Raw genomic sequence first — 56,710 nt, 5'->3', positions numbered from 1 at the left:
CGCGGTGGTGAGGGCGGCGAGCCAGGCGCCGGTCACGACGAGCAGGGCGCTGAGGAGCGCCGGCAGCGAGGGCACGAACGGGGCGAGGAGCGCGAGCGCGGCGCCGCAGCCCACCTGGACCAGCCGCCGCGGGGCGCGCAGGAGCAGGCGGGCGTCCGCCACGGCGACGACGACGCCCGGTCCCAGCGTCCGCACGAGGGCCGGCACGGCCCGCAGCCGGGCCGAGCGGCGGCGCCGCCCCCGCCGCGGCTCGGTGTCCAGGGCGCGGCCCAGGGCCCGGGTGTCCATCGTCAGCGAGGCGCCGCGCAGCTCGACCGTCGCGGCCCCGCGCTCGCGGAGCTCGGTGTCGTGGACCCGGGGCAGCGAGCGCAGGGCGGCGACACCGGCGAGCACCGCCAGCCCGCCGGCGGCGGCGGCCGGCCACCACGCACCGCCGACGGTGAGCGCAGGGGGCGGGGCGAGCGCGAGCGCGAGGGCGGCGACGGGGACGAGCGCGAGGAGGAGGTCCCCGGCGGTGCCGGCCACCCGGCGTCGTCCGCCCGCCTCGAGGGGCACGAGGGCCAGCGCGAGGGCCGCGCCCAGGCCGAGCCCGGCGAGGGCCGCGGCGACGGCGTGCCCGGCGGTGACCGCGGGGTCGAGCGCGAGGACGAGGAGGAGCCCGGTGACGGCGCCCGTCACCGCCGAGGCGGTGGTGGGCGCGACGAGCGAGGGCCGCAGGAGGGAGCCGCGCTCCCCCGGCAGCGGGAGCCACCACGCCGCCTGGGCGGCGCCGAGGGAGACGGGCCCCGTGCGCGCGAGGAGGCCGGTGCCCGCCCCGAGGACGGCGACGGCGAGGAGGACGGTGATCCAGGCGGTGTCGAGCTCGGTCGACGGCGGGGCGCCGGCGCGCAGCAGTCCCTGGCTGCGCGCCAGCGCGGCGACCATCGCGATCGTGACGGCCAGCGTGAGGGCGATGGTGTAGACGTCGGAGAGCAGCTCGCCGACGCTCGTGCTGCTGCGGGTGCGCAGCACGAGGCGGGTCCAGCGGCGCATGGCGCCGCCGCCGGGGTAGCCCGCGGCGCCGGACGCGTTCACAGCGCGGCGATCGCCGCGGCCCCGGCGGCGGGGTCGAGGACGCGGACACCGTCGTCGTGGAGGAGGACCACGCGCGTGGCGGCGTGCTCGACGAGCACGGGGTCGTGGGAGGCGACGAGGACGGCGCCGCCGTCCTCGCGCTCCTGGACGAGCATCTGCGCCAGCCGGTTGCGCATGCCGGCGTCCAGGCGCTGCTCGGGCTCGTCGAGGACGAGGAGCGAGCGCGGGCGGGCGAACGCGGCAGCGAGCAGGACGCGGCGGCGCTGCCCGGAGGACAGGGCCGAGGGCAGCGCGTCGGCGCGGTCCGTGAGCCCGAACTCCTCGACGAGGTCGGCGACGACCGCGCGGGCCTCGGGCACCCGGTGCCCGAGGGCGGTGAGGAGCAGGTGCTCGGTCACGGTGAGCGCCGGGAAGAAGGCGTCGTCGCCGAGCACGCTGGCCACCGCGGCGCGGACCTCACCGGTGCGCGGGTCCGGCGCCGCGCCGAGGAGGCTCACCTCGCCGCCGAGCGGCTCCTGGAGGCCGAGGGCGGTGCGCAGGACGGTCGACTTGCCGGTGCCGTTGGCCCCGATGACGGCGACGCCCTCCCCGGGGCGGACCTCGAGGTCGACCGGCGCGCACACCGGCTCCTCGCCGTAGCCGACGCTCAGGGACCGGGCGCGAAGGAGCGGCTCGTCGGGCATGGGGGCGAGCCTAACGGCCGGCCGCTCCGCCTCCGTCCGGGGACCTCGTGCCCGAGGAGCTCACGCTCCCGTGCCGTCGCCTCCACGCCTCACGCCCGGTCGAGGAACTCGGCGCGCTCGGGGTCGAGCTGCTCGGTGATGGCCTGGAGCAGCGCCGGGTGGTCCATGAGCAGGCGGTCCTGGTCGACGATCCTGCGCGCGTCCCAGCGGGCCTTCTCGATGGTCTCCGTGTCGGTGAGCACGCGCAGCAGCCGCAGCGAGCTGCCGCGGCCGGACTGGGCGGCGCCGAGGATGTCGCCCTCGCGGCGCTGCTCGAGGTCCACCTGGGCGAGCTCGAAGCCGTCGGTGGTCGACTCGAAGGCCCGCAGGCGGGTCATCGCCGGGGTGAGGTCCACGGTGGTGGTCCAGGCGATGCAGGTGCCGGGGCGGGCGCCGCGGCCGATGCGGCCGCGCAGCTGGTGGAGCTGGGAGATGCCGAAGCGGTCGGCGTCCATGATGACCATGACCGAGGCCTCGGGGACGTCGACACCGACCTCGACGACGGTGGTCGTCACGAGTACCGGCACCCGCCCCGAGGCGAAGGCGGCCATGGCGGCCTCCTTGTCCTCCGGCGACATCCGCCCGTGCAGCTCCCCCACGGCGACCCCCTCGAGGACGGGGTGCTCACGCAGCAGCGCGGCGACCTCGTCGACGGCGGCCAGCGGGCGGGCGGGCGCGGGACGGGCGCCCGTCGGCGCGTCCTCGGTGGGCGGCTCGTCGCTCTCCGCGAGGAGGTCGGTCTCGACGTCGTCGTCCTGGGACGTGATCCGGGGGCACACGACGTACACGCGGCCGCCGTCGTCGATCTCCTCGCGGGCCAGCTGCCAGGTGCGCTCGACCCACCTCGGGTGGTTCGCCGGGGCGAGGAAGGTGCGGATGGGTGAGCGGCCGGCGGGGATCTCCCGGAGCGTGGAGGTCTCGAGGTCCCCGAAGACGGTCATCGCCACCGTGCGCGGGATGGGGGTGGCCGTCATGACGAGCAGGTGGGGGGCGGTGGCGGCCTTGGCGCGCAGGGCGTCGCGCTGCTCGACGCCGAAGCGGTGCTGCTCGTCGACGACGACGAGCCCGAGCTCGGCGAACTGGACGTTCTCCGAGAGCAGGGCGTGGGTCCCGATGACGATCCCGGCCTCGCCCGAAGCGGCCGCGAGGAGGGCCGCCTTGCGCGCGGCGGCCGGCATGGAGCCGGTGAGCAGGGTGACGCGGGTGCCGTCCTCCGCGCCGCCGAGCATCCCGGCCTCGGCGAGCGGGCCGAGCATGGCGGTGATCGAGCGCGCGTGCTGCGCGGCGAGCACCTCGGTGGGCGCCAGGAGCGCGGCCTGCCCCCCGGCGTCGACGACCTGGAGCATGGCGAGGAGCGCGACGACGGTCTTGCCCGAGCCGACCTCGCCCTGGAGCAGCCGCTGCATCGGCCAGGGGCGGGCGAGCTCCGCGGAGAGCTCGGCGACGACCTCCTGCTGGCCCTGGGTGAGCGTGAAGGGCAGCCGCGCCTCGAAGGCCTCACGGATGCCGCCCGCGCGGGACGGGCGGGCGGTGGCGGCGGTGGCCTCGGCCTCGGCGCGGCGCACCGCGAGCGCCGTCTGGAGGACGAAGGCCTCCTCGTAGCGCAGCCGCTCCCGGCCGCGGCGCCAGTCCTCCTCCGAGCCCGGGGAGTGGACGAGCCGCAGCGCCTCGAGGAGCGTGGGCATCGCCTCGCGCTGGAGGACGCGGAAGGGGACGGGGTCGGGGACGTCGGCCTCGTGGAGCGGCTCGAGGACGGTCTGGACCGCGCCGCGGATGCGCCACGTGGGCAGCGCCGCGCTCGCCGGGTAGAAGGGGATGGGGCGGGACTGCTCGCGGGCCGCCGCCTCGGTGTCCTCCTCGTCGTCGACGAAGCGGAAGTCGGGGTTCTTGAGCATCCGCCGCCCGCCGAACTCCTCGACGGTGCCGGTGAACAGTCCGACGCGACCACCGCGGAGCTGGTTCTCCCGGGTGGCGAGCATGCCGCGCCCGCCGAAGAAGCGCAGCAGCAGCTCGCGGCGCTCGTCGCTGACCGTGACGTCGAGCATCGCGGTGCGGGGGTTGCGGGTGGAGCGCAGCGAGGTGCGCACGACCATGGCGTTGACGGTGACGTGGTCCCCGACCGGGAGGTCGGTGAAGTCGGTGAGCCGGCCCGGGTCCCCGTACCGGCGCGGGTAGTGGCGCAGCAGGTCCCAGGCCGTCTCGATGCCGAGCTTGGCCAGCGCCTTGGCGGTGCGCTCCCCGACGAGCCGGGGCAGCGCGGTGGTCAGGGCGGTCACTGGACCCCCAGGAGCAGCTCGGGCGTCGGCACGCCGGCGTCGAGGACGAGGACCTCGGCCTCCGGCGCGACGGCGAGGACGGCGGTGCGCAGCCGCTCGGCGACACCGGTCGCGCCGGGACCGGCGACGGCGGTGACGAGCTCGTCCCGCGGCCGGACGAGCCGGGCGACCGCCTCCTCGAGCCGGTCGGCGGCGCAGGTGGCCGTGCGGACCCGGCCCGCGACGTCGTCGGCGGCGGCGAGCCGCGCGGTGGCCGGTGCGCCGGGGTGCTGCTCGCCGGCGACGGCGAGGACGGCCGCCTCGGTCCGGGTGGCGGCCACGGACACGCGCTGCGGGAGCAGCGGGGTGAGGACGCTCGTGGCGAGGGCGGCCGACTCCTCGTCGCAGGGCAGGAGCAGGACGTCGCGGGCGCCGGCGTCGACGACCCCGCGCTCGAGCCCCGCGGGGTCGGGGTGGAGGACGACGACGGCCCCGGTGGCGGCGAGCGGCGCGACGAGGCCGGGCAGGCGGGTGCAGGCGACGACGCCGGAGGGCGGGGCGGTGAGCGAGCGGACGCACACCTGCTCGGCGCCGCCGGCCAGGACGGCGGCGGGGTCGGCCGTGTGGACGTGGACCTGCCACAGGCCCCGCTCGCCCGGCCCCTCGCTGCCGCCGACGACGGCGACCGACTCGCCGGCCGCGTCGAGGCGGTCACGCAGGAGCGCCGCCTGCTCCGCCGTCGCGTGCAGGACGTACATGACCTCGAGGTCGCCGCGCCCGGCGACGTCCGTGCCGACGACGCCCGCGCCGAGCGCACACGCCGCCCCGTCGGCCGCCGCCCGGGACGCGGGGAGGCTCGCCAGCGCCTCCCGGGCGCGGGCGGTGGCCGGGGCCCCGCCGTCGACGACGGCCGCGAGCGCCTCGAGGAGGATCGTGTAGCCCGCGGCGCCGGCGTCGACGACGCCCCGCTCGGCGAGCACGGGCAGCTGGCTGCGGGTGTCGCCCAGCGCGCGGGCGGCCTCCCGGGCGGCGGCGGTGACGACGCCGGCCACGCTGCGGTCCGGTGCCTCCTGCGCGGCGCGGGCGGCGGCAGCGGCCACGGTGAGGACGGTGCCCTCGACGGGGCGTGCCACGGCCTCGCGGGCGTCCTGGGCGGCGGCGGTGAGCGCGGCGGCGGTGGCCGGGCCGTCGAGGACGTCGCGGCCGGCGACCGAGCGGGCCAGCCCGCGCATCGCCTGGCTGAGGATGACCCCGGAGTTCCCGCGCGCCCCGACGAGCGCCCCGCGGGCGGCGGCGGCGGTGAGCGCGGTGAGGTCCGCCTCGGGACCCAGGCGGCCCGCGGCACGGGCGGCACCGGCGAGGGTGAGGACGAGGTTGGTGCCGGTGTCCCCGTCGGGGACGGGGAAGACGTTGAGGACGTCGACCTGCCGGCGGACGGCGAGGAGGGACCTCAGCCCCTGCTCGAACCAGCGGCGCACGTCCGCGGGCCCGAGCACGGTGAGCGTGTCCGCCACGTCCGTCCTCCCGGGTATCGTCGATCGCGTCCAGGTTAGTGCCCGCCCCTGACACCGTGACGCACCTCCCCCGGCCCCGTTTGGGTGTGCCCCGCGCCGTCGGGTATCCTGATCAGGTTGCCCGTACGGGCGGTCGGCCGGCCCGCGCCGTCGACCACGACAGACCCCACGATCGAGCAGATCGTGTTGCCAGCAAGAGATTCAGGAGAAGACCGTGGCTGCCACCTGCGACGTCTGCGGCAAGCACCCCAGCTTCGGCAAGAGCGTCTCGCACTCCCACGTGCGGACGAGCCGTCGGTGGAACCCGAACATCCAGCGCGTGCGCACGAACGTGAACGGCACCGCGAAGCGGATGAACGTCTGCACCTCGTGCCTCAAGGCCGGCAAGGTGCAGCGCGCCACCAGCGCCTGACCTGCTCCACCCGGCTCGCCGGGTGACCACAGCGTGACCGAAGGGCCGCCCGGGTGCCGGGCGGCCCTTCGGCGTGCCCGGGTACCGTGGCGCCGTGCGCCAGCTCACCACCGACCGCCTCCTCCTGCGTCCGTGGACGGACGACGACGTCGACTTCGCCCTCGACCTCCACTCCCGCTGGGAGGTCCAGCGCTTCCTCGGTGCCGAGCCGCGGGTCGTGACCGACCGGGCCGAGGCGGCCGACCGCGTCGCGCGCTACCGCAGCCTGGACGACCACCCCGTCCACGGCGTCTGGCTGATCACCGACCGTGACGGCGGCCGGCGGCACGGCTCGCTGCTCCTCAAGGACATCCCCCTGTCCGGGCCGTCCCTGCCGCTGCTGCCCTCCGGGGAGACGGAGATCGGGTGGCACCTCCACCCGGACTCGTGGGGGCACGGCTACGCGAGCGAGGCAGCGGCCGCCGTCCTCGCTCACGCGCTCGGCGGCGGGCTGCCGCGGGTGGTGGCGGTGACCTACCCGGACAACCACGCCTCCCAGCGGGTGGCGATGCGCATCGGCATGGAGCACCGCGGCACGACGGAGCGGTTCTACAACGCGAGGAGCGAGCTCTTCGTCGCCGAGGCGTCGGTCAGCGGGAGCGGGGCTCCTCGAGCCGGGAGCGGGGCCTGAGCCGCACCTGCGGCAGCTCGGGGGCGGGCAGGGGCGCGCCGTCGTACCCGGTGACGCGGCCGAAGCGGGCGACGCCCTCGGGGTCCCCCGCGACCGCCGCCTGCCACTGGGCGCGGGCCGCGACGACCTCCTCGTGCGTGCGCCCGACGAAGTTCCACCACATGAGCACCTCCTCCTCGAACGGGGCGCCGCCCATGAGCACCGCGCGGACCGGGGTGTCACCGGCCTCGAGGACGATCTCGTCCCGGCCGGGCGCGAGGTAGGCGAGCCAGGCCGGTGGCACGGTCGTGCCGGCCACGGACAGGTCACCGGAGTCGAGCAGCAGCCCGTGCTCGAAGGTCGGGTCGACCGGGAGCCGGACGCGCGCGCCGGCAGGGAGGTCGAGCTGCGCGGCCACGAGCGGCGAGTACGCCCGTGCGGGCGACCGCACCCCGCCCAGGGAGCCCATGAAGACCCGCACACGGGCGCCGTCGACCTCGACGGACGGGACGTCCGCGACGTGCTCGAAGGCACGCTCCCCGGCGCGGTGAGCGTCGGGCAGGGCGGTCCACAGCTGGACGCCGTGCAGGCGCCCCTGGTCGGGGAAGCGCCGCAGCGTCCCCTCCTCGGAGTGGCAGATCCCGTTGCCGGCGGTCATGAGGTTGAGCTGGCCGGGCTCGATGGTCTGCACGGAGCCGAGCGCGTCCCGGTGGAGCACCTGCCCCTCGAAGAGCCACGTCACCGTCTGCAGACCCGTGTGCGGGTGCGGCGCCACGTCCATCCCGCCGGAGACGGCGATGTCGTCAGGGCCGTAGTGGTCGGCGAAGCAGAACGGCCCGACGAGGGAGCGCTGGCGGGAGGGGAGGGTGCGCCGCACCGTCATCGCCCGCGGCCCGCCCAGGGGGACGTCGCGCGGCTCGATGAGCTCGACGGCGGCGGGCTCGGGCCCGGCGACGCACACCTGCTCCTGCGGCCGCGCCTCGAGGTTCGTCATGCTCCCCAGCGTAGGCGCGCCGGCGGCGGGCGTCACCGGGCGGCGCCCCTACCGGCGGAAGTGGTCCCAGCCGACGGCGGCGGCGTGGCGGGCGTCCTGCGGAGCCGTGAGGACGCGCGGCTGCCCCGCGCGGACCGAGCCGAGGCGCCGGAAGCCGGGCGGCAGCGTCACCTCGGCGGGGAAGGTGGCGAGCAGGCCGTGGTCCTCGCCACCGGTGAGCACCCAAGCCTCCGGCGCGGCCCCGTGCCGGGCCGCGAGGGGGGTGAGGGCGGCGAGGTCACCCGGAAGCGAGTCGGCGAGCGGGTCGAGGACGACCTCCACGCCCGACGCGCGCGCCAGGCGCCCGGCGTCGCGCAGCAGGCCGTCGCTCACGTCCATCATCGCGCTCGCCCCGGCGTCCGCGGCGGCCGGCCCGGCGGCGTAGGGCGGGGCGGGCCGGAGGAAGGCGGCGACGGCGGCGGTCGCTGCGCCGTCGTCGTCCTCCGGGGACGTGGTGAGGACGGCGAGACCCGCGGCGGCCGCGCCGATCCCGCCGGCGTGGGCGAGGACGTCGCCGGGGCGAGCGCCGGAGCGCAGGACCGGGGCGCGGCCCTCGAGGTCGCCGTGGGCGGTGACGGCGACGACGAGCTGCTCCCCCGCGCTGAGGTCGCCGCCGTCGACACCGACGCCGAGCGGCGCACACACGTCGGCGAGGCCGCGGGCGAGGCCCTCGACCCAGGCGACCGGGGTGGCCGGTGGCAGGACGAGGCCGACGACGGTGCTCGTCGGGACGGCGCCCATCGCGGCGACGTCGGCGAGGTTCTGCGCCGCGGCCCGGGCACCGAGGTCGCGGGCGGTGCCCCAGCCGCGGCGGAAGTGGTGGTCCTCGACGAGGACGTCGGTCGAGACGACGAAGCGCCCGTCCGGGGCGGCGACGACGGCGGCGTCGTCTCCCGTCGGGACGAGGGTGGCGCGCCCGCGCGGCAGCAGCGGGGTGAAGCGGGCGAGGAGCTCACCCTCGCTCAGCGCGCTGACGGGGAGCGCGGAGGTCTCGGTCACCCGGCCACGCTACCGGGGGCCGCCGCGCCGACACCCCGCACGGGCGGGTTACGGTGAGGGACGTGAGACGACGGCGGACGGTGGCCCTGGCAGCGGCGGTGGCGGCGGTGGGGGCGTGCGCGTCCCCGCTCACGGTGCCCGCCGGCCCGCAGGCCGCCGACCCGGTGTGCGCGGAGGTCCTCCAGGCGCTGCCCGGCGAGCTCGCCGGCGGCGAGGAGCGCTCGATCGCGAGCCAGTCGATCGCCGGGTGGGGCGATCCGGCGATCACGCTGCGCTGCGGCGTCGACGTGCCCGGCCCGAGCACCGAGCGGTGCATCACCGTCGAGTCCGGTGACTCGTCCGTCGACTGGCTCGCCCTGGAGAGCGACGACGCGATGGTCCCCGACCACGCCCGCCGTGAGAACGGCTCGTGGACCTTCGTCACCTACGGGCGGGTGCCCGCGGTCGAGGTCGTCGTGCCGACCGAGCGCGGCGGCGACCAGCCCACCGCCGTCCTGGTGGACCTGGCGCGAGCGGTCGAGCGCACGACAGCAGAGCGCGCCTGCATCGGCCTCGAAGACCTCTGACCCACCCCGCCCCACCCGGCCCAGCCCCGCCCCGCCGCCCCACAACGTCGCAATTGGTGGCCTGGACGACGGGATGTCGCCTCGCGGCGTCGCTCAGCCCGCCAATTGCGAAGGTGGTGGACGGGGTGCGGGCCTAGCGGAGGCCGACCGGGCGTGCCAGGGCTAGCTGGATGAGCTCGTCGACCAGCTCGGGGTAGGGCAGGCCGCTGCGCTCCCACATGAGCGGGTACATCGAGTACGGCGTGAAGCCGGGCATCGTGTTGACCTCGTTGACCGTCACGCGGCCCGAGCCGGTGACGAAGAAATCCACCCGCGCCAGCCCCTCGCAGCCGAGCGCCTCGAAGGCCCGCGCCGCGACGACCCGCACCTCGTCGATGACGTGCTGGGGAAGGTCGGCGGGGCAGCTGAGCCGCACCTGACCGGCGTCGAGGTACTTCGCCTCGAAGTCGTAGAAGTCGTGCCCCTCGACGACGATCTCCCCCGGCAGCGCGGTGCGCGGGGCGTCGTCGCCGCGACCCTCGAGGACGGCGCACTCGATCTCGCGGCCCTCGAGCGCCGCCTCGACGACGACCTTCGGGTCGTGGCGCTGCGCCTCGACGATGGCGTCGGCGAGGTCGGCGCGGTGGTCGACCTTGGTGATGCCGAGGGACGAGCCCGCCCGCGCCGGCTTGACGAACACCGGGTACCCGAGGCTGTCGACGGCGTCCATCGCGGCGTCGGCGTCGGTGCGCCACTGCGGCGGGGTGATGACCGTGTAGGGCCCCACGGGCAGCCCGTGCCCCGCGAGGACGACCTTCATGTAGTGCTTGTCCATGCCCGCCGCGGAGGCGAGCACGCCCGAGCCGACGTAGGGCAGCTGGGCCATCTCGAGCAGGCCCTGGAGGGTGCCGTCCTCACCGAACGGTCCGTGGAGGACGGGGAAGACGACGTCGACCTCGCCGAGGCTGCGCGGCAGCCGGCCGGCCTCGGTGACGGTGAGCTCGCGGCGCACGTCGGCCATGGGCAGGACGACGTCCCCCTCGGCCGCGCCGACCTCCGGCAGGTCGCCGCCCGTGATGGACAGGGCGTCGGGGTCGTCCGGGGCGAGCACCCACTGGCCCGACGGCGTGATGCCGATCGGCAGGACGTCGTAGCGCTCACGGTCCAGGGCGCGCAGCACGCCGGCGGCGGTGGCGCAGCTGATGGCGTGCTCGCCGCTGCGCCCGCCGAAGACGAGGGCCACCCGGGTGCGCCGCGGCGTGGCGGCGCCGGGCTCGGCGGCGGGAGGGGGCGCGGGCTGGGTCGAGTCGCTCATCGCCTGTGAGACTACCGGCGGGCGCCGACGGCGCCCCCCGCAACCCGCCGCCCGGTGACCGGGCTCTCGTCCGCGCGGCACACCGCGCCCGCCGACTTGCGCCCCGAGCGTCCAGCGGGAGCAGGGTGGAGCGGGGAGGTGGCCCCGGCCCACCCGTGGGACGGAGCACGGGGCACCCGGCGCCCAGGCTTACCCTGAGGCCGTGAACGACCGAGACCTCAGCCCCGCCACCTACGCCGTCGTCGCCGGGCGCCCCGAGCGCACCGAGGGGGCACCGGTCAACCCGCCGGTGGTCCTCTCCTCCACCTACGTCGGCCTCGGCGCCGCCGCGCCGGGCGTCCCCGTCTACACGCGCCTGGGCACCGAGACGTGGGAGCCGCTGGAGGAGGCGCTCGCCGGCCTCGAGCGGGCCGGCGAGCCCGGTCTCGTCTTCGCCTCGGGCATGGCCGCGGTCAGCGCCGCGCTCGACCTCACCCGCCCGGGCACCCGGCTCGTCGTCCCGCGCCACGCCTACCACGCGTCCCTCGTCGCGGCCCGTCACCTCGTCGAGCGCACCGGGGTCGAGCTCGTCGAGGTCGACATCGCCGACACCGACGCCGTGGTCGCCGCGATCGAGGGCGGCACGACGTCGCTCGTGTGGGTCGAGACGCCCACCAACCCCATGCTCGAGATCGCCGACATCGCCGCGATCAGCGCCGCCGCCCACGCGGCCGGGGCGGTCGTCGTCGTCGACAACACCTTCGCCACCCCGCTGGCGCAGCGTCCGCTCGAGCTCGGCGCCGACGTCGTCGTCCACTCGGTGAGCAAGTACCTCGCCGGCCACTCCGACCTCATCCTCGGCGCGGTCCTCACGAGCTCCCGCGAGCTGTACGACGCCGTGCGTCTGCGCCGCGACATCGGCGGCGGCATCGCCGGCCCGTGGGAGACGTGGCTCGCGCTGCGCGGCCTGCGCACCCTCGCGCTGCGCGTCGAGCGCTCCCAGGCCAACGCCGCGGAGCTGGCGCGCCGCCTCGAGGGCCACGAGCACGTCGTCGCGGTCTCCCACCCCTCCCTCACCAGCCACCCGCAGCACGAGCGCGCCACCGCGCAGATGGACGGCTACGGCTCGATCATCACGCTGCGTCCCGTGGGTGGGCAGTCCGGCGCGGACGCCCTCGCCGCCGCGGTGCGCCTGTGGGTGCCGGCGACGAGCCTGGGCGGCGTCGAGTCGAGCCTCGAGCGGCGCCGGCGCTTCGCCTCCGAGGCACCCACCGTGCCCGACGACCTCCTGCGCATGTCCGTGGGCGTCGAGGACGTCGAGGACCTGTGGGCCGACCTGCAGCACGGGCTGGCCGCGGCCGCCGCCGTCTAGCATCGGGGGATGACCGCCCCGCGCACCACCCGGATCGTCGCCACCGCCTCGCTCGCCGCCCTCGCCCTCGCCGCCTGCGCGAACGACGACGGCGAGCCCTCGCCGCCGTCGTCGACGAACCCGCCGCCCGTGGTCACCGAGCCGACGACCGACGCCTCCCCCACCGAGGAGCCGTCGGCGACCCCCGAGCCCACCACCGACGCACCGACCGAGGCCCCCGCGCCGACCGACGCGCCGGCCTTCGGCCCGGCGGGCACCGCGCAGAGCGCCGAGCCGAGCGGTGACCTCCTCCTCCCGGTCGGCCTGCGGGTGGGTGACCACGAGGGCTTCGACCGCGTCGTCGTCGAGCTGGCCGGCGAGGGTGTGCCCGGCTGGCAGGTCGAGTACGTCGACGAGGCGATCGAGGACGGTCGCGGCGAACGGGTCGACGTCGACGGCGAGGCGATCCTCTCCGTGTCCGTCTCCGGCACGCGCTACCCCGACGAGGGCGAGGAGCACTACGTCCCGGGCGCGCCGCTCGAGGGACCGGACATCGTCGAGGAGGTCCACTACCTCGGCACCTTCGAGGGCCTGACCCAGCTGTTCATCGGCGTCGACGACGGTCCGGCGGACTACCGGGTCTTCACGCTCGCCGACCCGGCGCGCCTCGTCATCGACGTCGCCGACCCCGAGGACTGACGGTCAGACGCCCTCGGCCTTGCGGGGCCGGGAGAGCAGCGCCTCGGTCATCGCGAGGACCGGCAGGCCCTCGTGGAGGACGGCGGCGACGGCCTGGCTGATCGGCATGTCGACGTCGTGCGCGGCCGCCAGCTCGAGCACGGCGCGGCAGGACTTGACGCCCTCGGCGGTGCCGCCGGTCGCCACGATGGCCTCCTCGAGCGTCATCCCCTCCCCCACGTGCCGGCCGAGGGTGTTGTTGCGCGAGAGCCGCGAGGCACAGGTCGCGACGAGGTCACCGAGGCCCGCGAGGCCGGCGAAGGTCTCGGCCTGCGCACCGAGCGCGAGCCCGAGGCGGGTGGTCTCGGCGAGCCCGCGCGTGATGATCGTCGCGGTCGTGTTGTCACCGAAGCCGGAGCCCTGGGCCATGCCGACCGCGAGCGCGATGACGTTCTTCACCGCGCCGCCGAGCTCGACCCCGACGACGTCGGTGTTCGTGTACGGCCGGAAGTAGGGGGTGGCGCAGGCGTGCGCGACCCGCGCGGCGGCGGCCTCGTCGCTCGCGGCGACGACGGTGGCCGTGGGCTGGTGGGTGGCGATCTCACGGGCGAGGTTCGGCCCGGAGACGACGGCAACGCGCCGCTCCTCCAGCCCGAGCGCCTCGCGCAGCACCTCGCTCATCCGCTCGTGGGTGCCGAGCTCGACCCCCTTCATGAGCGAGACGACGACGGCGCCGGGCTCGAGCGCGTCCGCGGCGCCGGACAGCACCGCGCGCACCGCCTGGGAGGGGATGGCCACCGCGACGACGCCCGCGCCGGCGAGCGCGGCCCGCAGGTCGGTCGTCGCCGTGACCCCGGGCGGGAGGGGGACGTCGGGCAGGTAGCGGGAGTTGCGGTGCTCCTCGGTGATCTCTCGGCAGGTGTCCGGCGAGCGGCCCCACATGGTGACCGCGTTGCCGGCGTCGGCGAGGACCGCGGCGAAGGTCGTGCCCCAGCTGCCGGTGCCGAGGACCGCGGCGCGGGCCGGTGCGGTGGTCGTGCCGGTCATGCATCCCTCTCGGTCCGGGTGTCCGTGCGTGCGCGGCGGGCCCGCCTGCGCTCGGCGCGCGCGGCCAGCTCGACGGCCCGCGGGTCGCCGTCGCGGCGGGTGTCGTAGACGCGGGCCGGCGGCTCCTCGCCGCGCAGCCCGGCGAGGATCTCGGTGATCGCGGCCATGACCCGCTCGGTGGCCTCGCGCAGCGCCTGCGGGTCCTCCTCGCGGCCGTAGAGGTCCTCGAGCGGGACCGCCGGACCGGCCTCGACCCGCACGGTGCGGCGCGGGAGGAGGTGGGGCACCTTCCCGTAGCGCGCCAGGACGTCCTGGGGTCCCCACTGGGCGACCGGCACCACCGGCACCCGCGCCGAGAGCGCGAGCCGGGCGACGCCGTGCTTCGCCGTCATCGGCCACAGGTCGGGGGCGCGGGTGAAGGTGCCCTCGGGGAAGATCCCCACGCACAGCCCCCGCTCCAGCGCCTTCCGCGCCGGCTCGAGGGCCGCGACCGCCGAGGCGCTGTCGCGCTCGACGGGGATCTGCCCGGCCAGGCGGAACACCCGGCCGACCACCGGCACCGCGAAGAGGGTGTGCTTGGCGAGGAAGCGCGGCGCGGCCCCGTGGTTGTACAGGTAGTGCGCGAAGACGAGCGGGTCGACGTTCGACAGGTGGTTGCCGGCCGCGATGAAGCCCCCCTCGGCGGGCAGGTGCTCGGCGCCGCGCCAGTCGCGGCGCATTGTCGCCCGCAGCAGCGGGCGCAGCAGCCCGGCCACGGCGCGGTACATCGGGGGGACGGGTCTGGTCATCCGGGGATCGTATCGTCGCGCCCGGCCCGCTCCCGACGGCGAGGACCACCACCCGCCCCGCCCGCCCCGCCCCGCACCGCCCCGCCCCGCCCCGAAAGGTCGCAGCTGGTGGGCTGAGCGGCGCCTCGGGCGCCGATGACGTCAGTCAACCCACCACGTGCGACGTTCTGGGGCGGCGTCGGCGGGCGGCGTTGGGGGCGGCGCGTTGCTGGCCGGCTCAGATCCAGCCGTGCCGCCGGGCCACCTGGACCGCCTCGTGGCGGTTGGCGGCGCCGAGCTTCATCGCGGCGGCGGAGAGGTAGTTGCGGACCGTCCCGGGGCTCAGGTGGGCACGCTGGGCGATCTCCTCCACGGGCGTGCCGTCGGCGGCGAGCTCGAGGACGTCGGCCTCGCGCGGGGTGAGCGGGGAGTCGCCCGCGCTGATCGCCTCGGCGGCGAGCTCGGGGTCGACGTAGCGCCCACCGGCCTGGACCTGGCGCACGACGTCGGCGAGCACCCGCCCCGACACCGTCTTGGGCAGGAAGGCCGAGACGCCGGCCTCCAGCGCCCGCTTGAGGTAGCCGGGCCGGCCGTGGCTCGTGACGATGACGGAGCGGCAGCCGGGCACCTCCGCCGCGAGCTGCTGGGCGACGGCGATCCCGTCGAGCCCCGGCATCTGCAGGTCGAGGACGGCGACGTCGGGACGGTGGTGGCGGCCCGCGGCGACCGCCTCCGGCCCGGACGCCGCCTGCGCGACGACCTCGATGTCCTCCTCGAGCCCGAGCAGGCCGGCGAGGGCGTCGCGGATGAGGTTCTCGTCGTCGGCCAGGAGGATGCGGATCATGGTGCCACCATCGTCGCACCGGAGCCGGCGCCGTCGCGGTCGAGCGGGACCCGTGCCCGCAGGGTGAAGGTGTCGCCGGCCGCCTCGGTCGTCACCGTCCCACCGAGGTCGGCGAGACGCTCGGAGAGCCCCACGAGACCGGAGCCGGTCGACGGCGGCCCGCTCACGCCGTCGTTGACGATCGTCAGCTGGGCCAACCGGTCGTCGCCGTCGTCCAGGACCGCGACGTCGATGGTGCAGGTCGCGGCCGAGGAGTGGCGCACGACGTTCGTCGCCCCCTCCCGCACGACCCACGCCAGGGCCGACTGGACCTGGGGTGGCAGGTCGGCGTCCTCACCGATGATGCGGGTGCGCACACCGGCCGAGCGGAGCACGGAGCGGGCACCGGCGACCTCCGTGGCGAGGTCGGCCTGCCGGTAGCCGGCGACGACGGCGCGCACCTCGCGCAGCGAGTCGTTGGCGAGCTCGCGCACCTCGAGCATCTGCTCGGCGGCCCGCTCCCCCTGGCCGCGGCGGCTCAGCTCCGCGCCGAGCTCGCTCTTGAGCGCGATGGCGGACAGCGCCCGGCCGAGGACGTCGTGCAGGTCCCGGGAGAAGCGCAGTCGCTCCTCGGCGACGGCGAGGCGGGCGTGGAGCTGGCGGGTGCGCTCCTGCTCCCACACCACCCCGAGCATCCACACCGAGATCCGGAAGCTGGGGGTGAGCGCGACCAGGACGATCGCGAAGACACCGGCGATCGCCACGACGTTCGGCCGGTCGAGCGTGGGCCCGTTGGCGAGCGCCGCCGCCACGCTGGCGACGAGGGCGAGCGGCAGGAGCACCGGGGAGGTGAGCACCGGCGTCACCGCGAACAGGCAGGCGGCGAGCGCGACGAGCACCGCGGCTCCCCGGCCGCTCCAGGCCGAGTCCCCGGCCGGGGGCAGCCCGAGCACGGCGGCGACGACGGCCGCGGCCGTGACGACGAGCAGGAGTGCCACCGGTCCGCGGCGCACCGGCGCGCTGTCCCGGAAGGCGGTGATCCCCTGGCGGATGACGACGATCGCCACGCCGGTCTCCACGACGACCAGACCGGCGTAGGCGGTGAACGCGGCGGCCCGCTCCTCGTCGAGCTCGGTCACACCGATGACCGAGGCCGCGAGGAGCGGGACGAAGGCGAGCAGGAGGTAGAGCGTCCAGCGGGTGTACGTCTCGAAGCGTTCCGGGCCGGTCCGCCGGCGCCACGAGTCGACTAGTCGCATGGGCGCATCCTCTCAGCAGCGGGGGGCGGGACGGTCAGCGGCGCGGCTCCCACCGCATCCAGCGACGGGCGGCCAGGGCGCCGAGGATGATCCACAGGGCCAGGGCCGCGAGCGGCTGGGTGACGTCGGCGAACGCGCCCGAGGCGGCCGTCCCGTCCAGCGCCACGGCGCCGAGGCCGTGCTGGACGAGCGCGACGACCGGGTACATCGGCGTCCACTGCGCGACGGTCGCGAGGGCGTCGGGCATGACGTCGACCGGGATCGCGAGCCCGGACAGCGCCGTGGCGACCATGAGAATCGGCAGCGTCGTCAGCTGCGCCGTCTCCACCGTGCGGGTGAGCCCGGCGGAGGCCACCGCGAGGAGGACGAAGAGCACGATCCCGCCGACGACGGCGGCCGCGACCCACAGCGGGTTCTGCAGGGTCGGCGCCTCCAGCCACACGGCCATCGCGACGACGCCGAGGACGAGCTGGGCGAGGAGGACGAGGACCGCGGGGGCCGCGGTCGCGGTGACGATCTCCGCTCGGGAGACGTCCCCGGTGAGCAGCCGCTTGAGGACGAGCTCCTCGCGGCGGGCGACGATCGTCGTCGTGAGGTTGTAGTAGACGACGACGACGAGCGCCAGCGCCACGAGCGCCGTGAGGAGCATGCCGGCGACGCCGGCGCCCCCGCCGTCGGGCGTCAGCCCGAGGGTGGTGAAGAAGAGCACGGTGAGCGGGGCGAGGGCGACGGCGTTGAAGAGCGTGGTGCGGTTGCGGACGAGGAGGAGCAGCTCGGCGCGCACGAGCGAGGCGACGCGGGGGACGCGTCCGGCGCGGGGTGCCGAGGCGGTGGCGGGCTGCAGGACGGTGGTGGTCATGGTGGGGTTCCCTTCGGGGCGGGTCTGACGGGAGCGGCTCAGGCGGTGGCGGGCTCGGGGACCGACGGCGCCGCGGCGTCGTCGTCCTCCCCGGCCACCGCGAGGAAGGCTCGCTCGAGGGAGGCGTGGCTGGCCTCGAGGTTGGTGAGCGCCTCGCCGGCGGCGTTGGCGCGCTCGAGGAGCGCGGTGAGCGTGACCTGGAGGTCGCGCGACTCGACCTCGACGAGGCCGGTGCGGGTGCGCCCGGCGGTGAGGAGCGCGGGCAGGGCGTGCAGGGCGCGCGGGTCGGCGAGGTCGCCGGCCGTCGTGCGGTAGCGGATGCGCGCCGGCTCCCCGGCGACGATCTCGGCGACCGTGCCCTCGCGGACGACCCGGCCCGCGTGCATGATCGCGAGCCGGTCGGCGAGCTCCTCGGCCTCCTCGAGGTAGTGCGTCGTGAGGACGACGGTCGTGCCCGCCTCGAGGAGCCGGCGCACGAGCTCCCACGCGTCGCGGCGCGACTGCGGGTCCAGGCCGGTGGTCGGCTCGTCGAGGAAGAGCACCTCGGGCCGGCCCATGATCGCCAGGGCGAGGTCGAGGCGGCGGCGCTCACCGCCGGACAGCGACTTCACCTGGACCGAGGCGCGGTGGGCGAGGCCGACGAGCTCGAGGGCGGCGGCGACGGGCATCGGGGCACCGAGGGTGCCGTGCCACATGCGGGCGGTCTCGGCGGTGGTGAGGTCGGCGGGGAAGCCTGCCTCCTGGAGCATGATGCCGGTGCGCGGGCGCACGAGGTGACGCTCGCGGTAGGGGTCGCGGCCGAGGACGCGGACGGTGCCGGCCGTGGCCGGGGCGATCCCCTCGACGACCTCGAGCAGCGAGGTCTTGCCCGCGCCGTTGGTGCCGAGGAGGGCGAAGAGCTCCCCGCGGCGGACGGTGAGGTCCACGCCGCGCACCGCGGTGAAGGCGCTCTTCCCGGAGCCGTAGCGGCGCTGGACGCCGGTGACGGAGATGACGGAGCTGGTGTCGGTGGTGGTCATGCCCCCACCCTCCACCCCGTTCCGCGCGTGCAGCGGTGCACGGTGTCACCGGCTCGGGTGGGACGCGCACGGCCGGCCCATGACACGTGTCACGGGCCGGCCGTGGACCTGCTCAGTCGAGCTGCTGGACGTCCGCGCCCAGGGCGTTGAGCTTGCCCATGAAGTCCTCGTAGCCGCGGTAGATGATGTCGATGCCGCTCACCCGCGAGGTGCCCTCCGCGGCGAGCGCCGCGATGAGGTGGGAGAAGCCGCCGCGGAGGTCGGGGAGCTCGATGTCGGCGGCGCGCAGCGGCGTCGGGCCGGAGACGACGGCGGAGTGGTAGAAGTTGCGGTGCCCGAAGCGGCACGGCGAGCCGCCGAGGCACTCGCGGTACACCTGGATCTGGGCGCCCATGCCGCGCAGCGCGTCGGTGAAGCCGAAGCGGTTCTCGTAGACCGTCTCGTGGACGATCGACAGCCCGGTGGCCTGGGTGAGCGCGACGACGAGCGGCTGCTGCCAGTCGGTCATGAAGCCGGGGTGGACGTCGGTCTCCAGGACGATCGGCTTGAGGTCACCGCCGGGGTGCCAGAAGCGGATGCCGTCGTCGGTGACCTCGAAGTCGCCGCCGACCTTCCGGAAGGTGTTGAGGAAGGCCATCATCCCGTGCTGGTCCGCGCCGCGGACCATGATGTCGCCGCCGGTGGCCAGGGCCGCGCAGGCCCACGATCCGGCCTCGATGCGGTCGGTGAGCGCGGTGTAGGTCGCGCCGCCGAGCCGGTCGACGCCCTCGATGCGGATGACACGGTCGGTGTCGACGGAGATGATCGCGCCCATGCGCTGGAGGAAGGCGATGAGCGCCATGATCTCCGGCTCGGTGGCGGCGTTGCTCAGCTCGGTCTTGCCCTTGGCGCGCACGGCGGTGAGCAGGAGCTGCTCGGTGGCGCCGACACTCGGGTAGGGCAGGGCGATCTTCGCGCCGGTCAGCCCGCGCGGGGCGGTGATGTGGATGCCCTGGGGGCGCTTGTCGACGACGGCGCCGAACTCGCGCAGGATCGACAGGTGGTAGTCGATCGGCCGGTCGCCGATGCGGCAGCCACCGAGGTCGGGGATGAAGGCCTCGCCGAGGCGGTGGAGCAGCGGCCCGCAGAAGAGGATCGGGATGCGGCTGGAGCCGGCGTGGGCGTCGATGTCCGCGACGTGCGCGGTCTCGACGTCGCTGGAGTCGAGGCGGATGACGCCGGCCGCGACGTCGTAGTCCACCGTGACCCCGTGCAGGCGCAGCAGTCCGGAGACGACCTCGACGTCCTTGATCTGCGGGACGTTGCGCAGCTCGGAGGGGTCCTCGCCGAGCAGCGCCGCGACCATGGCCTTGGAGACGAAGTTCTTCGCGCCCCGGACGCTGATCTCGCCCTTCAGCGGCGTCCCGCCGTTCACCTGCAGTACTGCGCTCATACCCACCTCATCGCCGACGTCGGACCCGCGCGGCCCGGACGGTCCAGCATAGGCCGCCGATGTGAGGGAGCGATGGGAGGACGTGAAGGGTCGGTGAAGGTGCCCAACCTCACGCGGGCGGCCCGGCCCGGCCGGCGGCTCCGCAGGCCGGACGCACCGCCGCCTTGACAGCCGTGGTGGCCGGTGCCACGCTTCTGCCGAATCGATTCGGCACCGCCTGGACGGCACCCGTGCCGGGTCGAGACCCCCATCAGACACAGGCGTCGGGAGCGCAGAGATGAACAATCGACGGACACCCATCGGGATCGCCCTGGCGGCGGCACTGACACTGACGGCATGCGGCGGCAACGACAACGGCGCCTCGTCCGGCAACGGCGACGGCGAGGGCGGCGGTGAGGTCACCGTCTGGGCACACCAGGGCCAGGAGTCGGAGGTCGACGCCCTCCAGGCCGCCGTCGACGGCTTCAACTCCTCCCAGGAGGAGTACACGGCCTCCCTCCAGCTCGTCCCCGAGGCCGACTACACGAGCACGGTGACGACGACCTCGGGGGACTCGCTGCCCGACGTCCTGGAGTACGACGGCCCGATGATGGCCTCGCTCGTCTACGCCGGGAAGCTCGCCCCCGTCGGTGACCTCGTCGCGGCCGACACGCTGGACAACCAGACCGACTCCGCCCTCGCGCAGAACACCTACCCGAGCGACGGCGAGGTCTACGGCATCTCCCAGTTCGACGCCTCCCTCGGCATCTACGCCAGCGCCGCGAAGCTCGAGGCCGCGGGCGTCGAGTACCCGCAGGGCCTGGAGGACGCCTGGACGGTCGAGGAGTTCGAGGCCGCGCTCGAGGCGCTCGCCGCGGAGGACGAGGACGGCCAGGTCCTCGACATCAAGGAGAACTACGGCGCCGAGTGGCCCACGTACGGCTTCCTGCCGGTCGCCTGGTCCACCGGGCAGAACATCGTCGAGGACAACACCGCCGACGGGAACCTCAACAGCCCCGAGGTCGTCGCCGCCGTCGAGCGCTTCGCCGGCTGGCGCGAGTACATCGACCCGAACACCGACGACGCCGCGTTCGTCGACGGCCGCGTCGCGATGAGCTGGGTGGGCCACTGGATGTACAACCCCTACGCCGAGGCGCTGGGCGAGGACCTCGTCGTCCTGCCGCTGCCCGACTTCGGCGCCGGCCCCAAGAGCGGCCAGGGCTCCTGGGCGTGGGGCGTCAACCCGGAGAGCGAGAACGCCGAGGGCGCCGCGGCCTTCCTCGACTTCCTCGCCTCCGACGAGCAGGTCGCGGCCATGACGGAGGCCAACGCCGCTCCCCCGGCCACGACCACGGTCCTCGAGTCCAGCGAGCTCTACGGCGCCGACGGCCCGCTCGCGATCTTCGCCGAGTCGCTGCAGGCCACCTGCGGTGACGCCGTGCCGAGCGCGGACTGCGTCGCGGTCCCCCGCCCGATCACACCGGCCTACCCGGTCATCAGCCAGCAGTTCTCCGAGGCGTTCTTCGGCGCTTACGAGGGCGGCAACGCCCAGGAGCTGCTCGACACCGCCGCCCGCACCATCGACCTGGACTTCCAGGACAACGACGGCTACGGCCTGAGCTGACCCCGTGCTGGGGGCGGGAGCACGCGCTCCCGCCCCCAGCACCGTCGCGAGGAGGAACGATGACCACAGCGGTGACCCGCCGGGCACGCGCCCGGCGCCCGGAGACCGTGGCGGGCTGGGCGATGATCGCGCCCGCCGCCGTCGGGCTGCTCCTGTTCGTCCTGCTGCCCTTCCTGCTGGCGGGCTGGCTGTCCACGCAGAACGTGCGCCTGGACACGCCGCAGCCGCCGTCGTGGTTCGGGCTCGAGCACTACCGGCGCATCCTCCTCGACCCGGACTTCCGGGGTGAGTTCCTCACCGGGCTGCGCAACAACCTCATCTTCGCGGCCGTCGTCGTGCCGGTGCAGACGTCGCTGGCGCTGGCGCTGGCCGTCCTGCTCAACCGGCCGCTGCGCGGCATGCCCGTCTTCCGCACCTTCTTCTTCATGCCGGTCGTCTTCCCCATGGCGCTCGTCGCCGTCGTGTGGAAGGTCATCTACACCCGCGGGGAGCTCGGGCTGCTCAACTCGGTGCTCGACACCGTCTCCTTCGGGCTCATCCCCTCCCAGGACTGGCTGGGCAACCCGAGCACCGCGCTCGCCGCGATCATCCTCATGTCGATCTGGCAGGGCGTGGGACTGCAGATGGTCATCCTCCTCGCCGGGCTGCAGGGCATCCCGGGCGAGCTCTACGAGGCAGCGTCCCTCGACAAGGCCGGCCCGTGGCAGCGCTTGCGCCACGTCACGCTGCCGGGCCTGCGCAACACCCTGATCTTCGTCGCGATGGTGACGACGATCCTGTCCTTCCGCGTCTTCGACCAGGTCTACATCATGACCGGCGGCGGTCCGCAGGACGCGACGACGACGGTCATGTACCAGGCCGTGACAACCGCCTTCACCGCGAACAACGTCGGGCGCGCGTCGGCCATCACCGTCCTGTTCTTCCTCATCGTCCTGACCATCACCCTGATCCAGCGCCGCGTGCTGCGCGAGGAGCGTGAGATCGCATGAGCACCACCACCCGGTCCCGGCCCGCGCGCACAGCGGGCAGCTACCTCCTCCTCACGGTCCTCGCGCTCGTCTTCGTCGCGCCGATCGCCTACCTCGTCATCGGCAGCTTCAAGCCGTCCTCGGAGGTCATCGACGGCGTGGGCGGCTTCGTGCCCCGCGACCTGTCGCTGGACAACTACACCGGGATGCTCGGGCGCTTCTCCAGCCCGGCCACCGGGTACTTCTCCGACTTCTTCCTCACCTCGCTGCTCGTGACGACCGGCGTCGTCGTCCTCGGCCTGCTCGTCAACTCGATGGCCGCCTACTCCCTCGCGCGGCTGCGCTGGGGCGGGCGCGACGCCGTCATGCTCGGCGTCGTCGCCCTGACGATCCTGCCCTTCGAGGCGATCGCGGTGCCGCTGTTCTACGCGCTGAACGACCACCGCAACACGTACTACATCCAGATCCTGCCGTTCGTCGCGAGCGCCTTCTCGATCTACCTCTTCTACTCCTTCTTCATCGGCCTGCCCAAGGAGATCGAGGAGGCCGCGCGCCTGGACGGCGCCGGCGTGTGGCGCACCTACCTGCGCATCGTCGTGCCGATGTCCAAGCCGGTCTTCGCGACCGTCGCGATCCTGTCCTTCCTCACGACGTGGGGCTCCTTCCTGTGGCCGGTCATGATGGTCGACCAGCCCCAGAAGCGGCCGCTGCCGCTGGCGATCGCGGTGTTCCAGGGCCAGCCCCCGTATGACTGGGGCCAGATCTTCGCCTTCGGCGTCCTCATGGTGCTGCCCGTCCTCGTCGTCTTCCTCCTCTTCCAGCGCTGGTTCGTCCAGAGCCTGGCCTCCTCGGGCCTCAAGGGCTGACGCCCGCCCCGCCCGAGCTCCCCACCGAGAGAAAGCAGCCGCATGCCGCTCGCCCTGCCCGACCGCTGGGTCTGGGACTTCTGGTTCGCCCACGACGGGGACGACGTCCACGTCTTCTACCTCCAGGCACCGAGGTCGCTCGGCGACCCCGACCTGCGTCACCACAGCGCGACGGTCGGTCACGCCGTCAGCCGCGACCTGCGCAGCTGGCAGGTGCTGCCCGACGCGCTCGGACCCGGCGAGAGCGAGGACTTCGACTCCCTCGCGACGTGGACGGGCAGCGTCATGCGCCACGACGGCGTGTGGCACATGTTCTACACGGGCGTCTCGACGGCGGAGGGCGGCGCGGTCCAGCGGGTGGGCCTGGCCACCTCCCCCGACCTCCTCACGTGGACCAAGCAGGGCATGGTGCTGGAGGCCGACCCCCGCTGGTACGAGCGGCTGCACGACGGCGTCCGCGAGGAGGCGTGGCGTGACCCCTGGGTCTGGCACGAGCCGACGACGGGCCGCTTCCACATGTACCTCACCGCGCGGGCCGACCACGGCCCGCTCGACGGGCGCGGCGTCATCGGGCACGCCGTGTCCGACGACCTGCGCACGTGGGAGGCCCTGGCGCCCGTCTCGGCGCCCGGCGACTTCTACCACCTCGAGGTGCCCCAGCTCCTCCACCTCGGCGGCGCCTGGCGGGTGGCGTTCTGCCTCACCGCCGGTGAGCACAGCGCCGTCCGCCAGGGCCGCCCGGGCTTCGTCGCCGAGGGAGGTACGCACGTCCTCACCGGCCCCGGCCCGCTCGGCCCGTTCCGTCTGGAGACAGAGCAGTTCCTCCTCGGGGACGCGACCGCCAGCCTCTACGCGGGGCGCTTCGTCGAGCACCGCGGCAGCTGGTCCCTCCTCGCCTGGGAGCACGTGGACGACGACGGCGGCTTCGGCGGCCGCATCAGCGACCCGATGCCGGTGTCCGTGGACGAGGACGGGACGATCCGGGTGACGCGACCGGCCTAGAGTGTGGGGGCGAGCAGCCGACGAGGGAGGTCCGGGGTGACGAGGAGGCCACGCATCCGCGACGTCGCCGAGCTCGCCGGGGTGGCGCCGTCGACGGTCTCCGTCGTCCTCAACGACACCGAGGGCGCCCGGGTGGCCGGCAGCACCCGTGACCGGGTCCGGGCGGCCGCCGCCGAGCTGGGCTACGTGCCGAACTCGCTCGCCCGGGGGTTGCGCACGCAGCGCTCGGGGACGCTCGCCTTCATCGGCGACGTCATCGCGACCACCCCGTACGCCGGGCAGCTCATCCAAGGCGCGCAGGACGCCGCCTGGGAGGCCGGCTACCTCCTCATGCTCGTCAACACCGGCGGGGACACGACGCTCGAGGAGCACGCCGTGCGGGCGCTGCGCCAGCAGCAGGTCGACGGCGCGCTCTACGCGACGATGTACCACCGCTCGGTCACGCTCCCGCGCGTGCTCGACGGGCTGCCCACGGTGCTCCTCGACTCGCGCCCCGCCGAGGGGGCGACGACCTTCGTCGTGCCCGACGAGCAGCAGGGTGCGGAGTCCGCCGTCGCGGAGCTCGTGCGGCACGGCCACCGGCGCATCGGCTTCATCCGCGACCTCCACGACGGTCCCGCCGTCGACCGCCGGCTGCGCGGGTACCAGGAGACCCTGGCCGCCCACGGCCTCGAGGTCGACCCGGGCCTCGTCGTCCGGGAGCGCTCGGACTCCGCGGGCGGTGACCGCGCTGCGGGCGTGCTGCTCGACTCCGAGCGGCCGCCGTCGGCGATCTTCGCCTTCAACGACCAGATGGCGATCGGGGCCTACCGGGCCGCCGCCTCACGCGGGGTGCGCATCCCGCAGGACCTGTCCGTCATCGGCTTCGACGACCTCTACGTCGTGTCCAGCGAGCTCACCCCGGGCCTGACGACGATGGCGCTGCCGCACCGGGAGATGGGCCGGCTCGCCGCGCGGGCCCTCATCGCCGAGCGCGACGGCGCCGAGCCCGCCGGCGAGCTCCTCGTCCCGTGCCCGGTCGTCCGCCGCGGCTCCGTCGGTCCCGTGCCGCCCACCGCTGCCGCGCCGCGCTGAGCTCCCCGGTTGCCCTCACCAGGACCCGTGCGAACCGGGGAGGTCGGAGGGGAACCGGGGAGGTCGGTGCCGGGACGGCGAGAGCCGGACCCCTCGCAAGGAGTCCGGCTCTCGCGTCGGCGAGCTGCGCGTCAGCGGAGGGGTGCCTGCTCGTGGGCGGGGACGCCGTCGTCGACGGGGCGGGCGGCGACGATCTCGACCGGCGGCAGGTGCTTGGCCGGCAGGGTCTGGGGCCGCCAGGCGGCGCGGGACTCCTCGAAGGCGGTGATGTCCTCCTCGTGCTGGAGGGTGAGGCCGATGTCATCCAGGCCCTCCATGAGGCGCCAACGGGTGTAGTCGTCGATCTCGAACTGCGCGACGACGGAGCCGCAGCTCACGGTGCGCGAGACGAGGTCGACGGTCACCTCGGTGCCCGGCGCGGTCTCGAGGACCTTCCAGATCTGCTCGATGTCCTCCTGGGCGAGGATGCCCGCGACGAGGCCCTGCTTGCCGGAGTTGCCGCGGAAGATGTCGGCGAAGCGGGAGGCGAGGACGGCCTTGAAGCCGTAGTCCTTGAGCGCCCACACGGCGTGCTCGCGGGAGGAGCCGGTGCCGAAGTCGGGCCCGGCGACGAGCACGGAGCCGCTGCGGTAGGCGTCCTGGTTGAGGACGAAGTCCGGGTCACCGCGCCACGCGGCGAACAGGGCGTCCTCGAAGCCCGTGCGGGTGACGCGCTTGAGGTAGACCGCCGGGATGATCTGGTCGGTGTCGACGTTGCTGCGGCGCAGCGGGACGCCGACGCCGGTGTGCTGGGTGAACTTCTCCATGGCGCTTCTCTTCTCAGGCGTTGACGAGCTCGCGGGCGGGCTCGAGGTCGGCGGGCGAGGACAGGGTCCCCCGGACGGCGGTCGCGGCGGCGACGAGCGGGGACACGAGGTGGGTCCGTCCGCCCTTGCCCTGGCGGCCCTCGAAGTTGCGGTTCGAGGTGGACGCGGCCCGCTCCCCCGGCTTGAGCTGGTCGGGGTTCATGCCCAGGCACATCGAGCAGCCGGCGTTGCGCCACTCGGCACCGAAGTCGAGGAAGACCTGGTCCAGGCCCTCGGCCTCGGCCTGGAGACGGACGCGGGCCGAGCCCGGCACGACGAGGACCCGGACGTCGTCGTGCTTCCTGCGGCCCTTGATGACGTCGACGACGGCGCGCAGGTCCTCGATGCGGCCGTTCGTGCACGAGCCGATGAAGACGGTGTCCACCGGGATGTCGCGCAGCGGGGTGCCCGGCTCCAGGCCCATGTACTCGAGGGCACGCTCGGCGGCGACGCGCTCGGACTCGTCGCCGATCTCGGCGGGGTTGGGCACGGTCGCCGACAGCGGCAGACCCTGGCCGGGGTTGGTGCCCCAGGTGACGAAGGGCTCGAGGTCGGAGGCGTCGAGGTGGACCTCGACGTCGAAGACGGCGTCGTCGTCGCTGCGCAGGGTCTTCCAGTACTCGACGGCGGCGTCCCAGTCGGCGCCCTCGGGAGCGTGCGGGCGGCCCTCGAGGTAGGCGAAGGTCGTCTCGTCCGGGGCGATCATGCCGGCGCGGGCGCCGGCCTCGATCGACATGTTGCAGATGGTCATCCGCGCCTCCATCGACAGGGAGCGGATGGCCTCGCCGCGATACTCCAGGACGTAGCCCTGGCCGCCCCCGGTGCCGATCTTCGCGATGATCGCGAGGATGATGTCCTTGGCGGTGCTGCCCTCGGGGAGCTGGCCGTCGACGTTGATCGCCATCGTCTTGAAGGGCTGCAGCGGGAGGGTCTGGGTGGCGAGGACGTGCTCGACCTCGCTCGTGCCGATGCCGAAGGCCAGCGCGCCGAAGGCGCCGTGGGTGCTCGTGTGGGAGTCGCCGCACACGACGGTGAGGCCCGGCATGGTGAGGCCGAGCTGGGGGCCGACGACGTGGACGATGCCCTGGTCGGCGTCGCCGAGGGAGTGGATGCGCACACCGAACTCCTCGGCGTTGCGGCGCAGCGTCTCGATCTGCGTGCGGCTGGTCCTGTCCGCGATCGGCAGGTCGATGTTGAGGGTGGGGGTGTTGTGGTCCTCGGTGGCGATCGTGAGGTCCGGGCGGCGCACCGGGCGTCCCGCGAGCCGCAGTCCCTCGAAGGCCTGCGGGCTCGTCACCTCGTGCACGAGGTGCAGGTCGATGTAGAGGAGGTCGGGGGCGCCGTCGCTTCCCTCGCGCACGATGTGCGCGTTCCAGACCTTCTCCGCCAGGGTGCCGCTCATGTTCTCCACCTCTCGGGCGCGGCGGTAGCCGCGACCCTTCTCCGTCCGTTCCCGGACCCTGTTCGGCCCGGGGGCTTGCATCTCAGTGAGTGAGATGCCAATATCGCCACATGGACAACTCTAGCGGAGTCGGCGTCCTTGACAAGGCCGCCACGGTTCTCGGCGCCCTCGAGGCAGGGCCCGCGACCCTCGCGCAGCTCGTCGCTGCCACCCACCTCGCCCGGCCCACCGCCCACCGGCTGGCCGTCGCACTGGAGCACCACCGGTTCGTCGCGCGCGACATGCAGGGCCGTTTCATCCTCGGTCCCCGCCTGAGCGAGCTCGCGTCCGCGGCCGGTGAGGACCGGCTGCTGGCGGCCGCCGGACCGGTGCTCACCGCGGTGCGCGACCACACCGGGGAGTCGGTGCAGCTCTACCGCCGCCAGGGCGACCAGCGCATCTGCGTGGCCGCCGCCGAGCGGCAGATGGGCCTGCGCGACTCGATCCCGGTCGGCGCGACCCTCACGATGTCCGCCGGCTCGGCGGCCCAGATCCTCCTCGCCTGGGAGGAGCCGGACCGCCTCCACCGCGGCCTCCAGGGCGCGACCTTCACCGCGACGATCCTCTCGGGCGTGCGCCGCCGCGGGTGGGCGCAGTCCGTCGGGGAGCGCGAGCCGGGCGTCGCCTCCGTCTCCGCGCCGGTGCGCGGGCCCTCGGGCCGGGTGCTCGCCGCCGTGTCGGTCTCCGGGCCGATGGAGCGCATGGGCCGCCAGCCGGGCCGCCTCCACGCCGGCGCCGTCGTCTCCGCCGCCAACCGCCTCACCGAGGTGCTGCGCCGCACCGAGGACACCCAGGAGGGCTGAGCCTCCTCCCCCGCCCACCCCTGCGCCCGCACGGTCCCCCGTGCGGGCGCGGCTGCGTTCGCACGGGGACGGGCACGACCGCTCCCCCGACGCCCTCGTCCACCCGCGGCCGTCGGCGACGGCGGCCGCCACCCCGGAGCGCGGGCGCGCGCGACTCAGCCGGTGAGGCGTGCGGTGAGCTCGGCGGCGTCGGCGAGGAACCACACGTGGTGGCCCCGGTTGGACTCGCGGACGAAGTCGCGCAGCGCCCCGCTCGTCTCGAGGTGGGCGCTGATGTCCCCGAGCACCGCCAGGCGCAGGTGGTAGCCGACGAGCTTCTGGGTGACCGCCCCTGCCAGGCCGGTGCGCAGGTCGAAGAACGCCGGGGCGAGCCGTTCGACCGGGACGGCGAGCACCTCGGCCCCCGTCCCCCACGTGTCCCCGACGACGTCCAGGGCGTCCTGCTCGGAGGCGATGGGCCGCCCCTCCACGGGCAGGTGGAGGACGACGGTGCTGCCCACGCTCTCGACGCTCATGCGCCGCAGGCTACGGCCGGCGGCCCGCGGGGCGAGGAGCTTTGGCCCCTGCGGCACCGGGCGAGCACCTGCGACACTGGCGGGATGCAGAAGAACCTCCTCGGCCCCGAGCCCACGTACCTGCCCGACGACCACCCCGACATGGCCGCCCGCGCCGCCGTCGAGCGCGGCGACGACCCGCGCGACGTCGCCGCCCGCCTGCCCGCGTCGAGCTACGCCTGGGCGGTGCTCGCCCGCGAGTCGATGAGCGAGGAGGACCCGGTCGCCGCCTACGCCTACGCGCGCACCGGCTACCACCGCGGACTGGACGCGCTGCGTCGCGCCGGCTGGAAGGGCCAGGGCCCGATCCCCGCGGACCACGTCCCCAACCAGGGCTTCCTCGGCGCTCTCGAGGCGCTCGGCGACGCCGCCGCCGCGATCGGTGAGGACGACGAGGCCGCTCGCTGCCGCGACTTCCTCGCGGACGCCACCGCCTGACCGCACCGCTCGAGGAGCCGGACCGCGCCGAGCGCGGTCCGGCTTTTCGCATCGATATGCCCGTTTTTGGGCAACAGGTTCACAAAACACGCTCGGTAGGCCATGATCGTCTGCGAGCACGCGCGCGGAACGGACCGCGCGGCGTGCCCGCGGTCCCTCCGCCGCACCCCTGTCCTCCACAGGTGAAAGGCCTCGCACCGATGCGTTCCTCCCTCCGCTCCGCGCTGACCCTGAGCGCTGCCCTCACGCTCGCCGCCCCCCTCGTCGCGGCCGTCCCGGCCCAGGCGCTCACGCCACCGGCGACCGTCGCGGCCGGCCCGGCGCCGACCGCGGCGGTCCGCACCGCCGCTCCGACGCCACCGGGCAACATCTTCCACCTCGCCGACAACGGCCTGCGGCGCACGACCCAGGTCCTCACCTACGGCCGCCCAGGGGACGAGGTGCTCGTCGGGGACTGGGACGGGGACGGCACCGATACCCTCGCCGTCCGCCGCGGGAGCACCGTCCACGTGTCCAACTCCCTGCGAGGGGGCCAGGCCGACACCGTCCTCACCTACGGCCGGCCCGGGGACGAGCTCCTGGTCGGTGACTGGGACGGGGACGGGACCGACACCCTCGCCGTGCGCCGCGGCAACGAGTACTTCATCGCGAACTCCCTGCGGTCCGGTGCCGCGGACACGGTGCTGCGCTTCGGCCGGGCCGACGACACCGTCGTCGTCGGCGACTGGGACGGGGACGGCACCGACACCCTCGCGGTGCGCCGCGGGTCGCACTACCTCGTCAACACGACGATGACGTCGGGGCCGGCGAGCGCCGTCGTCTGCTACGGGCGTGACCGCGACGACGTGTACGTCGGTGACTGGGACGGCTCCGGGGAGGACGCGCTCGCCGTGCGGCGCGGGGCCCGCTACCACCTCGCCCACCAGTTCCGGAACGGCCCGGCCGACCGCAGCGTCGCCTACGGACGGGCCGGTGACGTCACCCTCGTGGGCGACTGGGACGGCGACGGCACCGACTCGCTGGCCGTGCGGCGGACCTCCGGCGCACCGACGGGTCCCGTCGTGCCGGGCGAGCCGGACGGCCCCACCGACCCCACCGACCCCGAGCAGCCGGAGCCGACCTTCGACCAGGCGCTGGCCATCCCGCCCCTGGCCGACTCCGTCGTCGACGAGGACGGCACACGGGTCTTCCAGCTGACCGCGCAGGCCGGCACGACCTCCTTCCGGGAGGGCGTCGAGACCGAGACGTGGGGGTTCAACGGCGACTTCCTCGGCCCCACCCTGCGTGCGAAGCGCGGCGAGCAGGTGGCCGTCGAGGTCACCAACACGCTCGGGGAGTCCACGAGCGTCCACTGGCACGGGATGCACCTGCCGCCGGAGATGGACGGCGGGCCCCACCAGGAGGTCGAGGCCGGCGGCACGTGGCGGCCCACGTGGCTCATCGACCAGCCCGCCGCGACGCTCTGGTACCACCCCCACCCGCACGGACGTACCGAGAAGCACGTCTACCTCGGGATGTCGGGGATGTTCATCCTCGACGACGACGAGGCCGGCACCGTCGGCCTGCCCGACGAGTACGGCGTCGACGACATCCCCGTCATCGTCCAGGACAAGTCCTTCACCGCGGACGGCCAGCTCACCCTGGAGTCGACGGTCCCGAGCGGCGTCATGGGCGAGGCGTTCATGGTCAACGGGACAATCGGAGCGGTGCAGGAGGTGACGACCGAGCGCGTGCGGCTGCGGCTGCTCAACGGCTCGACGCTGCGCAGCTACAACTTCGGCTTCGACGACGACCGCTCCTTCCAGCTCGTCGCCTCCGACGGCGGCCTGCTGCGCGCGCCGCACGAGACGAACCGCATCCAGCTCACGCCGGGCGAGCGGGCCGAGATCGTCGTCGAGATGGAGCCGGGCTCCGAGACGATGCTGCGCTCCTACCCGCAGCAGCTCGGTGACATCGCCGACCCCGAGGGCTACGGTGCGCTGGACACCCTCGACATCCTGCGCCTGGAGGCGGCCGACGAGCTCGCGCCCTCCACCGTCGTCGCCGACGAGCTCTCCGGCGACGAACGTCTCGACGAGGCCGACGCCGCCACGACCCGCACCTTCGTCATGAAGGGGCTGGCGCTCAACGGTCAGCGGATGGACATGAACCGCATCGACGAGGTCGTCACCGTCGGGACGACGGAGGTGTGGGAGGTGCGCAACGAGGACCCGATGCCGCACAACTTCCACATCCACGACGTCCAGTTCGAGGTGCTCTCCGTCGACGGCGCTCCCCCGCCGCCCGAGCTGTCCGGGCGCAAGGACACGATCTACACCGAGCCGGGCCGCGAGTACCGCCTCATCATGCGCTTCGACCACTACGCCAACCCCGAGGTGCCGTACATGTACCACTGCCACCTCCTGCGCCACGAGGACTTCGGCCTCATGGGCCAGTTCGTCGTCGTCGAGCCGGGGACCGAGCCACCGACGGAGCTGCCCGGCGCGGGCCACGACCACGACCACCACTGAGCCGCGGGTCCCGGGCTCACCGGAAGGGTCCGGCCCCAGTGGGGCCGGACCCTTCCCTGTGCGGCGCCGTGTGACCGACGCAACACCTCTCGCCGGGCGGGACGGGCACCGCAGCACCACGCGACGCGACGGAGACGTCCACGAAGGGGCGGCCGACCGGGAAACGCCGAAAACGTGGCGCTCACCACACAGCGTCGTGCGCTCCGGTCCCGGACATGCGAAAGGCCCCCATCCACTCGGGATGGGGGCCTTTCCGATGTAGCCCCGACCGGATTCGAACCGGCGCCGCCGCCTTGAGAGGGCGGTGTCCTAGGCCGCTAGACGACGGGGCCTCTAGCATTTTCAACCTGGCTGAGTTTACCGGATCTCTCCGCCTCACTCAAACCGCTGGGGTACCAGGACTCGAACCTAGACTAACTGGACCAGAACCAGTCGTGCTGCCAATTACACCATACCCCATGGGGGTATTCCGCCCACTGCTGCGAACGTCCTACCGGGCGGTAACACTACCCTGCTCCGCGGGCGGGGATCAAAGCCGGGAGCGGTGGGCGTGGTCACACCCTCGCGCTCGCCCCGCGGCGGGTCCCGACCGTCCAGAGGTGGCCGTCCCGGCCGCGGACACCGAACGTGTGCGAGCCTGCGGCCTCACGTCATGGGGCGGGCGAGCCCGTTGGCGAGATGGGCTTCCGCCGGAGTCTCGCCACGGCCAGGATGGGGCCATGAGCACCCGGGACCTTCCCGACCAGGTGGGCGACCTGCCGCGGATCGGCCGGCCGGCCACCGCCGCCCTGCTCGAGCGAGGCGTGACCTCGCTCGAGCAGGTGGCCGCCATGTCGGAGCGCCAGCTCCTCGCGCTCCACGGCGTCGGGCCGCGCGCGGTCCGCCTGCTGCGCGAGGCGCTGGCCGAGCAGGAGCGTGACCTGACGGAGTAGGACCGGGGCGACGCCTGCCGGGACAGGTGGCCGGCGTGGGCACACCTGTCCCCTCGGCCTCCGGCTACGGGTCCGCGGTGATGAGCCAGCCGTGGCGGTCGCGGAACCACCACCGGCCCTCGGACCGGGTGATGGTGATCTCGTGGGCGTGGACCCAGTCGTGGTGGTGCCAGCACAGGAGCACGCCGTGCTCGACGTCGGTGCCGCCGAGGTGCTGGGCCCACCACAGCGAGTGGTGGATCTCCCCGAAGCCCGGGGGCTCGTCGCAGCCGGGGTACTGGCAGTGCCGGTCCCTCGCGATGACGGCCCGGGCCTGGTTGGCCGGGAAGATCCGCTTCTCCCGGCCGGCGTCGAGGATGGTGGAGACGGCCCCGAAGACCACCCGCGAGATCTGCGACTCGCAGGCGAGCCGGGCGAGGATCGCCGGTGGGATCGGCGTGCCGTCCTCGAGGGTGGGCGGCTCCAGGCCCCGGACCTGCTCGTGGTCGATCGCGGTCGAGATGACGTGATCGTCCCCGGACTCCCACTGCTCGAGCCAGCGGCGGGTCTCCTCGGAGGCGGTGAAGAGCGGAACCTCACCCTCCGGCACGGGCGCCTCGGGGTCGCGTGGGCCACCGGTGGCGGTGAGTGCGGCCTGGCTGGACGGACCGAAGGTGGCGCCCGGGGCGTAGGGGCGCCCGTCAGGGCCGACGCGCGGGATGGCCGAGCCCATGGCCGCGGCGAGAGCTCGCAGGGTCTCGATCGTGGTGGTGACGGTGAGGTGGGGCCGGATCCGTGCCGCGGCTCCCTGGATGCCGGCGTCGAGGGACTGGCTGGCGAGGGAGACGAGGGCGGCGGCGCGGCGCTGCGCGGGGGTGCGCTCGTCGCCCTTGCCCTTGCGGCCCGCATGCGCCTGCAGCGCGGTGCCGACGATCTGGCCGGACACCTCGTCCAGCCAGCCACGGAGGTGGAAGCCGTCGGTGGTCCGCGAGAGCGTGAGCTCCTCCTTGCTGCCGGCCTCGCGCCACGCACGGTCCGCCCCCTCGGGGTCGGCCGCGACGGTCCAGGCCCGGACGAGCTGGGTGAAGGTCCCGGCGTCCATCGCCGCGGCCTGCTCGACGAGGAAGGCCTCCCCCAGGTCCGCGTCGGAGAGCTGGGCCCGCAGCTCCGTGGTGCGGACGGTCTCGCGGGCGAGGACGGCGGCGTGGTCCGGTCCGATACGCCCCTCGGCGAGGGCGGCCCGGGTGAGCGGCAGGTGGTCGCGCAGCGCCCGCGCCTCCCGGACCTGGCGCGAGGCCGTGCCCGCGGTGGATCCGGTCCGCTGCCGCAGCCAGGCCGCGTAGGTGCGCGCGCCCTGCACCGCCCACAGGCCGTTGGCCTCGACGACGGTGAGCACCTGCGCGCGCACGGCGGCGAGGTGCCGCGCAGCCCGCTCGAGCTGGTCGAGGGCGTCGTGCGCGGCCTGGCCCGGAAGGTCGTGCCAGGTGACGGCGGTGAGGGACGCGAGGGTGTCGGTGACGCCTGCGAGGGCGGCAGCCGGGTCCGGCAGCGTGGCGGTGGCGGAGGCACCGCCACGGCCGGCCGAAGGGGCTGGGGCACCGGGCGACCGCTCCGTCGACACCGAGCCGCTCCACCGCGGCGGCGCCTCAGTCTGCGTCCCTGCGGCCATCGCGCTCACCTCCCCAGTGAGGACCTCGTCTGACTCCCACGCTACAAGCGACCACTGACATTGCCGCGGGGCCCGGAGCGGCGCCGCTCACCCGCCACGCGCGGCCAAGACGCCCCGGCCCGGCACCGCCCGTCAGCGCCTCGCGTGCCGTCATCGACCCCACCCCCAGCGATGTCCTGCACCTCCCACCGTAGGGCCGACCACTGACATCGCCCGGGCCCGTCGTGTTGACAGCCACACCCGCCCGATGCCAAGATCTCCGCCAACCCCGGAAACGATTCCAAACCCTGCACCGACCGCGTTGGAAACGTTTCCGCCCGGGCGCCCGGCACGACCCGGCACCCGAGCACCACCCCGCACCACTCAACGACGAAGGAGGGCGACAGTGACGTCACCACGTGCGACTCTCGTCCAGGTCGCCCGCCACGCCGGGGTCTCCCTCGCCTCCACCTCCCGTGCCCTGCACGGCACCGGCGCCAGCCCCGCGATGATCGAGCGCGTGCGCGCCGCCGCGCAGGAGCTCGGCTACCGCCCCCACGCGACGGGCCGGTCGCTGCGGATGCAGCGCACGTTCCAGGTCGCCTTCGCCGTCGCGGACATCGGCAACCCCGTCTACATCGAGATGCTCACCGCGATCCACGCGGTCCTCGCGCCCCACGGCTACCGGGTCGTCGTCATGTCCACCGGGGACACGGTCGCCTCCACCGTCGACCTCGTCCGCAGCCTCGAGGGCGGCTTCGTCGACGGCATGATCATCAGCCCGCTCCGCGTCGACGCCGCCTTCGTCACCGCCGTCGAGGAGGCCGCGGTGCCGGTCGTCGTCATCGGCCGCTCCCTCGCCGACCACGGCATCGACTCCGTCTCCACCGACTCGGCGGGCGGCATCGCGCAGGCGGTCGACCACCTCGTCGCGGTCGGCCGCCGCCGCATCGGCTTCCTCAACGGCCCGCTCGACACCACCCCCGGTGAGGCGCGCCAGCGCGGCTTCGACGCCGTCACCCGGGCCGCCGCGTTCACCGCCGAGAACGGCGGCACCGAGGTGGCCGCCGACTTCACCGTCACCGCCGGCCTCGCCGCCGCCCACCGCCTCCTCGACCGCGCCGACGACGACGGCACCCCGCTCGACGCCGTCGTCGCCGCCAACGACCTCCTCGCCATCGGCGCCATCCGGGCCGCCGGCGAGCGTGGACTCTCCGTCCCGGGCGACCTCGCCGTCACCGGCATGGACGACACCGACATCGGGCGCGTCTTCCAGCCCAGCCTCACGAGCGTCTCGCTCGGCTCCGGGCGACGCGGACGCATCGCCGCCGAGCTCGTGCTCGGCCTCGTCGACGACGGCGAGGAGCGGGGCCGGTACGTCACCGTCGGCCCCGAGCTCATCGTCCGCGAGTCGTCCGTGGCTCCCGCCCCAGCACACGCACCACGCCCCGCAGCACGCAAGGAGGACGCATGACGGCACCGATGCTCGCCGCAGGAGCGCGGCCGGACGCACCCGCGCCCCGGCCGAGCCGCGGCTCCCCCCGTCGCCGGAGCGGGCTCGAGCGGGCCCGGCGCCGCGAGGCGGCAGCGCTCGTCATCCCCTCGCTCATCCCCATCCTCGTCCTCAGCGTCGCGCCGCTCATCATCGGCGTCGCGCTCGCCTTCACCGACGCGCGCCTCGTGCGCAACCCCGAGTACGCATTCGTCGGCGCCGAGAACTTCGCCCGGCTGCTGGACAACTCCTTCTTCTGGGACTCCTTCCGCATCGGCATGGTGTGGGCCGTGTCGGTCACCCTCCTCCAGCTCCTGGCCGCCCTCGGCCTGGCGCTGCTCCTCAACTCCGGGCTGCGGATGCAGGGCCTCACCCGCGTCCTCGCGCTCATCCCGTGGGCGATGCCGCCGGTGGTCGTGGCGATCATGTGGCAGATGATCTACTCGCCCAACGCGGGCCCGCTCAACGCCGTCCTCGGCGGCGTCGGGCTGCCCGACGACATCAACTGGCTGGCCGACTTCTCCACCGCGCTGCCCGCCGTCATCGTCGTCGGCGTGTGGGTGGGCATGCCGCAGACCACCGTCACCCTGCTCGCCGGCCTCCAGCAGATCCCCGAGGAGCTCCACGAGGCCGCCTCGATGGACGGGGCCTCCGCGTGGCGCCGCTTCACCGCCGTCACCTGGCCGTCCCTGCGCCCGATCGTCACGTCGATCACCTCGCTGAACTTCATCTGGAACTTCAACTCGTTCTCGCTCGTCTACGTCCTCACCGAGGGCGGGCCGGGCGGCCGGACGATGCTGCCGATGCTCTTCACCTACCTCGAGGCCTTCAAGAACCGGAACATCGGCTACGCGGCCGCGATGGGCGTCGTCCTCGTCGCCGTCGTCGTCGTCCTCCTCGCCGTCTACCTGTGGTCGCAGTTCCGCGAGGACCGACCCGTAAAGAAGGGCTGAGCCGATGCGCACCCTGATCCGCCCCGCCCAGTACGCGGCCCTCGTCGCCTACATCGTCTTCCTCGGCTTCCCGCTCCTGTGGCTCATCTCGGCCTCGTTCAAGTCCTCGGGCGAGCTGAACTCCCTGTCGATCAGCCTGCTCCCCAGCGAGTGGCACTGGGAGAACTACTCCAACGCCCTCGCCCGGCAGGGGCTGGTGCGCTCGGCCGCGAACAGCGCCGCCGTCGCGCTCGTGTCCACGCTGCTCGTCATCGTCATCGCGATGCCGACGGCGTACGTCCTGGCCCGTCTCAAGGGCAAGGTCCGCATGGCCGGGATCGGCTGGATCCTCGTGAGCCAGGTCTTCCCCGTCATCCTCATCATCTTGCCGCTCTTCCTCATCCTGCGGACCCTGGGCCTCACCGACAGCCTCGTCGGCCTCACCCTCGTCCACACGACCTACACGCTGCCCTTCGCGCTGTGGATGCTCCAGGGGTACGTCACGGGGATCCCGGTCGACCTCGAGGAGGCCGGCTCGATGGACGGCGCCGCCCGCCTGCGGGTGCTGCGCTCGATCGTCTTCCCGCTGCTCGTCCCGGGCGTCGTCGCGACCGCGATGTTCTCGTTCGTCTCCTCGTGGAACGAGTTCTTCTTCGCCCTCGTCCTGCTCCAGTCCCCGGAGAACTACACCCTGCCCATCACGCTGAAGATGTTCATCGGCGGCGAGGGCAAGGTGGCGCTCGGTCCGCTGGCGGCCGGCTCGGTCCTGGCCGCGATCCCCAGCATCGTCTTCTTCTCGATCATGCAGCGCAAGCTCGTCGGCGGCCTCATGTCCGGCGCCGTCAAGGGCTGACCCTCAACTCCTCAAACCCATCCCCCGAAAGGTCGACCAATGAAGATCCGTGGAGCCTCCACAGCCGCATGCCTCACGATCGCCGCGCTCACCCTCGCCGCCTGCGGTGGCGGGGACGACGACGGCGGCAGTGCCGACGGGCCGGTGACCCTCACCTTCCAGTCCCTGTCCGACCAGCCCGCCGCCATCGAGGCGACCGAGTCGATCGTCGCGGAGTGGAACGAGGCCAACCCCGACGTCCAGGTCGAGATCGTCCCGGCCGGCTGGGACGGCATCTACGACAAGCTCATCACCCAGTTCAACGGTGGCGCCGCCCCCGACGTCATCCACTACGAGGCCGCGAGCATCGTCCCCTTCGCCCGTGACGGCTACCTCGCCGACCTCTCGGAGCACATGTCCGACGAGCGCCGCGCCGACATCCCCGAGGGCATCCTCGACTCGGTGACCGTCGACGACGAGGTCATCGCCTACCCCACCGAGCTGCAGTCCTACATGGTCTTCGCCAACACCGCCCTCCTCGAGGAGGCGGGCGTCGAGGTCCCCACCGGGGAGACGATGACGTGGGAGCAGCTGCGGGAGATCGCCCAGGCGACGACGTCGGGTGACACCTACGGCCTCGGCTGGGGCCTGGCGAGCCCGACCGCCGCGTTCATGTCCTTCGCCCCCGGCTTCGGCGGCACCTTCTTCGAGGGCACCGGCACCGACGCCAGCATCACGGTCGGTGAGGGCGAGCTGGCGGTGCCCGAGCTCGTCCACACGATGGCCTTCGAGGACGAGACGGTCCTGCCGGTCACCCTCACCCAGTCCGGCTCGGAGGTCCTCGCCTCCTTCTACGCCGGCCAGATCGCCATGACGGTCCAGGGCTCGTTCCAGGCCGCGAACATCGCGACCGACGCCCCCGAGGGCTTCGAGTGGACCGTGCTGCCCCCGCTCGAGGGCCCGCAGGGCGCCGGCCAGGCCGCCAACCCGCAGACCCTCTCGGTCAACATCGACTCCGAGCACGTCGAGGAGTCGGCCGAGTTCATCGAGTTCTTCACCGAGACGGAGAACCTCGCCGCCCTCAACGAGGCCGACGCCCTCATCCCCGCGACGACCTCCGCGCAGGAGCACATGGCCGAGACGCTCGGCGACGAGAACGGCTGGGCGACCATCCTCTCCTCCGGCCAGCACCTCGTCTCCGCGCCGTACCTCTTCGTCGACGCGTACGCACAGTGGAAGGACACCGTGGCCACGCCCGCCTTCCAGCGCTACCTCGCGCAGGAGATCGACACCGCCGGCCTCGGCACGCAGCTCGAGGAGGGCTGGACCGAGATCACCGGCTGACCCGGCGCGGGGCGGCCCGTCCACCGGGCCGCCCCGCGGCACCCGGCCGCCCCCGCGGCCACCGCACCAACGGCAACACGCAACACGAGGCAGGGAGTAGATCTGTGAGCTGGCTGGACGATCGATGCGTGGCGGTGATCACCGGCGCCGCCGTCGGGGACGCCCTGGGGGGAGCCACCGAGGGGTGGACACCGGAGCAGATCGAGGAGCGGCACGGCGGCCGGGTGCGCGGCATCGTCGGCCCCTGGTACGCCGACTGGCGCACCGCGCGTCCGATCGCGCCGTACCACAAGGGTGACGGGCACATCACCGACGACACCCTCATGACGCAGGCGCTCGTCGAGGTCTACGCCAGGCGCCGTGACCACCTCGACGCGTACGCCGTCGCCGAGGACCTCGTCCCGCTCATGATCGGCGAGCCGCGCTGGGTCCCGGAGCTGGAGAGCGAGGCGCTCCTCCTCCAGCGGGTCTTCCTCGCCGAGAAGTGGATCGTCGCCCGCCTCCACTACGGGCACGTCGACCCGCGCGAGGCCGGGGTCGGCAACGTCGTCAACTGCGGCGCGGCCATGTACATGGCACCGGTGGGGCTGGCCAACGCCGGTGACCCGCGCGCCGCCTACGCCGAGGCGATCGACGTCGCCGGCGCCCACCAGTCGAGCTACGGGCGCGAGGCCGCCGGCGTCTTCGCCGCGATGGTCGCCGCGGCCGTCACCCCCGGCGCGAGCGTCGACGACGTCACCCGGGCCGCCCTCGACGTCGCCCACGACGGGACCGCCGCCGCCCTGCGCGCCGTCGTCGACGCCGTCGCCGGCCGCGACGTGCCGACGGACGACGACGGCGAGCGCGAGCTGGCCCGTGTCGTCCGCGAGGCCGTGGCGCCCTACGACTCCGTGGGCCCGGAGTACCGGCAGATGTCGATGGACGCCCGCCGGCCCTCCCGCACGAAGTCGATCGAGGAGCTGCCCGCCGCCCTGGGCTTCGTCCTCGGCCACCGCGGCGACTTCCGCGGAGCCGTCCTCGGCGCCGTCAACTACGGCCGCGACGCCGACTCGATCGCCGTCATGGCCGGTGCCGTGTGCGCAGGCCTCGGGGGGACCGAGGTGGTCCCCACCGAGTGGCTCGACGAGATCGAGACCGCCAGCCGCACCGATGTGCGCGCCACCGGCCGCCTCATGGCCTCCGTGGCCGCCGACATCCTCCGCGCCGACGGCGAGCGCGCCCGCGCCCGGGCCGCCGCCCTCGAGCAGCTGGAGGGGGCGCCGGCATGAGGCTGACCTGGGCCCAGCCCGAGGACCTCCTCGCGCACGAGCTCGTCCAGTCCGCGGCGGAGGGCCGCGACGTCACCGCCGTCCGCGAGCGCTGGGTAGCGGCCGGCGGGGACCCCGCCCCGGCCGTGAGCGGCGCCGGACCGGTACCCGCTCCCCCGGCGCTGCGCGCCCTGGCCCGCGAGCTCCTCGACCAGCTCGCCGCCGCCCCCGCCCCGCCGGCGCCTGCCGAGCCGGACGACTGGGAGGAGATCGCCGCCCTCCTGCCGCCCGCCCCGCAGCTCGTCGGCCGTCCCGACGACGCCGCCTACCGCGAGCGCCTCGTCGGCGCCTGGACCGGGCGCGCGGCCGGGTGCCTGCTCGGCAAGCCGGTGGAGAAGATCCCCCGGCAGGGCATCGAGGAGATCCTGCGAGCGACCGGCCGGTGGCCGCTGGACCGCTGGTTCACCGCCGTCGGCCTGCCCGACGACGTCGCGGCCCGCTGGCCCTGGAACCGCCGCTCGGCCCCGACGTCGCTGGAGGAGAACATCTCCGGCATGCCCGAGGACGACGACCTCAACTACCCGATCCTCGCGCTCGCGCTCCTCGAGAAGCACGGGCACGGGTTCACCACCGAGGACGTCGCCCAGCTGTGGCTCGACAACCTTCCCGCCGGGCGGGTCTTCACCGCCGAGCGGGCCGCCTACCGCAACATCCTCGACGCGCGCCCCGTGCCGGAGACCGCCACCCACCACAACCCCTTCCGGGAGTGGATCGGGGCGCTCATCCGCACCGACCTCTACGGCTGGGTGCTGCCCGGCGACGTCCGCGCCGCGGCGCGCCTCGCCTGGGCCGACGCCCGCCTCAGCCACACCCGCAACGGGATCTACGGCGCGCTGTGGGCCGCGGCCCTCGGCGCGGCGACGATGGTGTGCGACAGCGTCGAGGAGGTCCTCGACGCGGCCGACGCCGCCGTCCCGCCCGCCAGCCGCCTCGCCGCGGCCATCGGCCTCGGCCGGGAGGCGGGGGCCGCCTGCGACGGCAGCGAGCCGTCGGTGCGGGAGGGGCTGGACCGGCTCCACGCCGCCTACGGCGACCTCCACTGGGTCCACACGCTGGGCAACGCCGCGACGATCGCCTTCGCGCTCACCGCGGGCCGCGGTGACTTCGGGGCAAGTGTCTCCCTGGCCGTCATGGCCGGCTGGGACACCGACTCCGCCGGGGCGACGGTCGGCGCCGTCGTCGGCGGCCTCCTGGGGGCCGACGGCATCGGCGAGCGGTGGACCGCCCCGCTCGAGGGCCGCATCGCCACCTCGCTGCCCGGCGGGGAGCAGCCCGTCACCGGCCTCGCCGAGCGCACCCTCGCCCTGGCCGTCCCGCTCGCCGCGGCGGTGACCCCGTGAGCGCCGGGCGCGTCGTCGTCGTCGGGTCGGCGAACGTCGACCTCGTCGTCCCCGTGCCGCGCCACCCGGCCGGCGGGGAGACGGTGCTCGGGGGCACGCTCGAGCGCCACCCCGGCGGCAAGGGCGCCAACCAGGCCGTCGCCGCCGCCCGGGCGGGCGGGGCGGACACGACTTTCGTCGGTGCCCTCGGCGAGGACGAGTCCGGCGAGCTGCTCCACGCGTCCCTCGCGGGCGCGGGCGTGCGCACCGACCTCGTCGCGCGGGTCGCCGAGCCCACCGGCACCGCGCTCATCTCGGTGGACCCGGGCGGTGAGAACACGATCATCGTCGCGCCGGGCGCCAACTCCCTCGTGGCGGTCGGCCCCGAGCAGGCCGGACGGCTCGCCGAGGCGGACGTCGTCCTCGCCCAGCTCGAGATCCCCCTCGCGGCCATCCTCGCGGCCGCGGCAGCCCGCCGCGCCGGCGCGCTGCTCGTCCTCAACGCCGCCCCCTCCCGCGAGCTGCCGGAGGAGGTGTGGTCCGCCGTCGACGTCCTCGTCGTCAACGAGCACGAGGCGGCCGACCTTTCCGGAGGCGGCGCCGAGCCGGTGGACCTGGCGCGCGCGCTGCTCGCCCGGGTGCCCGCCGTCGTCGTCACGCTCGGCGGGGCCGGGAGCCTCGTCGCCGAGCGCGACGGTGAGCCCGTCCACGTGCCCGCGTTCCCGGTCGCGCCCGTCGACACGACGGGGGCCGGGGACACGTTCTGCGGCGTGCTCGCCGCCGCCCTCGCCGGTGGTGCCCCCCTCACCGACGCGGCCCGGCTCGCCGCCGCGGCGGGTGCGCTCGCCACCACCGCCCCCGGCGCCCAGGAGTCCGTCCCCACCGCGGCAGCCGTCGCGGACCTCGCGCGCCCCCGCTGAGCCCAGAAAGGCGTCATGTACACGTTCGACCCGCTCGTCCCGCGGCCCATCGACCAGCCCACCGAGGTGCCCCTGGGTGGGCTCACCACCGAGCAGTCCACGGCGCTGGACGAGGCGAAGATCTTCGTCGGGCCGCCCGACCCGGCCGACCGGCCGGCGTGGCGTGAGGCCCTGCACCGCTGGCGGGAGGACGCCCGCGAGCGCCACGGGTACCGCGGCGCCGCCTACGAGCGGCCCGGGGCTGCCTGGGCGGCGCGCTGCCACACGGTGGCGCAGGTGTGGCTGTGGGACGAGCTGCTCTACTCCTTCGCGGAGCACCGCTTCACCCCCGAACGCTTCCTGGCCGACGCCCGCGAGCGCTTCGGCGGGCTCGACGCCGTCGTCCTGTGGCACGCGTACCCGGTCATCGGGATCGACGACCGCAACCAGTGGGACTACTACCGCGACGTCCCGGGCATCGTCGAGCTCGTCCGCGAGCTGCACGACGCCGGCCTGCACGTGTTCGTCGACTACAACCCGTGGGACACCGGCACCCGCCGCGGCGCCGACGACGTCACCGAGCTCGCCGACGTCGTCTCCTGGCTGGGCGCGGACGGCGTCTTCCTCGACACACTCAAGAAGGCCGAGCCCGAGCTCGTCGCGCGGCTCGAGGAGGCCCGGCCCGGGATCGTCCTCGAGGGCGAGTCGAAGCTCGCCGTCGAGCGCATCGAGGACCACTCCTCCTCGTGGGCGCAGTTCTTCGCCGACTCCCCCGTGCCGGGGGTGCTGCGCGCGCACTGGTACGAGCGCCGCCACATGCAGCACCACGTGCGCCGCTGGCACCGCGACCACTCCGAGGAGCTGCAGTCCGCGTGGCTCAACGGCGTGGGCGTCATGGTCTGGGAGGTCGTCTTCGGCGTGTGGGTCGGCTGGACGCCGCGCGACGCCGCGACCGTGGCCCGGATGGTCGCCGTGCAGCGCGCCGCGGGTGACCTCCTCCTCGCGGGCCGGTGGACCCCGCTCACCGGGCTCACGCCGCAGGCGGAGGCCGCCGGCGTCTACGCCTCCCGCTGGGAGCACGAGGGCCTCACCCTGTGGACCCTCGTCAACCGCGGCGAGGAGGACTGGACCGGTCCCGTCCTGCCCGACGGCGCCGTCACCGGCGGCCACCTCCTCCCCCTCACCGGCGACGACGGCGCGGGCGCGCCTCTCGTCCCGGCCCGCGGGATCGCCGCGCTGCTCCACGTCGCCGACGGCGCCACCGAGCCGCAGTGGCTGGCCCCGCTCCGCGAGGAGCTCGCCCACCGCCCCCACGTGCCCGACGCCCGCTTCCAGCACCGGGTGGCCCGCCGCCTGGCGCCCGCCGGCCCCCTCCCCGCCGACAGCCGACTTCCCGCCGACAGCCGACTTCCCGCCGACAGCCGACTTGCCGACGGCGCACCGCCGGCCGCCGTCGTCGTCCCCGCGGGCGAGCACGTCCTCACCGTGCGCCACCGCGCCCGCGAGACCGGCATGTACCAGGGCGCGCCCTACGTCGACGAGTGGAAGCCGCTGCCACCGCGGCTGCACGACGCGCGCACCCTCCAGCGGGAGGTCACGCTCCCCGTCCCGGTCGCCGTCGCGGTCAGCGAGGTGACCAACGAGGAGTTCGCCGCCTTCCTCGACGCGACCGGTTACGTGCCGGCCGTCGCCCACCGGTTCCTCGCCCACTGGCTCGAGGGCCGACCGGCACCGGGCACCGAGGACGAGCCGGTGACCTTCGTCGACCTCGCCGACGCACGCGCCTGCTGCGCGTGGCGCGGCGGTCGCCTCCCGAGCGAGGACGAGTGGCAGCTGGCCGGGGAGACCGGCCGGCTGCACCGCGGCACCCCCGCCGTGTGGAGCTGGACCGAGAGCGAGCACAGCGACGGCCGCACCCGCTTCGTCATCCTCAAGGGCGGCAGCGACTACCGCGCCGAGGGCTCGGACTGGTACGTCGAGGGCGGCGTCCACGCCCCGGACCACTCGCTCAAGTACCTCCTGCCGGGACTCGGCACGGCCCGCTCGGCGACCATCGGCTTCCGCTGCGCCTGGGACGTGGAGGTGGCCCGATGACCGTCTCCCGCGACCCCGCCGCCGGCGCGCTGAGCGGCCTGCGCGTCGTCGACGCCTCCACCCTCTTCGCCGGCCCGATGGCAGCGATGCACCTGGGCGACATGGGCGCCGACGTCGTCAAGGTCGAGCACCCGGCCAGGCCCGACCCGTCCCGCAGCCACGGCGCCGCCAAGGAGGGGGTCAACCTGTGGTGGAAGACGCTGGGCCGGAACAAGCGCACCGTCACCGCCAACCTCGGCAGCGAGGGTGGGCGGGAGGTGTTCCTCGCACTCGCCGAGCACGCCGACGTCGTCATCGAGAACTTCCGCCCCGGCACCCTGGAGCGGTGGGGCCTGGGCTACGAGGAGCTGTCCGCGCGCAACCCGCGGCTCGTCCTCGCCCGGGTCAGCGGCTTCGGGCAGGTGGGGCCCTACCGGACGCGTCCCGGCTTCGGGACGCTCGCCGAGGCGATGAGCGGCTTCGCGGCGATGACCGGCGAGCCGGACGGCCCGCCCACCCTGCCGCCCTTCGGGCTCGCCGACGGCGTCGCCTCGCTCGCCACCGCCTTCGCCGTCATGGTCGCGCTGCAGGCGCGGGAGCGGACGGGCCAGGGCCAGGTGGTCGACATGGCGATCATCGAGCCGATCCTGGCGATGCTCGGCCCGCAGATCACCCGGTGGGACCAGCTGGGCACCGTGCAGCCGCGCACCGGCAACCGGTCGGCGAACAACGCGCCGCGCAACACCTACCGGACGCGCGACGGGCAGTGGGTGGCGGTGTCCACCTCGGCGCAGTCGATCGCCGAGCGCGTCATGCGCCTGGTGGGCCGGCCCGAGCTCATCGACGAGCCGTGGTTCGCGCGCGGGGCGGACCGGGCGGCGCACGCCGACGTGCTCGACGACGCCGTGGGCGGCTGGATCGCCGAGCGCTCGCGCGATGAGGTGGTCGCCGCCTTCGAGGAGGCCCAGGCCGCCGTCGCGCCGATCTACGACGCGCAGGACATCGTCGCCGACCCGCAGTTCCAGGCGCTCGGCACCCTCCACGAGATCGAGGACCCCGAGCTGGGACCGATGCTCATGCAGGGGCCGCTGTTCCGCCTCTCCGGCGCCGACGGCGTCATCCGCTTCACCGGCCGGCCGCACGGCGCGGACACCGAGTCCGTGCTCGAGGAGCTCGGCTACACCGCCGAGCGCGTGGCCGCGCTGCGGGAGGAGGGGGCGGTATGAGCCTGCCGCCGCCGCTCACGCTGCTCTACGTCCCGGGCGACCGCCCCGACCGGGTGGCCAAGGCGCTGGCCTCCTCGGCCGACGCCGTCATCGTCGACCTCGAGGACGCCGTCGCACCGGTCGCCAAGGACGCGGCGCGACGCACCGTGGCGGACCTGCTCGGCTCCCTGCCGCCGGGTCGCACGGTCCAGGTGCGCGTCAACGCCGCGGGGATGCCGTGGCACGCCGACGACGTCGCGACCGTTGCCGCGCTCCCTCGCGAGGTCGGGCTGCGGCTGCCCAAGGCCGAGCACCCGGCGGCGGTGGACGCACTCGTCTCCCGGATGAGGGGACGCGAGGTCCACCTGCTCGTGGAGTCCGCACTCGGGGTGGAGCGGGCCTTCGCGCTCGCGACGGTCCCCGGGGTGTCGTCGATCGGGCTCGGGGAGGCGGACCTGCGCTCGGAGCTGCGCGTGGACGACGACGCCGGGCTCGCCTGGGTCCGCAGCCGGATCGTGGTCGCCGCGCGGGCCGCCCGGCTGCCCTCCCCCGTCATGTCGGTCTACCCGCACGTGCGGGACCTGCCCGGGCTGGCCGAGTCGTGCCGGGCCGGGCGGCGGCTCGGCTTCAGCGGCCGCACCGCGATCCACCCCGCCCAGCTCGACACGATCCGCGAGGCCTTCCTGCCGAGCGCCGAGGAGGTGGCCCGGGCACGGGAGGTGGTCGCCCGGGTCGAGGGCGCCGTCGCCGCCGGCACCGGAGCCCTCGTGCTCGCCGACGGGACCTTCCTCGACGTCGCCATGGTCGAGCGCGCCCGCGCCACCCTCGCCCTCGCCAGCCAGCACGGCCACCCCTGACCCGCCCGCCATTCCCCACCGACCTCCGCCCACAGCCGACCCACCGCCGTCCAGCTCCTTCCCCGCCGCAGCAACGCCGCCCCGGCCCCAGACCACTCGCCCTCACCCCGAGCGCGAGCCCCCACCGGTCCCACCAAGGAGAACCTGATGTCCCCAGCCCGTCTCCGACGGCGACTGGCGGTGACGGCAGCAGTCGCCGTCGTCGCCGGAGCGTCGCTCACCCTGCCCGCGCTCGCCGCCGAGCAGGGCACGCTCGTCGACGCCCAGGCCACCGGCACCGCCGCCGGCACGGTCGACTACACGGTCTACCTCCCGCCCGGCTACGACGGCAGCACCGACCGCTACCCCACCGTCTACCTGCTCCACGGCCGCGGCGACACCCAGGCCGCGTGGCAGCGGGTCGCCACCGACCTGGACGAGCTCATCACCTCCGGTGAGCTCCAGCCCGTCGTCGCCGTCATGCCCGACGCCCCGTGGAACGACCGCGGCAGCTGGTACACCGACTCCCTCTACACCGGCGACGCCACCTCCGGCCCGGGCCTGCCCGTCGAGACGGCCATCGCCGAGGACCTCGTCGACCACGTCGACGCCACCTACCGCACCGTCGCGCACCGCGAGGCCCGCGCCGTCGGCGGCTACTCCATGGGCGGGGCGGGCGCGCTGCGCCTGGCTCTGGCCCACCAGGAGGACTTCTCCGCGGGCATCGTGCTCAGCCCCGCCGCGTACGTGCCCCAGCCCCCGGCCGACTCCTCGGTCCGGGACTACGGCGCCTACGGCGTCGGCGACGCACTCTTCGACGCGGACCGCTACACCGAGCTCTCCTACCCGACGGCGCTGGGGTCCCTCGACCCCGCGCTGCCGGTGCACCTGTTCGTCGCCGTCGGCGACGACGAGTGGCCCAACCCGGACCCCGCTGAGGCGCAGCACGACATCGACCTCGAGTCGGCCCAGCTCTACAACACCGCCCGGCGCGTGCCGGGCGTGACGGCGGAGCTGCGGGTCCTCGACGGCGGGCACGACTGGGACGTGTGGCAGCCGGCCTTCCGCGAGGCGATCGTCGACGTCGGGCAGCGCCTGCGGACCGAGCCGGCCGCGACGTGGGACGCCGAGCTCCTCGGCTCGGTGGGTGACGACCGCGCGGGCGGGGTCGTCGAGACGGCCGACGGCGGGAGCGTCGTCGCGCTCAACCTCGCCGGCGCGTGGGACGGCGACGAGCCGGCGGGCGGGATGGACACCCTCCTCGTGCGCCGTGCGGCGGACGGCACGAAGACGTGGCGGCACGCGATCGCGACCGGCGCGAACGACCGCGCCTACGGCGTCGTCACCGGCACCGGCGACGGCGTCGTCGTGGGCGGGTACACCCGCGGCAGCCTCGCCACGGGCGAGGCGGACACCCAGGACGACGCCTTCGTCGCGGCGGTCGACGCCGACGGCGGGCGCACCTGGACCCTCGAGCTCGGTGACCCGGCCGCGGCCGACCGGTTCTACGCCGTCGCCCCGGACGGTGACGGGGGAACGTACGTCGCCGGGTACACGAGCGGCAGCTTCGCCGGCACCGCGAACGCCGGGGACAAGGACGCCGTGCTCGCGCGCGTCTCCGCGGCCGGCGAGCTGCTGTGGAGCACCCAGCTGGGTGGCTCGGGTGAGGACAAGGCCATGGCGGTCGCGCTGACGAGCGACGGGGACGTCGTCGTCGGCGGTGTGGACGGAGCGGGGCTGCCCGGTGCCGAGCACCTCGGCTCCGGTGACGGCTGGGTCGCCCGCTACGGCCCCGACGGCGACCAGCGGTGGGTCCGGTCCGTCGCCACCGCGGAGAACGACATGGTGAGCGGCCTCGTGCCGCTGGCCGGCGGCGCGGTCCTGGCCGTCGGGCAGACCAGGGGCGTGCTCGGGGAGGCGGCGCTCGGCGACAACGACATCGTCGTCCGGGCCCTGACCGCCGACGGCGAGGAGTCCTGGACGCTGCAGACCGGCACGTCCACCGACGACCGTGGCGTCACCGGCGTCCCCACCGCCGACGGCGCCGCACTGGTCCTCGCGACGACCGACGGCGCGATGGGCGAGCCGCTGGGTGGCGTGGACGTCGTCGCGCTGCCGGTGTCGGCCGACGGCGTGGCCGGTGAGCCGCTCCAGCTCGGCTCGCGCGAGCGTGACGGCGCGGACGAGTGGGACGAGGCGAACCTCTACGCGGCGGCCGGGACGGAGGGCACGTGGCTGAGCGGGCTCACCTTCGGCGCGCCCGAGGGCGCGGTCAACGCCGGGGCGGGCGACGTCTTCGTCATGCAGCTGGCGTCCGTGCCCGGCGAGGAGCCGACCGAGGAGCCGACGACGGCGCAACCGACCGACGAGCCGACGACGGAGGAGCCGACGACCGGCGAGCCGGTCCCCACGCCCACCGACGCCCCCGGCACCCCGACCGCCCCGCCCACCACGGACGGCCCGGGCGCCGGTCCCACCGCGGGCACGCCCGGCCCAGGACAGCCGGCCGAGGGCGCGCACGCGGGTGGCCTCGCGTCGACCGGCGCCGCCGTGCTCGGTGCGGGCGTGCTCGCGCTCCTGCTCGCGGCGGCCGGCGCGGTGCTCGTGACGCGGCGCCGGGCGCCCGCCTGACCCCGGCCGGCCTTCCCGCACCGTGCGCCCCGTGTGCCACCGGTCGACCGGACGCAAGGGGCGCACGGTGCGGGAGGAGGCTGCCGGCGCGCTACTCGGCGCTGCGCAGCGCCCGCAGCGCGATGACCGCCGCGACGATCATGAGCACGACGCCGATCGCCGAGGTGATGACGACCCCGGAGTCGAAGGCGTGCCGGGCCGACTCGAGCAGCGTCTGCGCCACCGGGTCGGGCAGCCCGCCCGCCACCTCGGTGGCCCCGCCGAGGGTCTCCCCCGCCGCCCGCGCGTCGTCGCCCACGACCGAGTCCGGGACGACGACGTTCGTCCGGTAGACCGCGGTGAGGATGCTGCCGAGCACCGCCGTCCCGAGGACCGCGCCGAGCTCGTAGGCCGTCTCCGACACCGCGGACGCGGCGCCCGCCTTGGCGGCCGGGACGCTGGAGAGGATGAGGTCGTTGGAGATCGTCTCCGCCGCACCCACCCCGGCGCCGAGGACCATGAACGCGACGAGCAGCCCGACGTCGGAACCCGCCGACCCGCTCGCGAGGACCAGCCCGTACCCGACGGCGTTGAGGAGGAGGCCGCCGGCGACGACACGGGCCGGACGGACGTGCCGGACGACGCGCACGACGGCGAGACCCGCGACCACGGTGACGACCAGCCCCGGCACGAGGACCAGACCCGCCTCCATGGGCGTGCGCCCGCTGACGAGCTGGAGGTGCTGGGAGACGAAGAAGAGGAAGCCGACCATCGAGAAGACGCTGAGGAGGTTCGCCGCGACCGAGCCGCTGAAGACCGGGTTGGCGAAGAGCCGCACGTCGAGGAGCGGCACCGGCCGGCGCAGCTGGCGGCGGACGAAGGCGTGGCCGAGGGTGAGCGCGAGGACGATCGCGAGCACCGCCGTCGTCGTCGGGCCGCTCTCGGCGACCCGCTTGATGCCGTAGACGAGCGGGACCATGGCACCGAGGGACAGCGCGATGCTCACCGGGTCCACCGGCCCGGGCTCCGGGTCACGCGACTCGGGCACGAGCACGGGGCCGAGGACGAGCAGCGGCACGAGCACGGGCACGGCGAGGAGGAAGACCGAGCCCCACCAGTAGTGCTCGAGGAGGAACCCGCCGACGATCGGCCCGAGCGCCGCGCCGCCGGAGAACCCGGCCGCCCAGATCGCGATGGCCGTCCGCCGCTGGACGGGGTCGGTGAAGATGTTCCGGATGAGGGAGAGCGTCGCGGGCATGAGCATCGCCCCGAAGAAGCCGAGGGCGGCGCGCGCGGCGATGAGGAGCGGCGCGCTCGGCGCGAAGGCGGCGACCGCGGAGACGACGGCGAAGCCCGTCGCCCCGATGAGCAGCAGCCGGCGGCGGCCCACCCGGTCCCCGAGGCTGCCCATCGGCACGAGCAGACCGGCCAGGACGAGCGGGTAGACGTCGACGATCCACAGCAGCTCGGTGCCGCCGGGACGCAGCGACTCGGAGATCGACGGGACCGCGAAGCTGAGGACGGTGTTGTCGACCGCGACGAGCAGCACGGGGAGCATGAGGACGACGAGGGCCGCCCAGGGGCGGGCCGCGGGCGAGCTCGGCGAGAGGGCACGGGAGGAGGTGGTCGAGGCCAAGGTGGTGCTCCGGTGACGCGGGTGACGGGCGCAGGAGTGCGCCGCCGACAACTGTACCGTCTGGACGGTTTGACGTCACTGTGGGTAGCGTCTCCCCCATGTCGGCACGAGACAAGGTCCTGGACGCCTTCGAGGAGCTCCTCGTCACCGAGGGGGCGCGGGCGACGACGCTCGACGCCGTCGCCGCGCGGGCGGAGGTCTCCAAGGGTGGGCTGCTCTACCACTTCAGGAGCAAGGACGCGCTGGTCGAGGGCCTGCTCGAGCGTCTCACCGGGCTCGCCGCCGCCGACACCGAGAAGATGGCCGCCGACCCGCGCGGCCCGTCCGCGTACTACGTCGACACCTCCGTCGCCGACGGCTCCCCGCTCGACCGGACGATGGTCGCCGCCGCCGGGCTCGCCCAGGAGGCCAACCCCCGGGCGCGCGAGGCGCTGCACGAGGTCCACCGCGGCTGGTTCCGGCTCATCCTCGAGGAGGTGGGCGACCGCGCGATCGCGCGCGCCATCGTCCTGCTCGGGGACGGGCTGTACTACAACGCCGTCCTCGCCGGGGCGATCGCCTCCGACGAGGTCGCCGGCACCGAGCCGCAGGACCGCGCCGAGCTCCTCGAGGTGGTCGCGCTCCTCAAGCGGGAGGCGTCCGCGCGCCGCTGAGCGGTCGCCGGCCCGCGTGAGGTGTGGACTCCTCGACCTCTGCGGTCGGGAAGTCCAGTGAGCGACGACGGCGTCAGCGCGGGTGGAGCACCTCGACCTCCCCGGTGGCGGGGTCGGTGAGCGTCACCGGGGAGTCCACGGTCAGGTCGATGGCCACCGGCTCGCCCCACACCCGGACGTGGAGGACCGCCCCCGGCTCGGCCTCAGCGACGCGACGGCGCAGCAGCGCGACGTCGAGGTCCGCGCCGTCCCGCACCTCCCACGACTGGGAGCCGACGGCGAGGACGTAGCGCCGCGCCGTCGTCGTCTCCCGCTGGCTGCTGCCCCTCAGGGCGATGCCGAAGATCGTCGCGGGCGGCGGGGAGAGCTCGTCGGTGGGTGGCCGGCCGGTGGGCTCGCCCTCCCCGGCCCAGATCCGCAGCTGCCCGTCGCGCTCGACGACCCGGCCCGGCGCGACGACCGTCGCCCGGCCGGCCGCCTCGATCTGCGGGAGCAGGGGCGGGGCGTGGTCGGGTGGCACGAAGCCGACGATGACGTTGCGCCACACGACGACGACGCGCCCCTCCGCCCCCGCCGAGAGCTCCAGGTGGGCGGCCACGACGGAGCGGGAGCGGTCGGCTCCCCCGAGCGCGGTGCCGATCGCGCGCTGCATCGCGCCGGCCTCGGCCACCCAGAAGCCGGGGCCGATGTCGGCGGGAACCTCGGCGGAGCGCCAGCGGTCGAAGAGTCTCACGGGGCCATCATCCCCGACGACGCGCGCTGGGGCCCCCGCGCGCTGTCGGCGCGAGCGGCGGGCGCTCGCGCCGGCCAGAGCCGGTCAGTTGAGGGCGGCGACGGGCACGGACAGGCCGAGGACCTGCTCGAGGGCGCGCACGTGCTCCTCGGCGCGGCCGTCGCGGGCGGCGGTGCGGGCGTGGACGGTCGGCGTGTGGAGCAGGCGTGCGGCGAGCCGCCGCAGCGCGCGGGCGGCGTCGTCGGAGGACACCTGGCCACCGGCCGGCAGACGCGAGAGCTCGTCGGCCACCGCGTCCTCCACCCGGCGGCGCAGCGCGACCACGGCCTCGTCGACCGCGCGGCTGGCGAGGTCCTCACCGAGCCGCTCGACCCCGCGCGCCACGAGCTCGCGGGCGCGGTCGACCTCCATCGCCGTCGTCGTCGGCAGGCCGCGGCGCACGGTCTCGAGGTCGACGAGCCGCACCCCCGGCAACTGCCCCACGGCCGGGTCGACGTCCCGGCCCAGGGCGAGGTCGACGACGACGAGCTCCCCCGCCCCCGGACGGTCGCGCAGCGCCGCGGTGACGGTCGTGACGTCGAGCACCACCGTGCCCGTCCCCCGGCAGGTCACGACGACGTCGGCGCCGGCGAGGGCGGCGGCGAGGTCGGTGACGGCGACGGCGTCGTGGCTCTCGGCGAAGCTCGCGGCGCGCCCGGAGGCGGACCACACCGCGACCTCCTCGACGCCGCGGGCGCGCAGGGCCGCGAGCGCGACTCCGGCGTACGCACCCGTGCCGACGAGCAGGGCGCGGTCCCCGGCCAGCGTGCGGCCGGCGAGGTCGAGGGCGACGGACGCGACCGAGGCGCCGGCGCGGGCGAGGTCGGTCTCCACGGCCACCTCGCGGGAGGTGCGGGAGGCGTGCTGGAAGGTCCGCTCGAGCAGGGGCGTCGTCAGCCCGACCCCGCGTGCGGCGTCCAGGGACCGCCGCACCTGCCCGACGATCTCCCGTTCACCGACGACCATCGAGTCCAACCCGCTCGCCACCTCGAACAGGTGCCGGGTGGCGGCGTCGCCGGAGAGCGCGACGGTGTGCTCGGACACCTCGGAGGGGCACAGCCCGCTCGCCCGCGCGACGGCGTGACGGGCGTGCTCGGCGGCGGCCACCGGGTCCTCGGCGTCGAGGTAGACCTCCAGGCGGTTGCACGTCGACAGGACGACGGCGCCGCCGATCCCGCAGTCCGCGGCCGGGTCGAGCGAACCGGCACCGGGCGCGGCGTGGTCGGCGAGGACGGCGAGGAGCCGGTCGGCCCCGGCCGCGCTGAGCCGGTCGACGTCCGCCAGCCCCGCGTGGCGGTGGTTGGCCGAGATGACTGCAAGGGTCACGAGACTCCCCCTGGGAACCGCTGGTCGGAGGGGCAGGCACAATGGCTGCATGACTGCTCCAGGCCGCAACGTTAATACATCAGACGAAGTGCGTGGTCCCCTGCTGACCGCGTACTCCGGCCGGCGGCCCGAGCGCCTGCCGGTCTGGTTCATGCGCCAGGCCGGGCGTTCCCTGCCCGAGTACCACGAGGTGCGGCGTGGCGTCGGCATGCTCGAGGCGTGCCTGCGGCCCGAGCTGGCGACGGAGATCACCCTCCAGCCGGTCCGCCGGCACGGGGTGGACGCGGCGATCTTCTTCTCCGACATCGTCGTGCCGCTCCGCCTGGCCGGGGTGGACGTCGAGATCGTCCCCGGGGTGGGCCCGGTCATCGGCGACCCGGTCCGCACCGCCGCCGACGCCGAGCGCCTCGCCGCCCACGCCCCCGGTGACCACGGCGCCGTCCAGGAGGCCGTCCGCCTCACCGTCGCCGAGCTCGGCGAGGTCCCGCTCATCGGCTTCGGCGGCGCCCCGTTCACCCTCGCCGCGTACCTCGTCGAGGGCCGCCCCTCCCGCGACCACCTCGCCGCCCGCGGGCTCATGCACGCCGACCCGGCCACCTGGGACCGGGTGATGACGTGGGCCGCGGACCTCACCGGGGCGTTCCTGCGCGCGCAGGTCGAGGCCGGCGCCCGCGCCGTCCAGCTCTTCGACTCGTGGGCCGGCGGCCTGTCGCTGGCCGACTACACCGCCCACGCCGCCCCCTACAGCGCCCGCGCGCTGTCCCACGTCAAGGACCTCGGCGTCCCGATCGTCCACTTCGGCACCGGCACGAGCGAGCTGCTCGGGGCCATGCGCGACGCCGGCGCGGACGTCGTCGGCGTCGACTACCGCCTCCCGCTGGACGAGGCGAGCCGCCGCCTCGGCGGGGCCACCCCGCTCCAGGGCAACATCGACCCGGCCCTCCTCACCGCCACGTGGGAGGTCCTCGAGGCACACGTGCGCGACGTCGTCGAGCGCGGCCGCCGGGCCCCCGCCCACGTCCTCAACCTCGGCCACGGCGTCCCGCCGACCACCGACCCCGGCGTGCTCACCCGGATCGTCGAGCTCGCCCACAGCCTGTGACGGACGAGCGTGAGGCCGTCGTCGTCGGCGCGGGGATGGGGGGCCTCACCGCCGCCCACGCCCTCGCCGCGGCGGGGCTGCGTCCCCTCGTCCTCGAGGCGGGCGACCGGGTCGGCGGGCTCGTCCAGCACGCCCGGGTGGGCGGCATCGACGTCGACGCCGGCGCGGAGTCCTTCGCGCTGCGCCGCCCCGAGGTGGCCGACCTCGTCGCACGGCTCGGCCTCGAGCACGCGACCCCGGCGACCGCCTCGACGATCTGGCTCCCCGGTGGTGGCCGGGCGCTCACGACCCCGACCCGCTCCCTCCTCGGGATCCCGGCCGACCCGCTGGGCGACGACGTCGTCGCGATCGTCGGTCCCGACGCCGCCGCGCGCGCCGCCGCCGACCTCTCGCTCGACCCCGCCGCGGGTGCCGAGGCCGTCTCGCTCGCCGAGCTCGTCACCGTGCGGATGGGCGCGGACCTCCTCGAGCGGCTCGTGCGGCCGGTGGCCCGCGGCATCCACGGGGCGGACCCCGAGAACCTCGCCGTCGACGCCGTCGCGCCGGGGCTGCGGGGCGCGCTCGTCACCCACGGCTCGCTCGCGGCGGCCGTGGCCGCGACGGTCCCGGACGGGCCGGCGGTGGGCTGCGTCGTCGGTGGGATGTGGCGCTTGCCGGCGGCCCTCGCCGCGAGCGCGGAGGTCCGCACCGGGACCCGGGTGACGGCGGTCGAGCGGGAGGCCGACGGCACGTGGGTGGTCCACGTGGACGACGACGCCGCACCGCCCGTCCGCACACGCCGGCTCGTCCTCGCCGTGCCCGGTCCCGAGACGGTGGGGCTGCTCTCCGGTGTCCTGCCCGGGGAGGTGCCCGAGCTCCGCGCGGGGCACCCGATCGTCCAGGTCACCCTCGTGCTCGAGGCGCCCGAGCTGGACGCCGCGCCGCTCGGCTCCGGGGCGCTCGTCGGCCCGGACGCCGAGGTCCGGACCAAGGCGCTCACCCACGCGACCGCGAAGTGGGCGTGGCTGGCCCGCACCACCCCGCCGGGGGTCCACGTGCTCCGCCTGTCCTACGGGCGCGCAGGCGAGGACCCCGCGGCGACCGAGGCCGTCGACGCCGAGCTCGCCCGCGCGGACGCGCAGGCGCTCCTCGGCGTCCCGCTCGCCCCGGCGCAGGTGCTCGACAGCCTCCGGGTCCACCGTCCGCTGGGCCTGCCGCCCTCGGCCGCCGCGGACCCGGCGCTGCGCCCGCTCCTCGAGCGCGTGCGTGCGACGTCGGGGCTCGGCGTGTGCGGCGCCTGGGTCGCCGGCACCGGGGTGGCCGCGGTGGTGGCCCAGGCCGAGCAGGAGGCCCGGCGCCTCCTCGAGGGCCCCGGGGCGCGCGACGGCTCGACGCCCGGGAGCACCTCCCCGCTCTCCGCGGTCCACCCGCCCATCCTCGACTGACGGGCCCCCGGGGCGACGGAGGTCACCTCGACTTCGATTCCCCGGGGTGTGCACACTGGGGAGGTGACCCCTCCCCCTCTTCGGCTCGGCACGCGCGCCTCGACGCTGGCGCTCACGCAGTCCACCACCGTGGCGAAGGCGCTGGAGGCGGTGACCGGCCGGGAGGTCGAGCTCGTCCGCATCCGCACCGAGGGCGACCGCAACCGCGCCTCCCTCACCACCCTCGGCGGCACCGGGGTCTTCGCGGCGGCGCTGCGCGAGGCGCTGCTCGCCGGGGAGTGCGACCTCGCCGTCCACTCCCTCAAGGACCTGCCCACCGCGCCGACGCCCGGCCTGTCGATCGGCGCGCTGCCCGAGCGCGCCGACTCCCGCGACGTCCTGTGCGCCCGCGACGGCTGGACGCTGCAGACCCTCCCCGAGGGAGCGCGCGTCGGCACCGGCTCCCCGCGCCGGGCCGCCCAGCTCCTCGCCGCCCGTCCCGACCTCGACATCGTCGACATCCGCGGCAACGTCGAGACGCGCCTCGGGCGCGTGCAGCCCGGGGACCTCGACG

50 protein-coding genes and 2 tRNA genes (2 of these 52 only partly in view) are annotated in these 56,710 nt (G+C 75.0%); 29 read left to right on the top strand and 23 right to left on the bottom strand.

What is annotated here, in order from left to right; all coding sequences use genetic code 11:
- The 4 genes from GD632_RS08415 to GD632_RS08400 form a co-directional block, all read right to left on the bottom strand.
- A protein-coding gene (locus GD632_RS08415) for a DUF6297 family protein (RefSeq protein WP_152190895.1) crosses the window boundary here: on the bottom strand, nt 1–1,074 show its 5' portion. It extends 465 nt beyond the left edge of the window; only the first 1,074 of its 1,539 coding nucleotides appear in the window; the start codon lies at nt 1,072–1,074; its stop codon lies beyond the left edge, outside the window.
- Complete coding sequence (locus tag GD632_RS08410) at nt 1,071–1,757, bottom strand: ABC transporter ATP-binding protein (RefSeq protein ID WP_152190893.1); 687 nt, start codon at nt 1,755–1,757, stop codon at nt 1,071–1,073. The genes GD632_RS08415 and GD632_RS08410 overlap by 4 nt, the downstream gene beginning before the upstream one ends.
- Before the next feature lie 89 nt (nt 1,758–1,846).
- Nucleotides 1,847–4,072 carry an ATP-dependent DNA helicase RecG gene (locus tag GD632_RS08405; protein WP_152190891.1) on the bottom strand — a complete coding sequence of 742 codons (2,226 nt, stop codon included), beginning with the start codon at nt 4,070–4,072 and terminating at the stop codon, nt 1,847–1,849.
- On the bottom strand, nt 4,069–5,565 hold the full coding sequence (locus GD632_RS08400) for a DAK2 domain-containing protein (RefSeq protein WP_193311411.1): 1,497 nt from the start codon (nt 5,563–5,565) through the stop codon (nt 4,069–4,071). The genes GD632_RS08405 and GD632_RS08400 overlap by 4 nt, the downstream gene beginning before the upstream one ends.
- A gap of 214 nt (nt 5,566–5,779) precedes the next feature.
- Here GD632_RS08400 and rpmB point away from each other — a divergent pair, with 214 nt between their 5' ends.
- The gene (gene rpmB / locus GD632_RS08395) at nt 5,780–5,977 is read left to right on the top strand and encodes a 50S ribosomal protein L28 (RefSeq protein ID WP_110853808.1); all 198 of its coding nucleotides are present in this window, start codon (nt 5,780–5,782) and stop codon (nt 5,975–5,977) included.
- A gap of 94 nt (nt 5,978–6,071) precedes the next feature.
- The gene (locus GD632_RS08390; protein WP_152190884.1) at nt 6,072–6,647 is read left to right on the top strand and encodes a GNAT family N-acetyltransferase; all 576 of its coding nucleotides are present in this window, start codon (nt 6,072–6,074) and stop codon (nt 6,645–6,647) included.
- Here the strand turns inward: GD632_RS08390 and GD632_RS08385 are convergent.
- Nucleotides 6,607–7,620, bottom strand: a complete 1,014-nt coding sequence (locus GD632_RS08385; RefSeq protein ID WP_152190882.1) for a pirin family protein — start codon at nt 7,618–7,620, stop codon at nt 6,607–6,609. The two genes, GD632_RS08390 and GD632_RS08385, sit on opposite strands and share 41 nt — an antisense overlap.
- Before the next feature lie 48 nt (nt 7,621–7,668).
- Nucleotides 7,669–8,658 carry a thiamine-phosphate kinase gene (locus GD632_RS08380; RefSeq protein ID WP_152190880.1) on the bottom strand — a complete coding sequence of 330 codons (990 nt, stop codon included), beginning with the start codon at nt 8,656–8,658 and terminating at the stop codon, nt 7,669–7,671.
- 62 nt (nt 8,659–8,720) lie between these two features.
- On the opposite strand from GD632_RS08380, the gene GD632_RS08375 reads away from it, so the two are divergent.
- A complete protein-coding gene (locus GD632_RS08375) occupies nt 8,721–9,224 on the top strand; it encodes a DUF3515 family protein (RefSeq protein WP_193311410.1) in 504 nt (167 codons plus the stop codon).
- A gap of 133 nt (nt 9,225–9,357) precedes the next feature.
- On the opposite strand, the gene GD632_RS08370 is transcribed toward GD632_RS08375, so the two are convergent.
- A complete protein-coding gene (locus GD632_RS08370; RefSeq protein ID WP_152190876.1) occupies nt 9,358–10,518 on the bottom strand; it encodes a D-alanine--D-alanine ligase family protein in 1,161 nt (386 codons plus the stop codon).
- A gap of 202 nt (nt 10,519–10,720) precedes the next feature.
- On the opposite strand from GD632_RS08370, the gene GD632_RS08365 reads away from it, so the two are divergent.
- Both GD632_RS08365 and GD632_RS08360 read left to right on the top strand, forming a co-directional pair.
- Nucleotides 10,721–11,869: a trans-sulfuration enzyme family protein gene (locus GD632_RS08365; protein ID WP_152190874.1), complete on the top strand. Its 1,149-nt coding sequence runs from the start codon at nt 10,721–10,723 to the stop codon at nt 11,867–11,869.
- Nucleotides 11,870–11,878: 9 nt separating this feature from the next.
- The gene (locus GD632_RS08360; RefSeq protein ID WP_152190872.1) at nt 11,879–12,547 is read left to right on the top strand and encodes an AMIN-like domain-containing (lipo)protein; all 669 of its coding nucleotides are present in this window, start codon (nt 11,879–11,881) and stop codon (nt 12,545–12,547) included.
- Nucleotides 12,548–12,550: 3 nt separating this feature from the next.
- Here the strand turns inward: GD632_RS08360 and GD632_RS08355 are convergent, their stop codons facing one another.
- From GD632_RS08355 to murA, 7 genes are all read right to left on the bottom strand, one after another.
- Complete coding sequence (locus tag GD632_RS08355) at nt 12,551–13,573, bottom strand: NAD(P)H-dependent glycerol-3-phosphate dehydrogenase (RefSeq protein WP_152190869.1); 1,023 nt, start codon at nt 13,571–13,573, stop codon at nt 12,551–12,553.
- Nucleotides 13,570–14,361, bottom strand: coding sequence for a lysophospholipid acyltransferase family protein (locus GD632_RS08350; RefSeq protein ID WP_152190867.1), 792 nt, complete (start codon nt 14,359–14,361; stop codon nt 13,570–13,572). Before GD632_RS08350 ends, GD632_RS08355 begins: the two co-directional genes overlap by 4 nt.
- 217 nt (nt 14,362–14,578) lie before the next feature.
- Complete coding sequence (locus GD632_RS08345) at nt 14,579–15,184, bottom strand: response regulator transcription factor (protein ID WP_110853818.1); 606 nt, start codon at nt 15,182–15,184, stop codon at nt 14,579–14,581.
- A complete protein-coding gene (locus GD632_RS08340) occupies nt 15,181–16,422 on the bottom strand; it encodes a sensor histidine kinase (protein ID WP_152190865.1) in 1,242 nt (413 codons plus the stop codon). The genes GD632_RS08345 and GD632_RS08340 overlap by 4 nt, the downstream gene beginning before the upstream one ends.
- 34 nt (nt 16,423–16,456) lie before the next feature.
- Entirely contained in the window at nt 16,457–17,281 is an 825-nt protein-coding gene (locus tag GD632_RS08335) for an ABC transporter permease (RefSeq protein ID WP_152190863.1), read from the bottom strand.
- A gap of 38 nt (nt 17,282–17,319) precedes the next feature.
- Entirely contained in the window at nt 17,320–18,300 is a 981-nt protein-coding gene (locus GD632_RS08330) for an ABC transporter ATP-binding protein (protein ID WP_152190861.1), read from the bottom strand.
- A gap of 112 nt (nt 18,301–18,412) precedes the next feature.
- Nucleotides 18,413–19,732, bottom strand: a complete 1,320-nt coding sequence (gene murA, locus GD632_RS08325) for a UDP-N-acetylglucosamine 1-carboxyvinyltransferase (RefSeq protein ID WP_152190859.1) — start codon at nt 19,730–19,732, stop codon at nt 18,413–18,415.
- A 277-nt stretch (nt 19,733–20,009) separates the two neighbouring features.
- Between murA and GD632_RS08320 the strand changes: the two genes are divergently transcribed.
- Genes GD632_RS08320 through GD632_RS08300 form a run of 5 tightly spaced genes read left to right on the top strand, consistent with a single transcriptional unit; the run spans nt 20,010 to nt 25,245 of the window.
- On the top strand, nt 20,010–21,335 hold the full coding sequence (locus tag GD632_RS08320; protein WP_152190857.1) for a sugar ABC transporter substrate-binding protein: 1,326 nt from the start codon (nt 20,010–20,012) through the stop codon (nt 21,333–21,335).
- A 59-nt stretch (nt 21,336–21,394) separates the two neighbouring features.
- Entirely contained in the window at nt 21,395–22,324 is a 930-nt protein-coding gene (locus tag GD632_RS08315) for a carbohydrate ABC transporter permease (RefSeq protein ID WP_226924754.1), read from the top strand.
- The gene (locus tag GD632_RS08310) at nt 22,321–23,169 is read left to right on the top strand and encodes a carbohydrate ABC transporter permease (RefSeq protein ID WP_152190854.1); all 849 of its coding nucleotides are present in this window, start codon (nt 22,321–22,323) and stop codon (nt 23,167–23,169) included. The genes GD632_RS08315 and GD632_RS08310 overlap by 4 nt, the downstream gene beginning before the upstream one ends.
- A 42-nt stretch (nt 23,170–23,211) precedes the next feature.
- On the top strand, nt 23,212–24,171 hold the full coding sequence (locus GD632_RS08305) for a glycoside hydrolase family protein (RefSeq protein ID WP_152190852.1): 960 nt from the start codon (nt 23,212–23,214) through the stop codon (nt 24,169–24,171).
- 36 nt (nt 24,172–24,207) lie between these two features.
- Nucleotides 24,208–25,245, top strand: coding sequence for a LacI family DNA-binding transcriptional regulator (locus GD632_RS08300; RefSeq protein ID WP_152190850.1), 1,038 nt, complete (start codon nt 24,208–24,210; stop codon nt 25,243–25,245).
- A 131-nt stretch (nt 25,246–25,376) separates the two neighbouring features.
- On the opposite strand, the gene leuD is transcribed toward GD632_RS08300, so the two are convergent.
- Nucleotides 25,377–26,051, bottom strand: coding sequence for a 3-isopropylmalate dehydratase small subunit (gene leuD, locus GD632_RS08295; protein WP_152190848.1), 675 nt, complete (start codon nt 26,049–26,051; stop codon nt 25,377–25,379).
- A gap of 13 nt (nt 26,052–26,064) precedes the next feature.
- Nucleotides 26,065–27,492: a 3-isopropylmalate dehydratase large subunit gene (leuC, locus tag GD632_RS08290; RefSeq protein WP_152190846.1), complete on the bottom strand. Its 1,428-nt coding sequence runs from the start codon at nt 27,490–27,492 to the stop codon at nt 26,065–26,067.
- Between the two features lie 110 nt (nt 27,493–27,602).
- Here leuC and GD632_RS08285 point away from each other — a divergent pair, with 110 nt between their 5' ends.
- Entirely contained in the window at nt 27,603–28,334 is a 732-nt protein-coding gene (locus GD632_RS08285; RefSeq protein WP_110853829.1) for an IclR family transcriptional regulator, read from the top strand.
- A 155-nt stretch (nt 28,335–28,489) separates the two neighbouring features.
- Here GD632_RS08285 and GD632_RS08280 read toward each other — a convergent pair whose 3' ends face one another.
- Nucleotides 28,490–28,849 (bottom strand): DUF4180 domain-containing protein, encoded by a 360-nt coding sequence (locus tag GD632_RS08280; protein WP_152190844.1) that lies wholly within the window; start codon nt 28,847–28,849, stop codon nt 28,490–28,492.
- 84 nt (nt 28,850–28,933) lie between these two features.
- Between GD632_RS08280 and GD632_RS08275 the strand changes: the two genes are divergently transcribed.
- Both GD632_RS08275 and GD632_RS08270 read left to right on the top strand, forming a co-directional pair.
- A complete protein-coding gene (locus GD632_RS08275) occupies nt 28,934–29,326 on the top strand; it encodes a DUF3151 domain-containing protein (RefSeq protein WP_152190842.1) in 393 nt (130 codons plus the stop codon).
- 200 nt (nt 29,327–29,526) lie between these two features.
- Nucleotides 29,527–31,836 carry a multicopper oxidase family protein gene (locus GD632_RS08270; protein ID WP_226924753.1) on the top strand — a complete coding sequence of 770 codons (2,310 nt, stop codon included), beginning with the start codon at nt 29,527–29,529 and terminating at the stop codon, nt 31,834–31,836.
- 259 nt (nt 31,837–32,095) lie between these two features.
- Here the strand turns inward: GD632_RS08270 and GD632_RS08265 are convergent.
- Both GD632_RS08265 and GD632_RS08260 read right to left on the bottom strand, forming a co-directional pair.
- Nucleotides 32,096–32,168: transfer RNA gene (locus GD632_RS08265), tRNA-Glu, on the bottom strand.
- Between the two features lie 55 nt (nt 32,169–32,223).
- Nucleotides 32,224–32,295 (bottom strand) — tRNA-Gln (locus GD632_RS08260).
- A 260-nt stretch (nt 32,296–32,555) separates the two neighbouring features.
- Here GD632_RS08260 and GD632_RS08255 point away from each other — a divergent pair.
- A complete protein-coding gene (locus GD632_RS08255; protein WP_152190840.1) occupies nt 32,556–32,768 on the top strand; it encodes a helix-hairpin-helix domain-containing protein in 213 nt (70 codons plus the stop codon).
- Nucleotides 32,769–32,832: 64 nt separating this feature from the next.
- On the opposite strand, the gene GD632_RS08250 is transcribed toward GD632_RS08255, so the two are convergent.
- Complete coding sequence (locus GD632_RS08250) at nt 32,833–34,416, bottom strand: HNH endonuclease signature motif containing protein (protein ID WP_152190838.1); 1,584 nt, start codon at nt 34,414–34,416, stop codon at nt 32,833–32,835.
- A gap of 385 nt (nt 34,417–34,801) precedes the next feature.
- On the opposite strand from GD632_RS08250, the gene GD632_RS08245 reads away from it, so the two are divergent.
- The 11 genes from GD632_RS08245 (at nt 34,802) to GD632_RS08195 (ending at nt 49,265) form a co-directional block, all read left to right on the top strand.
- Complete coding sequence (locus GD632_RS08245) at nt 34,802–35,869, top strand: LacI family DNA-binding transcriptional regulator (RefSeq protein WP_226924752.1); 1,068 nt, start codon at nt 34,802–34,804, stop codon at nt 35,867–35,869.
- Nucleotides 35,866–36,840: a carbohydrate ABC transporter permease gene (locus GD632_RS08240; RefSeq protein WP_226924751.1), complete on the top strand. Its 975-nt coding sequence runs from the start codon at nt 35,866–35,868 to the stop codon at nt 36,838–36,840. The genes GD632_RS08245 and GD632_RS08240 overlap by 4 nt, the downstream gene beginning before the upstream one ends.
- Nucleotides 36,841–36,844: 4 nt before the next feature.
- Nucleotides 36,845–37,672, top strand: coding sequence for a carbohydrate ABC transporter permease (locus tag GD632_RS08235; RefSeq protein WP_152190833.1), 828 nt, complete (start codon nt 36,845–36,847; stop codon nt 37,670–37,672).
- A 39-nt stretch (nt 37,673–37,711) separates the two neighbouring features.
- Nucleotides 37,712–38,995 (top strand): ABC transporter substrate-binding protein, encoded by a 1,284-nt coding sequence (locus GD632_RS08230; RefSeq protein WP_152190831.1) that lies wholly within the window; start codon nt 37,712–37,714, stop codon nt 38,993–38,995.
- A 104-nt stretch (nt 38,996–39,099) separates the two neighbouring features.
- Nucleotides 39,100–40,263: an ADP-ribosylglycohydrolase family protein gene (locus GD632_RS08225; protein ID WP_152190829.1), complete on the top strand. Its 1,164-nt coding sequence runs from the start codon at nt 39,100–39,102 to the stop codon at nt 40,261–40,263.
- A complete protein-coding gene (locus GD632_RS08220) occupies nt 40,260–41,642 on the top strand; it encodes an ADP-ribosylglycohydrolase family protein (protein ID WP_152190827.1) in 1,383 nt (460 codons plus the stop codon). The genes GD632_RS08225 and GD632_RS08220 overlap by 4 nt, the downstream gene beginning before the upstream one ends.
- Nucleotides 41,639–42,541, top strand: coding sequence for a ribokinase (locus tag GD632_RS08215; RefSeq protein WP_152190825.1), 903 nt, complete (start codon nt 41,639–41,641; stop codon nt 42,539–42,541). The genes GD632_RS08220 and GD632_RS08215 overlap by 4 nt, the downstream gene beginning before the upstream one ends.
- A gap of 15 nt (nt 42,542–42,556) precedes the next feature.
- Complete coding sequence (locus GD632_RS08210) at nt 42,557–44,614, top strand: SUMF1/EgtB/PvdO family nonheme iron enzyme (protein ID WP_152190823.1); 2,058 nt, start codon at nt 42,557–42,559, stop codon at nt 44,612–44,614.
- On the top strand, nt 44,611–45,819 hold the full coding sequence (locus tag GD632_RS08205; RefSeq protein WP_152190821.1) for a CaiB/BaiF CoA transferase family protein: 1,209 nt from the start codon (nt 44,611–44,613) through the stop codon (nt 45,817–45,819). The genes GD632_RS08210 and GD632_RS08205 overlap by 4 nt, the downstream gene beginning before the upstream one ends.
- Nucleotides 45,816–46,655 carry an HpcH/HpaI aldolase/citrate lyase family protein gene (locus GD632_RS08200; protein ID WP_152190819.1) on the top strand — a complete coding sequence of 280 codons (840 nt, stop codon included), beginning with the start codon at nt 45,816–45,818 and terminating at the stop codon, nt 46,653–46,655. Before GD632_RS08205 ends, GD632_RS08200 begins: the two co-directional genes overlap by 4 nt.
- Before the next feature lie 147 nt (nt 46,656–46,802).
- Complete coding sequence (locus tag GD632_RS08195; RefSeq protein WP_152190817.1) at nt 46,803–49,265, top strand: alpha/beta hydrolase-fold protein; 2,463 nt, start codon at nt 46,803–46,805, stop codon at nt 49,263–49,265.
- A gap of 91 nt (nt 49,266–49,356) precedes the next feature.
- On the opposite strand, the gene GD632_RS08190 is transcribed toward GD632_RS08195, so the two are convergent.
- A complete protein-coding gene (locus GD632_RS08190) occupies nt 49,357–50,802 on the bottom strand; it encodes an MFS transporter (protein ID WP_152190956.1) in 1,446 nt (481 codons plus the stop codon).
- A gap of 176 nt (nt 50,803–50,978) precedes the next feature.
- Here GD632_RS08190 and GD632_RS08185 point away from each other — a divergent pair, with 176 nt between their 5' ends.
- Entirely contained in the window at nt 50,979–51,533 is a 555-nt protein-coding gene (locus tag GD632_RS08185; protein WP_152190814.1) for a TetR/AcrR family transcriptional regulator, read from the top strand.
- Nucleotides 51,534–51,606: 73 nt separating this feature from the next.
- On the opposite strand, the gene GD632_RS15980 is transcribed toward GD632_RS08185, so the two are convergent.
- Both GD632_RS15980 and GD632_RS08175 read right to left on the bottom strand, forming a co-directional pair.
- Nucleotides 51,607–52,266, bottom strand: coding sequence for a hypothetical protein (locus tag GD632_RS15980; RefSeq protein ID WP_193311409.1), 660 nt, complete (start codon nt 52,264–52,266; stop codon nt 51,607–51,609).
- Nucleotides 52,267–52,350: 84 nt separating this feature from the next.
- On the bottom strand, nt 52,351–53,631 hold the full coding sequence (locus tag GD632_RS08175) for a glutamyl-tRNA reductase (protein ID WP_193311408.1): 1,281 nt from the start codon (nt 53,629–53,631) through the stop codon (nt 52,351–52,353).
- Between the two features lie 49 nt (nt 53,632–53,680).
- On the opposite strand from GD632_RS08175, the gene hemE reads away from it, so the two are divergent.
- From hemE to hemC, 3 genes are all read left to right on the top strand, one after another.
- A complete protein-coding gene (hemE, locus tag GD632_RS08170; RefSeq protein WP_152190810.1) occupies nt 53,681–54,733 on the top strand; it encodes a uroporphyrinogen decarboxylase in 1,053 nt (350 codons plus the stop codon).
- Nucleotides 54,730–56,157, top strand: a complete 1,428-nt coding sequence (locus GD632_RS08165; RefSeq protein ID WP_152190808.1) for a protoporphyrinogen/coproporphyrinogen oxidase — start codon at nt 54,730–54,732, stop codon at nt 56,155–56,157. Before hemE ends, GD632_RS08165 begins: the two co-directional genes overlap by 4 nt.
- A gap of 63 nt (nt 56,158–56,220) precedes the next feature.
- Nucleotides 56,221–56,710, top strand: the 5' portion of a protein-coding gene (hemC, locus tag GD632_RS08160) for a hydroxymethylbilane synthase (protein WP_226924748.1). 467 nt of this gene lie beyond the right edge of the window; only the first 490 of its 957 coding nucleotides appear in the window; it begins with the start codon at nt 56,221–56,223; its stop codon lies beyond the right edge, outside the window.

The organism is Georgenia satyanarayanai, assembly GCF_009193135.1.
GTDB lineage: Bacteria > Actinomycetota > Actinomycetes > Actinomycetales > Actinomycetaceae > Oceanitalea > Oceanitalea satyanarayanai.
The sequence above is the reverse complement of the archived record's forward strand: the minus strand, read 5'-3'. Positions and strand labels throughout refer to the sequence as shown.

Coding starts and splice junctions, on each gene's coding strand:
- GD632_RS08210 (WP_152190823.1), top strand. CDS start 42,557: ATGTACACGTTCGACCCGCTCGTCCCGCGGCCCATCGACCAGCCCACC.
- leuD (WP_152190848.1), bottom strand. CDS start 26,051: ATGGAGAAGTTCACCCAGCACACCGGCGTCGGCGTCCCGCTGCGCCGC.
- GD632_RS08255 (WP_152190840.1), top strand. CDS start 32,556: ATGAGCACCCGGGACCTTCCCGACCAGGTGGGCGACCTGCCGCGGATC.
- murA (WP_152190859.1), bottom strand. CDS start 19,732: ATGAGCGCAGTACTGCAGGTGAACGGCGGGACGCCGCTGAAGGGCGAG.
- GD632_RS08350 (WP_152190867.1), bottom strand. CDS start 14,361: ATGACCAGACCCGTCCCCCCGATGTACCGCGCCGTGGCCGGGCTGCTG.
- GD632_RS08385 (WP_152190882.1), bottom strand. CDS start 7,620: ATGACGAACCTCGAGGCGCGGCCGCAGGAGCAGGTGTGCGTCGCCGGG.
- GD632_RS08240 (WP_226924751.1), top strand. CDS start 35,866: ATGACGGCACCGATGCTCGCCGCAGGAGCGCGGCCGGACGCACCCGCG.
- GD632_RS08190 (WP_152190956.1), bottom strand. CDS start 50,802: ATGCTCCCCGTGCTGCTCGTCGCGGTCGACAACACCGTCCTCAGCTTC.
- GD632_RS08230 (WP_152190831.1), top strand. CDS start 37,712: ATGAAGATCCGTGGAGCCTCCACAGCCGCATGCCTCACGATCGCCGCG.
- GD632_RS08370 (WP_152190876.1), bottom strand. CDS start 10,518: ATGAGCGACTCGACCCAGCCCGCGCCCCCTCCCGCCGCCGAGCCCGGC.
- GD632_RS08360 (WP_152190872.1), top strand. CDS start 11,879: ATGACCGCCCCGCGCACCACCCGGATCGTCGCCACCGCCTCGCTCGCC.
- GD632_RS08275 (WP_152190842.1), top strand. CDS start 28,934: ATGCAGAAGAACCTCCTCGGCCCCGAGCCCACGTACCTGCCCGACGAC.
- GD632_RS08355 (WP_152190869.1), bottom strand. CDS start 13,573: ATGACCGGCACGACCACCGCACCGGCCCGCGCCGCGGTCCTCGGCACC.
- GD632_RS08235 (WP_152190833.1), top strand. CDS start 36,845: ATGCGCACCCTGATCCGCCCCGCCCAGTACGCGGCCCTCGTCGCCTAC.
- GD632_RS08335 (WP_152190863.1), bottom strand. CDS start 17,281: ATGACCACCACCGTCCTGCAGCCCGCCACCGCCTCGGCACCCCGCGCC.
- GD632_RS08340 (WP_152190865.1), bottom strand. CDS start 16,422: ATGCGACTAGTCGACTCGTGGCGCCGGCGGACCGGCCCGGAACGCTTC.
- GD632_RS08310 (WP_152190854.1), top strand. CDS start 22,321: ATGAGCACCACCACCCGGTCCCGGCCCGCGCGCACAGCGGGCAGCTAC.
- GD632_RS08345 (WP_110853818.1), bottom strand. CDS start 15,184: ATGATCCGCATCCTCCTGGCCGACGACGAGAACCTCATCCGCGACGCC.
- GD632_RS08410 (WP_152190893.1), bottom strand. CDS start 1,757: ATGCCCGACGAGCCGCTCCTTCGCGCCCGGTCCCTGAGCGTCGGCTAC.
- GD632_RS08220 (WP_152190827.1), top strand. CDS start 40,260: ATGAGGCTGACCTGGGCCCAGCCCGAGGACCTCCTCGCGCACGAGCTC.
- GD632_RS08315 (WP_226924754.1), top strand. CDS start 21,395: ATGACCACAGCGGTGACCCGCCGGGCACGCGCCCGGCGCCCGGAGACC.
- GD632_RS08200 (WP_152190819.1), top strand. CDS start 45,816: ATGAGCCTGCCGCCGCCGCTCACGCTGCTCTACGTCCCGGGCGACCGC.
- hemE (WP_152190810.1), top strand. CDS start 53,681: ATGACTGCTCCAGGCCGCAACGTTAATACATCAGACGAAGTGCGTGGT.
- GD632_RS08195 (WP_152190817.1), top strand. CDS start 46,803: ATGTCCCCAGCCCGTCTCCGACGGCGACTGGCGGTGACGGCAGCAGTC.
- GD632_RS08250 (WP_152190838.1), bottom strand. CDS start 34,416: ATGGCCGCAGGGACGCAGACTGAGGCGCCGCCGCGGTGGAGCGGCTCG.
- GD632_RS08185 (WP_152190814.1), top strand. CDS start 50,979: ATGTCGGCACGAGACAAGGTCCTGGACGCCTTCGAGGAGCTCCTCGTC.
- GD632_RS08285 (WP_110853829.1), top strand. CDS start 27,603: ATGGACAACTCTAGCGGAGTCGGCGTCCTTGACAAGGCCGCCACGGTT.
- GD632_RS08305 (WP_152190852.1), top strand. CDS start 23,212: ATGCCGCTCGCCCTGCCCGACCGCTGGGTCTGGGACTTCTGGTTCGCC.
- GD632_RS08280 (WP_152190844.1), bottom strand. CDS start 28,849: ATGAGCGTCGAGAGCGTGGGCAGCACCGTCGTCCTCCACCTGCCCGTG.
- leuC (WP_152190846.1), bottom strand. CDS start 27,492: ATGAGCGGCACCCTGGCGGAGAAGGTCTGGAACGCGCACATCGTGCGC.
- GD632_RS08205 (WP_152190821.1), top strand. CDS start 44,611: ATGACCGTCTCCCGCGACCCCGCCGCCGGCGCGCTGAGCGGCCTGCGC.
- GD632_RS08320 (WP_152190857.1), top strand. CDS start 20,010: ATGAACAATCGACGGACACCCATCGGGATCGCCCTGGCGGCGGCACTG.
- GD632_RS08270 (WP_226924753.1), top strand. CDS start 29,527: ATGCGTTCCTCCCTCCGCTCCGCGCTGACCCTGAGCGCTGCCCTCACG.
- GD632_RS08330 (WP_152190861.1), bottom strand. CDS start 18,300: ATGACCACCACCGACACCAGCTCCGTCATCTCCGTCACCGGCGTCCAG.